At 59.6% G+C, this 55,486-nt stretch carries 61 protein-coding genes (1 of these 61 running past the window's edge); 27 read left to right on the forward strand and 34 right to left on the reverse strand.

The features are described from left to right. From tatC to ubiE, 8 genes are all read right to left on the reverse strand, one after another. Positions 1-503 carry the 5' portion of a twin-arginine translocase subunit TatC gene (tatC, locus tag AS89_RS0108150; RefSeq protein ID WP_010132022.1) on the reverse strand. 238 nt of this gene lie to the left of the window's left edge, so only the first 503 of its 741 coding nucleotides appear in the window; the start codon lies at positions 501-503; its stop codon lies beyond the left edge, outside the window. Further along, entirely contained in the window at positions 500-1,210 is a 711-nt protein-coding gene (gene tatB / locus AS89_RS0108155) for a Sec-independent protein translocase protein TatB (protein ID WP_010132024.1), read from the reverse strand. The genes tatC and tatB overlap by 4 nt, the downstream gene beginning before the upstream one ends. A 51-nt stretch (positions 1,211-1,261) precedes the next feature. Then, the gene (tatA, locus tag AS89_RS0108160; RefSeq protein ID WP_010132025.1) at positions 1,262-1,504 is read right to left on the reverse strand and encodes a twin-arginine translocase TatA/TatE family subunit; all 243 of its coding nucleotides are present in this window, start codon (positions 1,502-1,504) and stop codon (positions 1,262-1,264) included. A 49-nt stretch (positions 1,505-1,553) separates the two neighbouring features. Continuing rightward, on the reverse strand, positions 1,554-1,901 hold the full coding sequence (locus AS89_RS0108165; RefSeq protein WP_010132026.1) for a phosphoribosyl-ATP diphosphatase: 348 nt from the start codon (positions 1,899-1,901) through the stop codon (positions 1,554-1,556). Beyond that, a complete protein-coding gene (hisI, locus tag AS89_RS0108170; RefSeq protein WP_010132027.1) occupies positions 1,898-2,308 on the reverse strand; it encodes a phosphoribosyl-AMP cyclohydrolase in 411 nt (136 codons plus the stop codon). Before hisI ends, AS89_RS0108165 begins: the two co-directional genes overlap by 4 nt. 120 nt (positions 2,309-2,428) lie before the next feature. Next, a complete protein-coding gene (gene ubiB / locus AS89_RS0108175; RefSeq protein WP_050901668.1) occupies positions 2,429-4,063 on the reverse strand; it encodes a ubiquinone biosynthesis regulatory protein kinase UbiB in 1,635 nt (544 codons plus the stop codon). Position 4,064: 1 nt separating this feature from the next. Continuing rightward, on the reverse strand, positions 4,065-4,736 hold the full coding sequence (locus tag AS89_RS0108180) for a ubiquinone biosynthesis accessory factor UbiJ (RefSeq protein ID WP_010132029.1): 672 nt from the start codon (positions 4,734-4,736) through the stop codon (positions 4,065-4,067). Between the two features lie 171 nt (positions 4,737-4,907). Further along, on the reverse strand, positions 4,908-5,657 hold the full coding sequence (gene ubiE / locus AS89_RS0108185) for a bifunctional demethylmenaquinone methyltransferase/2-methoxy-6-polyprenyl-1,4-benzoquinol methylase UbiE (protein WP_010132030.1): 750 nt from the start codon (positions 5,655-5,657) through the stop codon (positions 4,908-4,910). Between the two features lie 76 nt (positions 5,658-5,733). On the opposite strand from ubiE, the gene AS89_RS0108190 reads away from it, so the two are divergent. Then, a complete protein-coding gene (locus tag AS89_RS0108190; RefSeq protein WP_010132032.1) occupies positions 5,734-6,621 on the forward strand; it encodes a CHAD domain-containing protein in 888 nt (295 codons plus the stop codon). A 15-nt stretch (positions 6,622-6,636) separates the two neighbouring features. Here AS89_RS0108190 and AS89_RS0108195 read toward each other — a convergent pair whose 3' ends face one another. From AS89_RS0108195 to AS89_RS0108220, 6 genes are all read right to left on the reverse strand, one after another. Next, on the reverse strand, positions 6,637-8,283 hold the full coding sequence (locus AS89_RS0108195) for an alkaline phosphatase (protein WP_010132033.1): 1,647 nt from the start codon (positions 8,281-8,283) through the stop codon (positions 6,637-6,639). A 129-nt stretch (positions 8,284-8,412) separates the two neighbouring features. Beyond that, the gene (locus AS89_RS0108200; protein WP_010132034.1) at positions 8,413-8,790 is read right to left on the reverse strand and encodes a gamma-butyrobetaine hydroxylase-like domain-containing protein; all 378 of its coding nucleotides are present in this window, start codon (positions 8,788-8,790) and stop codon (positions 8,413-8,415) included. Between the two features lie 107 nt (positions 8,791-8,897). After that, entirely contained in the window at positions 8,898-10,211 is a 1,314-nt protein-coding gene (gene hslU / locus AS89_RS0108205) for an ATP-dependent protease ATPase subunit HslU (protein ID WP_010132035.1), read from the reverse strand. Positions 10,212-10,424: 213 nt separating this feature from the next. Continuing rightward, positions 10,425-10,964 (reverse strand): ATP-dependent protease subunit HslV, encoded by a 540-nt coding sequence (gene hslV, locus AS89_RS0108210; RefSeq protein ID WP_010132036.1) that lies wholly within the window; start codon positions 10,962-10,964, stop codon positions 10,425-10,427. Positions 10,965-11,063: 99 nt separating this feature from the next. Continuing rightward, positions 11,064-11,630, reverse strand: coding sequence for an SPOR domain-containing protein (locus tag AS89_RS0108215; protein ID WP_010132038.1), 567 nt, complete (start codon positions 11,628-11,630; stop codon positions 11,064-11,066). A 74-nt stretch (positions 11,631-11,704) separates the two neighbouring features. Continuing rightward, positions 11,705-13,945: a primosomal protein N' gene (locus AS89_RS0108220; protein ID WP_237709654.1), complete on the reverse strand. Its 2,241-nt coding sequence runs from the start codon at positions 13,943-13,945 to the stop codon at positions 11,705-11,707. 270 nt (positions 13,946-14,215) lie between these two features. Here AS89_RS0108220 and AS89_RS0108225 point away from each other — a divergent pair, with 270 nt between their 5' ends. From AS89_RS0108225 to AS89_RS0108280, 12 genes are all read left to right on the forward strand, one after another. Beyond that, entirely contained in the window at positions 14,216-14,806 is a 591-nt protein-coding gene (locus AS89_RS0108225; protein WP_010132042.1) for a hypothetical protein, read from the forward strand. Then, positions 14,803-15,117 carry a winged helix-turn-helix domain-containing protein gene (locus AS89_RS17190; protein WP_010132043.1) on the forward strand — a complete coding sequence of 105 codons (315 nt, stop codon included), beginning with the start codon at positions 14,803-14,805 and terminating at the stop codon, positions 15,115-15,117. Before AS89_RS0108225 ends, AS89_RS17190 begins: the two co-directional genes overlap by 4 nt. A gap of 149 nt (positions 15,118-15,266) precedes the next feature. Next, positions 15,267-15,479 carry a 50S ribosomal protein L31 gene (gene rpmE / locus AS89_RS0108235; protein WP_010132044.1) on the forward strand — a complete coding sequence of 71 codons (213 nt, stop codon included), beginning with the start codon at positions 15,267-15,269 and terminating at the stop codon, positions 15,477-15,479. 17 nt (positions 15,480-15,496) lie between these two features. Beyond that, positions 15,497-16,339 carry a thermonuclease family protein gene (locus AS89_RS17195; protein ID WP_010132045.1) on the forward strand — a complete coding sequence of 281 codons (843 nt, stop codon included), beginning with the start codon at positions 15,497-15,499 and terminating at the stop codon, positions 16,337-16,339. A 321-nt stretch (positions 16,340-16,660) separates the two neighbouring features. Continuing rightward, entirely contained in the window at positions 16,661-17,914 is a 1,254-nt protein-coding gene (locus AS89_RS0108245; protein ID WP_029249890.1) for a malic enzyme-like NAD(P)-binding protein, read from the forward strand. 211 nt (positions 17,915-18,125) lie between these two features. Beyond that, entirely contained in the window at positions 18,126-18,539 is a 414-nt protein-coding gene (locus AS89_RS18175) for a hypothetical protein (RefSeq protein ID WP_010132047.1), read from the forward strand. 169 nt (positions 18,540-18,708) lie between these two features. Continuing rightward, a complete protein-coding gene (gene gshA, locus AS89_RS0108255; RefSeq protein ID WP_010132048.1) occupies positions 18,709-20,298 on the forward strand; it encodes a glutamate--cysteine ligase in 1,590 nt (529 codons plus the stop codon). Positions 20,299-20,304: 6 nt separating this feature from the next. Then, positions 20,305-20,895 carry an acyl carrier protein phosphodiesterase gene (locus AS89_RS0108260; protein ID WP_010132050.1) on the forward strand — a complete coding sequence of 197 codons (591 nt, stop codon included), beginning with the start codon at positions 20,305-20,307 and terminating at the stop codon, positions 20,893-20,895. 15 nt (positions 20,896-20,910) lie between these two features. Then, positions 20,911-21,402 carry a disulfide bond formation protein B gene (locus AS89_RS0108265; RefSeq protein WP_010132051.1) on the forward strand — a complete coding sequence of 164 codons (492 nt, stop codon included), beginning with the start codon at positions 20,911-20,913 and terminating at the stop codon, positions 21,400-21,402. 13 nt (positions 21,403-21,415) lie between these two features. Beyond that, positions 21,416-21,823, forward strand: coding sequence for a CidA/LrgA family protein (locus AS89_RS0108270; RefSeq protein ID WP_010132052.1), 408 nt, complete (start codon positions 21,416-21,418; stop codon positions 21,821-21,823). Further along, positions 21,813-22,571, forward strand: coding sequence for an LrgB family protein (locus tag AS89_RS0108275; RefSeq protein WP_010132053.1), 759 nt, complete (start codon positions 21,813-21,815; stop codon positions 22,569-22,571). The genes AS89_RS0108270 and AS89_RS0108275 overlap by 11 nt, the downstream gene beginning before the upstream one ends. 115 nt (positions 22,572-22,686) lie before the next feature. Then, a complete protein-coding gene (locus AS89_RS0108280; protein WP_010132054.1) occupies positions 22,687-23,154 on the forward strand; it encodes an Rsd/AlgQ family anti-sigma factor in 468 nt (155 codons plus the stop codon). Between the two features lie 130 nt (positions 23,155-23,284). Here AS89_RS0108280 and AS89_RS0108285 read toward each other — a convergent pair whose 3' ends face one another. Beyond that, positions 23,285-24,073 (reverse strand): FKBP-type peptidyl-prolyl cis-trans isomerase, encoded by a 789-nt coding sequence (locus AS89_RS0108285; protein ID WP_010132055.1) that lies wholly within the window; start codon positions 24,071-24,073, stop codon positions 23,285-23,287. 536 nt (positions 24,074-24,609) lie between these two features. Here AS89_RS0108285 and AS89_RS18770 point away from each other — a divergent pair. Then, positions 24,610-25,575, forward strand: coding sequence for a hypothetical protein (locus tag AS89_RS18770; protein WP_010132056.1), 966 nt, complete (start codon positions 24,610-24,612; stop codon positions 25,573-25,575). Here AS89_RS18770 and AS89_RS0108295 read toward each other — a convergent pair. Beyond that, entirely contained in the window at positions 25,572-26,141 is a 570-nt protein-coding gene (locus AS89_RS0108295; RefSeq protein ID WP_100169309.1) for a TIGR02444 family protein, read from the reverse strand. The genes AS89_RS18770 and AS89_RS0108295 overlap by 4 nt on opposite strands. An 85-nt stretch (positions 26,142-26,226) precedes the next feature. On the opposite strand from AS89_RS0108295, the gene AS89_RS0108300 reads away from it, so the two are divergent. Next, entirely contained in the window at positions 26,227-28,140 is a 1,914-nt protein-coding gene (locus tag AS89_RS0108300) for an ABC-F family ATP-binding cassette domain-containing protein (protein WP_010132059.1), read from the forward strand. A 29-nt stretch (positions 28,141-28,169) separates the two neighbouring features. Here AS89_RS0108300 and AS89_RS0108305 read toward each other — a convergent pair whose 3' ends face one another. The 8 genes from AS89_RS0108305 to ftsY form a co-directional block, all read right to left on the reverse strand. Beyond that, a complete protein-coding gene (locus AS89_RS0108305; protein ID WP_010132060.1) occupies positions 28,170-28,997 on the reverse strand; it encodes an outer membrane beta-barrel protein in 828 nt (275 codons plus the stop codon). Between the two features lie 89 nt (positions 28,998-29,086). Beyond that, positions 29,087-29,824: a tRNA (guanosine(46)-N7)-methyltransferase TrmB gene (gene trmB / locus AS89_RS0108310; protein ID WP_010132061.1), complete on the reverse strand. Its 738-nt coding sequence runs from the start codon at positions 29,822-29,824 to the stop codon at positions 29,087-29,089. A gap of 207 nt (positions 29,825-30,031) precedes the next feature. Further along, a complete protein-coding gene (locus AS89_RS0108315) occupies positions 30,032-30,409 on the reverse strand; it encodes a DUF423 domain-containing protein (protein ID WP_010132062.1) in 378 nt (125 codons plus the stop codon). Beyond that, the gene (locus AS89_RS0108320) at positions 30,402-30,656 is read right to left on the reverse strand and encodes a hypothetical protein (protein ID WP_029249895.1); all 255 of its coding nucleotides are present in this window, start codon (positions 30,654-30,656) and stop codon (positions 30,402-30,404) included. Before AS89_RS0108320 ends, AS89_RS0108315 begins: the two co-directional genes overlap by 8 nt. A gap of 20 nt (positions 30,657-30,676) precedes the next feature. After that, on the reverse strand, positions 30,677-31,531 hold the full coding sequence (gene rpoH / locus AS89_RS0108325; protein WP_010132063.1) for an RNA polymerase sigma factor RpoH: 855 nt from the start codon (positions 31,529-31,531) through the stop codon (positions 30,677-30,679). A 349-nt stretch (positions 31,532-31,880) separates the two neighbouring features. Then, entirely contained in the window at positions 31,881-32,879 is a 999-nt protein-coding gene (gene ftsX, locus AS89_RS0108330) for a permease-like cell division protein FtsX (protein WP_010132064.1), read from the reverse strand. Further along, a complete protein-coding gene (ftsE, locus tag AS89_RS0108335; protein ID WP_010132065.1) occupies positions 32,863-33,546 on the reverse strand; it encodes a cell division ATP-binding protein FtsE in 684 nt (227 codons plus the stop codon). The genes ftsX and ftsE overlap by 17 nt, the downstream gene beginning before the upstream one ends. A 246-nt stretch (positions 33,547-33,792) precedes the next feature. Beyond that, positions 33,793-34,776 carry a signal recognition particle-docking protein FtsY gene (gene ftsY / locus AS89_RS0108340; RefSeq protein WP_237709656.1) on the reverse strand — a complete coding sequence of 328 codons (984 nt, stop codon included), beginning with the start codon at positions 34,774-34,776 and terminating at the stop codon, positions 33,793-33,795. Between the two features lie 454 nt (positions 34,777-35,230). Here ftsY and rsmD point away from each other — a divergent pair, with 454 nt between their 5' ends. The 4 genes from rsmD (at position 35,231) to sugE (ending at position 38,678) form a co-directional block, all read left to right on the forward strand. Next, entirely contained in the window at positions 35,231-35,827 is a 597-nt protein-coding gene (gene rsmD / locus AS89_RS0108345; protein ID WP_010132067.1) for a 16S rRNA (guanine(966)-N(2))-methyltransferase RsmD, read from the forward strand. 134 nt (positions 35,828-35,961) lie between these two features. Continuing rightward, a complete protein-coding gene (gene coaD, locus AS89_RS0108350) occupies positions 35,962-36,441 on the forward strand; it encodes a pantetheine-phosphate adenylyltransferase (protein WP_010132068.1) in 480 nt (159 codons plus the stop codon). A gap of 73 nt (positions 36,442-36,514) precedes the next feature. Next, positions 36,515-38,323, forward strand: a complete 1,809-nt coding sequence (ggt, locus tag AS89_RS0108355; RefSeq protein WP_010132069.1) for a gamma-glutamyltransferase — start codon at positions 36,515-36,517, stop codon at positions 38,321-38,323. Positions 38,324-38,351: 28 nt separating this feature from the next. Beyond that, a complete protein-coding gene (sugE, locus tag AS89_RS0108360; RefSeq protein WP_010132070.1) occupies positions 38,352-38,678 on the forward strand; it encodes a quaternary ammonium compound efflux SMR transporter SugE in 327 nt (108 codons plus the stop codon). Position 38,679: 1 nt separating this feature from the next. On the opposite strand, the gene AS89_RS0108365 is transcribed toward sugE, so the two are convergent. Next, positions 38,680-39,252: a disulfide bond formation protein B gene (locus AS89_RS0108365; protein WP_010132072.1), complete on the reverse strand. Its 573-nt coding sequence runs from the start codon at positions 39,250-39,252 to the stop codon at positions 38,680-38,682. A gap of 74 nt (positions 39,253-39,326) precedes the next feature. Further along, complete coding sequence (locus tag AS89_RS18775) at positions 39,327-39,485, reverse strand: DUF5993 family protein (RefSeq protein ID WP_010132074.1); 159 nt, start codon at positions 39,483-39,485, stop codon at positions 39,327-39,329. 155 nt (positions 39,486-39,640) lie between these two features. On the opposite strand from AS89_RS18775, the gene AS89_RS0108375 reads away from it, so the two are divergent. Both AS89_RS0108375 and AS89_RS0108380 read left to right on the forward strand, forming a co-directional pair. Further along, positions 39,641-40,015: a BlaI/MecI/CopY family transcriptional regulator gene (locus tag AS89_RS0108375; RefSeq protein WP_010132075.1), complete on the forward strand. Its 375-nt coding sequence runs from the start codon at positions 39,641-39,643 to the stop codon at positions 40,013-40,015. After that, positions 40,008-41,183 carry a M56 family metallopeptidase gene (locus AS89_RS0108380; protein ID WP_010132076.1) on the forward strand — a complete coding sequence of 392 codons (1,176 nt, stop codon included), beginning with the start codon at positions 40,008-40,010 and terminating at the stop codon, positions 41,181-41,183. Before AS89_RS0108375 ends, AS89_RS0108380 begins: the two co-directional genes overlap by 8 nt. 12 nt (positions 41,184-41,195) lie before the next feature. Here the strand turns inward: AS89_RS0108380 and mutM are convergent, their stop codons facing one another. The 4 genes from mutM to radC form a co-directional block, all read right to left on the reverse strand. Next, entirely contained in the window at positions 41,196-42,011 is an 816-nt protein-coding gene (gene mutM / locus AS89_RS0108385) for a bifunctional DNA-formamidopyrimidine glycosylase/DNA-(apurinic or apyrimidinic site) lyase (protein ID WP_029249897.1), read from the reverse strand. A 231-nt stretch (positions 42,012-42,242) separates the two neighbouring features. Beyond that, positions 42,243-42,398 (reverse strand): 50S ribosomal protein L33, encoded by a 156-nt coding sequence (gene rpmG, locus AS89_RS0108390; protein WP_010132079.1) that lies wholly within the window; start codon positions 42,396-42,398, stop codon positions 42,243-42,245. Positions 42,399-42,430: 32 nt separating this feature from the next. After that, positions 42,431-42,667, reverse strand: a complete 237-nt coding sequence (gene rpmB, locus AS89_RS0108395; RefSeq protein WP_010132080.1) for a 50S ribosomal protein L28 — start codon at positions 42,665-42,667, stop codon at positions 42,431-42,433. Between the two features lie 391 nt (positions 42,668-43,058). After that, entirely contained in the window at positions 43,059-43,733 is a 675-nt protein-coding gene (radC, locus tag AS89_RS0108400; RefSeq protein WP_010132081.1) for a RadC family protein, read from the reverse strand. A 142-nt stretch (positions 43,734-43,875) separates the two neighbouring features. Here radC and coaBC point away from each other — a divergent pair, with 142 nt between their 5' ends. The 4 genes from coaBC (at position 43,876) to slmA (ending at position 49,391) form a co-directional block, all read left to right on the forward strand. After that, positions 43,876-45,090: a bifunctional phosphopantothenoylcysteine decarboxylase/phosphopantothenate--cysteine ligase CoaBC gene (gene coaBC, locus AS89_RS0108405; RefSeq protein ID WP_010132082.1), complete on the forward strand. Its 1,215-nt coding sequence runs from the start codon at positions 43,876-43,878 to the stop codon at positions 45,088-45,090. A 135-nt stretch (positions 45,091-45,225) separates the two neighbouring features. Continuing rightward, a complete protein-coding gene (locus tag AS89_RS18955) occupies positions 45,226-47,568 on the forward strand; it encodes a phosphomannomutase/phosphoglucomutase (RefSeq protein ID WP_010132083.1) in 2,343 nt (780 codons plus the stop codon). A 37-nt stretch (positions 47,569-47,605) separates the two neighbouring features. Then, on the forward strand, positions 47,606-48,529 hold the full coding sequence (gene argB, locus AS89_RS0108415; RefSeq protein WP_010132084.1) for an acetylglutamate kinase: 924 nt from the start codon (positions 47,606-47,608) through the stop codon (positions 48,527-48,529). Between the two features lie 250 nt (positions 48,530-48,779). Continuing rightward, positions 48,780-49,391, forward strand: coding sequence for a nucleoid occlusion factor SlmA (gene slmA / locus AS89_RS0108420; protein WP_010132085.1), 612 nt, complete (start codon positions 48,780-48,782; stop codon positions 49,389-49,391). A gap of 28 nt (positions 49,392-49,419) precedes the next feature. Here slmA and AS89_RS0108425 read toward each other — a convergent pair whose 3' ends face one another. Beyond that, positions 49,420-50,016: a hypothetical protein gene (locus tag AS89_RS0108425; RefSeq protein ID WP_010132087.1), complete on the reverse strand. Its 597-nt coding sequence runs from the start codon at positions 50,014-50,016 to the stop codon at positions 49,420-49,422. Positions 50,017-50,152: 136 nt separating this feature from the next. Further along, complete coding sequence (gene pyrE / locus AS89_RS0108430; RefSeq protein ID WP_010132088.1) at positions 50,153-50,809, reverse strand: orotate phosphoribosyltransferase; 657 nt, start codon at positions 50,807-50,809, stop codon at positions 50,153-50,155. Between the two features lie 123 nt (positions 50,810-50,932). On the opposite strand from pyrE, the gene AS89_RS0108435 reads away from it, so the two are divergent. Beyond that, on the forward strand, positions 50,933-51,700 hold the full coding sequence (locus tag AS89_RS0108435; RefSeq protein WP_029249898.1) for an exodeoxyribonuclease III: 768 nt from the start codon (positions 50,933-50,935) through the stop codon (positions 51,698-51,700). 129 nt (positions 51,701-51,829) lie between these two features. Here AS89_RS0108435 and AS89_RS0108440 read toward each other — a convergent pair whose 3' ends face one another. After that, on the reverse strand, positions 51,830-53,587 hold the full coding sequence (locus AS89_RS0108440) for a tetratricopeptide repeat protein (protein ID WP_010132090.1): 1,758 nt from the start codon (positions 53,585-53,587) through the stop codon (positions 51,830-51,832). 125 nt (positions 53,588-53,712) lie between these two features. After that, positions 53,713-54,435: a ribonuclease PH gene (gene rph / locus AS89_RS0108445; RefSeq protein WP_010132091.1), complete on the reverse strand. Its 723-nt coding sequence runs from the start codon at positions 54,433-54,435 to the stop codon at positions 53,713-53,715. A gap of 138 nt (positions 54,436-54,573) precedes the next feature. Here rph and AS89_RS0108450 point away from each other — a divergent pair, with 138 nt between their 5' ends. Next, positions 54,574-55,458, forward strand: a complete 885-nt coding sequence (locus AS89_RS0108450) for a YicC/YloC family endoribonuclease (protein WP_010132092.1) — start codon at positions 54,574-54,576, stop codon at positions 55,456-55,458. The last annotated feature ends 28 nt before the right edge of the window (positions 55,459-55,486 follow it).

Genomic DNA, 55,486 nt, shown 5'->3' on the forward strand with positions numbered 1-55,486 from the left:
AACGCGAAGCCAAAGGCGAAGAACAGCTTCAGCGCCAGGTCGAGGTAACTGCGGATATCCGGCAACACCTTGATGTCAGCGTGCGCGGAACTGATAAAGAATTCAAAAATCAGCGGGAATACCACGAAGTAGGCAAACGCCATACCCGCGTAGAACAGGAAGATACTGGAAATCATCAACGGTGCGATCAGGCGCTTTTCATGCTTGTACAGGCCGGGCGCGATAAACGCCCAGAATTGGTACAGCACAAACGGGATCGCCACAAAGAAGGCCAGCACGAAGGTGGTTTTAAACGGCGTCAGAAAGGGCGAGGTGACCTCGGTGGCAATCATGCCCGCACCTTCGGTAAGACGCGCCTGCAACGGGTCGGCAACGAAGTTATAAATATCGTTAGCGAAGGGCACCATGCAGGCAAAAATCGCGACCACCACCAGCAGCGTCTTCAGCAGGCGGTCGCGCATCTCTATCAGGTGCTCGATAAACGGCTGGTCTTTCTCACTCATTGACGTTTGTCTTCCGACTCGGTGGGACTGTCAGTGTGCGGCTGTGCTGGCGTCTGTTCGGCAGACGGTGCAGGCTCGGCCGGATCCAGGCGATCGACTTCTGCCCAGGCCGCGTCTTCCTCGTGCTTGAAATGATCCGGATGGTGCGGGTTGAGCTCCGGCTCGCCATGATCGTGCAAATGCTCAGGGTAATCCGGGTCTTCCAGCTCTTCCTCTTCTTCCGGTAAATGGTCGTCATCGAGGTTGCCCTCGGCGAGCGCGCGTTTATCCTCTTCCGGCAGGTAGTCCTCCGCCTCACGCAATTTATCTGCCTCCGGATCCGGTGCCGAGGGTTCGGCGAGAGCCGCCTTGGCTTCCCCCGCTGCCGGCTCCGCATGCGCGGCGGCATCGTCTTTCAGTGCCTGCGCTTGGGCTTCTACCGCTTTCAGATCTTTCTCAAACTTGCGCTCCGCTTCGCTAAAGGTGCGCTCCATTGCCTGCTGGCTCTCGCGCAACTCTTTCAGCACGCGCTCGTTGTGCAGTTCACGCCGAATATCATCGGCACCCACTTCGCGCTCGAGTTCATCCTTGGCGCTACCCAGGGTTTGCTTGATCTGGGTCCACCAGCGCACCGTGGTGCGTACCGCATCGGGCAGGCGTTCAGGGCCGATCACCACCAAGCCCACAGCGGCGATCAACAGCAGTTCAAAAAATCCGATATCAAACACGCGCTACTCGCTCAGTTAACGACGGATACAAAGCAAAACCGAAAACCGGCGTTACTTATCCTGGGACTGCTTTTCTTCGCTCGAGGTTTTCTGTTGCGGTTTGCTGGCTTCGTCTTTTTCCAGCAATTCCGGCTCCTTGTCTTCCGCGTCCTTTTTGTCTTCTTCCTTCATGGCTTTTTTGAAGCCCTTGATGGCACCACCGAGGTCGCCGCCGAGGTTGCGCAGACGCTTGGTGCCAAAAATCAGCAGGACGATGACCAGCAAGATCAGTAATTGTTGCCAGCTAATACCCATAAGAAATGCTCCTGATTCAATCTTGAATTCGTATGTTCAATGCACGCCGTCAGTCTTGGCTGCGTGACGCTTTTTCTTCGAGGCCGGAAAGGCCGAATCGACGCCCCAACTCATCCAGTACTGCGCGGGAGTCCGCGCCCAAGTGGTTGAGCATCACCAGGGAGTGAAACCACAGGTCTGCGGTTTCCGAGATCATCGCCTGGTACTCATCGCTGTCGGCGCCCTTGCCCTCGGCGTCCTTGGCGGCAAGCACCAGCTCGGTGGACTCTTCGCCCACCTTCTCCAAAATCTTGTTCAGGCCTTTGGCGTGCAGGCTGGCGACATAGGAAGAGTCGGCATCCGCTTCCTGCATGCGCAAACGCAGCACCCGGTCCAGTTGTGTCAGCATGTTACTCATGTCGCGGCCTTCTTCTCCCCTGCATAGATCTCTTTCGGGTCGGTGATGACCGGCTGGCGGATTTGCCATTGGCCGTTTTCCAGTACCTGGTAAAAACAGCTGGTGCGGCCAGTGTGGCAGGCAATACCGCCGAGCTGCTCCACCAGCAGAACAATAGTGTCGCCGTCGCAATCGAGGCGCATCTCGCGCACCAACTGGACATGGCCGGAGGACTCGCCCTTGCGCCACAATTTGCCGCGGGAGCGGGACCAATACACCGCACGCCCTTCCTCGGCGGTCAGGCGCAAGGATTCGACATTCATCCACGCCATCATCAACACGCGGCCGGTTTTAAAGTCCTGCGCAATGGCAGGCACCAGACCGTCGCTGTTCCAGCTGACTGCTTCTGTGAAGTCGGTTTCACTCACCGTACGGATTCCTTACTGCATTCGATATTGTAGGCTCATGGCCCTCGCCTTCCGGCCGGAGTGTGACCGGCCTTTCGAGGGCCTCGACAGGGCGCTCTGAAAAGCTCCGCGCCCAATCCCCTAGGGCCACAGCAGCAACGCAAGTGCTGCCGCGCCCATAATCCAACTGGCCGCCGGTACCTGCGCCAAAAGCCCCGGTGACGCCACCAGAGCAGCCCCCGCTGCCAAAAGGCCACCGACAATCATCCGCGCGTAGCGGATGCGCCCCCGCTGGCGGCTGCCCGCCAGCTGGTCACTCAGCTGCTGCAGCTGCGGGCCCAGCTCGCGCCCCTGCTCCAGGGCGGCAAAAGCCATTTGCGGCAATTGCGGGAATTTTTCCAGCCATTCCGGACCATATCGCTTAATTTCGCCGACGATTGTCTTGGGATGAATGCGCTCACGCATCCATCGCTCGAGAAACGGATGGGCAGTCTTCCACAGATCCAGCTGAGGATAAAGCTGTCGCCCCAATCCTTCTATATTGAGCAAGGTTTTCTGCAAAAGTACCAGCTGGGGCTGAACTTCCATCTCAAAACGCTGAGCAGTCTGGAACAAACTGATTAACACGCGCGCGAAGGAGATTTCCCCCAGGGGCTTTTCAAAGATCGGCTCGCACACCGCGCGAATTGCGGATTCAAAGGCGTTGATCGGCGTATCCCGTCGTACCCAGCCACTCTGCACATGTAGTTCGGCCACCATACGATAGTCGCGGCGGAACATAGCGAGGATATTCCGCGCCATGTAGTACTGATCTTCGCGAGTCAGGCTGCCGACGATGGCGGTATCGATGGCGATGTACTTGGGGCGATCCGGATGTTCACGGGACACAAAGATGTTGCCCGGGTGCATATCGGCGTGGAAGAAGTTGTGCTCGAACACCTGCTTGAAGAAGATCTCCACACCGCGCTCGGCCAGCAGTTCCATATTGGTATTCTGCGCGCGCAGCTGTTCCAGGTCGGTTACCGGGATGCCGTCAATGCGCTCCAGCACCAGCACATTTTCCCGGGTGTAGTCCCAATAGACTTCCGGCACGTACAGCAGGGGGGAATTGGCGAAGTTGCGCTTGAGCTCGGAGCCGTTGGCGGCCTCGCGCACCAGATCCAGCTCGCCCTCAATGGTATGGCGGTAGTCTTCCACCACCTCCACCGGGCGCATGCGCGGGCCGTCCGGGAGATAGCGTTCAATCCAGCGGGCAATGTAGCGCAGCAACTGCAGGTCCTGTTGGATCACCTGGTCGATGCCCGGGCGCAGTACCTTCACCACCACCGACTGACCCGGCTCGCCGTTTTCACCTTTCAGCCGCGCACCGTGCACCTGGGCCACCGACGCAGAGGCCAGCGGCTCGCGATCGAATTCGGCAAACAGTTCATCCACCGGTGCTCCCAGCGACGCCTCGATGCGCTCGATACACTGGTCGATGGGGAACGGCGGTACATTGTCCTGCAGCTGGTTCAGCTCCAGCACCATGTCCGGCGGCAGCAAATCCGGGCGCGTGGACAGCAACTGGCCAAACTTCACATAAATAGGCCCGAGATCCTCCAGCGCACAGCGCAGGCGCTCACCGCGGGTCAAATTCTTTGCCTTGCCCGCAGGCAGCAGCTTGTAGGGCGCCCATAGCGCGCGCAGCCACAGCGGCTGGTACTCGGCCGGTACCAGCTCGTTGAGGCGGTAGCGCAGGAACACCCGCGCGATGGTAAGACTTCTCGCTACTGGCACGTCAACGCTTCTCCTGACCGGGCTTGTCGCTGGCCGCTTTTACCTGTGCCGCAAATTTGCGCTGCAGAATCGCCAGCCGCGCTTCCAGGCGGTCCACACCCTGGGAAAATTCGGCCACATCCTCGGCAAAGGCTTCAAACTGCGCCTCGGGTGGTGTCATGCGCCACTCTTCACTCACGGCTTCCGCGGTCGCCCGCGGCGCGGTGGCAAGCGCGTCCTTCAGCCAGCTTGCCGCCATGCGGACGCCGGTGCCCAGCTGATGGGCCGGCGAATCGCCAATTAACTTGGAGACGGGCTCTTCCCAGTCGATATCCAGCTCACGCAGGATCGACTGCAGCTCGGCGAGCAGTGCACTGGAACCGCGCACCTGCACCCCCAGTTTGGCCGGGGTGGCATCGCGATTTCTCAGTAACTGGATAAATGCCAGGGCGGAGCCGGACAGCTCGGTGGTCACCTCGCCATCCCAGCGGCTGTGCACCTCGATATAACCGCCTTCACCCTCATCATCGATAAACAGAAACAGGGACATGGCCGGCGCAGTGAGGTTCACCCCCAGCACCTTGCCCGCGAGTGTGCCGAGGCGTACGCGGTTTCCCGGGTCGTAACGCAGGGCGGTGTTGATGGCGGTTTCCAGTGTGGCATCAAAGCCGGCGCGGAAGGTGGGATCGGTCATTGTTATCAGAATTCATCCGTGCGAAATACGCTGATGCGAAGGTCCGGGCGGCGGGAACCCCTCGCGAGACCTTCTAAAACAGGGATGTTTTAGAAGAGCCCCCAGGGATGGGTTCACGGCGTGTCTCGCGAGGGATTCCCGTCGTTCGGACCGCCACAGACATAGATAGAACTAGGGCTTAATGCCCTTGTGCAAAGCCACGATACCGCCGGTCATATTGTGGAATTCACAATCCACAAAGCCAGCATCGCCCATCATGCCCTTGAGGGTTTCCTGATCCGGGTGCATACGGATGCTCTCCGCCAGGTAACGGTAGCTATCGGCATCGTCTGCCACCAGCTTGCCCATAAACGGCAGCAGGCGGAATGAGTACTGATCGTAGACCTTTTCCAGCAGTTTGGATTCCGGCTTGGAGAATTCCAGCACCAGCAGGCGGCCGCCGGGCTTCAGCACGCGCAGCATGGAGCGCAACGCCAGGTCCTTATCCGTCACATTGCGCAGGCCGAATGCGATGGTGATGCAGTCAAAGGTATTGTCGGGGAAGGGCAGGTACTGGGCGTCCGCCTGTACCGTTTCCACATTGCCGGCAATGCCGCGGTCCAGCAGGCGGTCGCGCCCAACCTTCAGCATGGAGGCATTGATATCCGCCAGCACCACCTTGCCGGTGGGGCCGACAATGCGCGAAAAGCGCGCGGTCAGATCGCCGGTACCGCCGGCAATATCCAGGATCGTCTGGCCCGGGCGCGCCGCAGAAAGCTCAATTGTGAAGCGCTTCCACAGGCGGTGGATACCACCCGACATCAGGTCGTTCATCACGTCATAGCGGGCCGCTACCGAGTGGAATACATCCGCCACTCGTCCCGCCTTTTCCTCCACCGGTACCTGCTGGTAACCGAAATGGGTCGTCTTGCGTTCGGTCATCTTGTGCCTGCTGCGCCAAATTTCAGGGCCACATTGTACATGGGGCGGACCTGATCGGCACCGCCACAGACTAAACTTGAGCAATATCGAGGCACCGCTGCCCGCTTTCCGTTCTGCTTCTGTCCTGCTTATGTCTTATCAATTGCACAGCAAGCACCCACTCGCTCCGGTGATTCGCGCCACGGCGCGCGCTCAGGTGCATGCAGCCATCGCCTGCTGCCAGTCGGTGGATAACGGGCATGCCATCCACAGCGTGCGCAAGCACGGCAAAAAACTGCGCGCCCTGTTGCGCCTGATCCGTTACGCCAATACCACCACGGACACCCTATACCACACCGAGAATGCCCGTTATCGCAGTATCAATGCTGCACTCAGTGCCTGCCGCGAAAACGCATCGCTTCACCTCGCCCTGCACGAGCAATTGAGCGCCCAGGACTTCCCGCATACTGCGGCACATTTAAAGAGTCGACTGGAGAACGGGCACACCGAAAGGCTGCTGGCGCTGGCCGAAAAATCGCTGCAGCAGGCACTGCTAAAAATTGATGGATGGCACTTTCAGGATGCCAGCTGGGAAGATATTGAAGTGGGCTACTGCAAAAGCTACCGGCGGGCATTCAAGGCCATGGGACACGCCTTTGCCCTGGGCACCGATGCGCGCTTCCACACGCTGCGCAAGCGCGTCAAAGACCAGTGGTACCAGAGCCGCCTGCTGGAAGAGCACTACCCGGAAACTATTGGCAGCCGCACTCACGGTCTGCAACGGTTGGCCAGCGCCCTCGGCGACTGGCGCGACCTGCGCCTGCTTTGCCACCACCTTGCGCGCCACGGGGATGAGACGCCCGAACTGGCCGGTGAACAGCAAACACTGCAGGAACACGCCGCCACGAGATTAGAACAGCTGCGCGACGAGATCGTGCAGCGGTGCCGGCAGCTGTTCCCGCGAGGGCACTGGTCGTTTACTTAGTAAATATCCCTTGAATTAATCCTGTGCGGATTCGCCGAGCAAGCCACCGGCATGCACCATCACATGAAAAATAACATTCTGTTCTTTGGTGCCGGTAAGCAGGTGGGCACCGGGGCCGCGCGCCCACACACCCACGTCCTCACCACCATGAGTTTCGCTGCCCAGAGGCACCAGCGACTCCTGGTGGAAGCCGGCTGATTCGGTATCGATGTCGTGGAGGTTATGGCGACCGGCATTGACCGGATCATCGTAGCGATCGTCCGCATTGGTGCTGTCACCGAGGTCGGCGAAGCCGAGGCCGTTCGCATAGGTAATCGTGGTGTAGGGCATGCCATCGGCTGCCAGCGATAGGTTTTCCTTGGGCTGGCCGGTTGCATCATTGCCGACCACCTTGCCCAGAATAGGGTTGCCCCGGGTGGGGTAGCCGGCGATGGTCATTACATGGCTGTGATCGGCGGTCACTATGATCAAGGTGTCCTCGGCACTGGTGTTGTCCATGGCAACCTGCACCGCACGGGCCATTTCCACACCATCGGTCAGCGCACTGTAGGCACTGCCCGCGTGGTGGCCGTGATCGATGCGGCCGGATTCGATCATGGCAAAATAGCCCTTGTCATTTTTGCTCAGCAGTTCGATGGCTTTGGCGGTCATCTGTGACAGGGACGGCTCGCCGGCTTTGTCGTTCTTGCGATCCTCTTCGTAGCGCATGTGCGAGCTGGCAAACAGGCCGAGCAGCTTGTCGGTATCGGCTACCTCGAGTTGGTCGAACCCGGACTGGTCTTCGATATACACCGCTTCGGTGGTACCGTCGTTGTAGCGCGCCTTCCAGGCGTCGATCAGGTTGACACCATCCGTGCGCTTGCCGGACTTGCCCTCCAGGTCCTCCACCTCTTGCGGCAGGAAACTGCGACGGCCACCGCCCATGATCACGTCGATACCATCGCCGGCCGCCAGCTCCACCATCTGCGTGGCAATATCTTTGCAGCCTTCGGGAGCAGTGGCCTCCCAGCCGCGCTCCGGTACTTTCGCGTAGGTAGCGGCCGGGGTGGCGTGGGTGATGCGCGCGGTACTTACCACGCCGGTGCTCTTGTCGAGATTTTCCGCCAGCTCGAGCGCAGTGGTGAGTGGGCGCTGCAGGCTCGCCGCGCAATCTCCACGGGCCACGGTCTCATCCACATTCAATACACCCGCCTTGGTTTTTACCCCGGCCATCAGTGCGGTGGCGGTACCGGCGGAGTCCGGTGTTTGCTGGTTGGTGTTGTAGGTTTTGCTGAGGCCGGCAAACGGCATGGTTTCAAAACTCAGCTGGTATTCCTCACCATTCAGGCCCTCCATCTGGCCCGCGAGAATGCGCATGGCGGTAACGGTGGAAATGCCCATACCATCACCCACAAACAGGATGATGTTTTTGGCCGCACCGCGCTCATTGTTAATCACCACGCTCTGCGCGCGCGCCAGTGCGGCCTGGCCATCCCGGTACCAGCTGCTGGTTTGTTGCGATTCGGTAAGCTGCGCGGTCTCTGTCGGGCGATGAGTTACGGGCTCGGCGGCGGGGGGCGTGGAAGCCGTAGAGGTATCGGATGCGGAGTGTGGCTCGCCGCACGCGGCAACGGCTAGGCCGAAGGCGGTAACGAACGCGAGAGGGAGTCGATGGAATTGCATGCTGTGCCCCAGTAAAAATTTACCTGCCGCAACTGCCTATAAAAGGGCGTTATAGTCGCGAGACGCTAAAACTGGGGCGATAGTGTAGAGGATTTTGCGGTCAGATTTACTACCAGTTTACCCGACCGTTCAACCGATCAGTTTCACCGTGCTCTCGTCAGGGTCGCGGCCCTTGCCCTGGGCCTGCAACTGTTCGAGGTAGCTTTGCCACTTCTCCTCCTGGGTATCGCACAGTTCGCGCAGGTATGCCCAAGTGTAAATGCCGCTATCGTGGCCATCATCAAAAAAAATCTGCAGGGCATAACGCCCGGCGGCGGCGACCTTATCGATACCCACCTGGATTTTCCCATCCACCAAAGTACCGTCACCGGCGCCATGGCCGCGCACTTCGGCACTAGGCGAATAGACTCGCAGGTATTCCGCAGGCAGCACAAACTCTTTATCGGCGTACTGCAGAGAAAGGTTTTTTTCGGCTTTATTCAGGCGAATTTTTTTCGGGGCGGACATGGCAAAACCAAGAGTCAGTTAGAAGCGGGCGGCAAGACCAAGTGAAAAACAACAGTGCAATACGGTGAGGGCCGCGTAATGCGGCCCCTACCAAGTGACAAGGAAAATCAGAGAATAAAGCGCGACAGGTCTTCATCTTTACTCAACTCACCCAGCTGCTTGTCGACATAAGCCGCATCGATGGTGATGGTGTTGTCGCCATCACCTCCGGCAAAGGATATCTCTTCCAGCAGGCGTTCGAGCACCGTATGCAGGCGACGGGCACCGATGTTTTCGGTGGTTTCGTTCACCTCGAAGGCAACTTCGGCGATACGCTGAATACCGTCTTCGGAGAATTCCAGATTGACGCCCTCGGTACCCAGCAGCGCTTTCTGCTGCTCGGTGAGCGACGCAGAAGGTTCGGTAAGGATGCGCTGGAAATCCTTGGAGGTCAGCGAGCTCAATTCCACGCGGATCGGCAGACGGCCCTGCAACTCGGGAATCAGATCCGACGGCTTGGACAGGTGGAAAGCACCGGAGGCAATAAACAGAATGTGGTCTGTTTTGATCATGCCGTATTTGGTGGTGACGGTGCAACCTTCGATCAGCGGCAGCAAGTCACGCTGCACACCTTCGCGGGACACATCGGCACCCCCGCTTTCCTGGCGCTTGGCTACCTTGTCGATTTCATCGAGAAACACAATGCCGTTCTGCTCGGCGGAGCGGATGGCTTTGGTTTTGATTTCTTCGTCATTAATCAGTTTTGCCGCTTCGTCATCGGTCAGCTGCTTGAGTGCCTGTTTTACGGTGAGCTTGCGCTTCTGGGTTTTGCCTTTGGACATATTGGAGAACATGCCCTGCAGCTGGTTGGTCATTTCTTCCATGCCGGGAGGCGCCATGATTTCGACACCCATGGGGCTGGCGGAAACGTCGATTTCGATTTCCTTGTCGTCGAGCTCGCCTTCGCGCAGTTTTTTGCGGAATACCTGGCGGGTACCGGAGTCTTTTTCCAGCGGGTCGGTATTGCGTGCCGGTGGCAACAAGGCGTCGAGTACGCGATCTTCGGCGGCATCCATGGCCCGCTGTTTTACGCCTTCGGTGGCACGCTCGCGCTCGAGCTTGATGGCCATTTCGACAAGATCACGGACGATGGATTCCACATCGCGGCCGACGTAGCCCACTTCGGTAAATTTGGTGGCTTCGACTTTGATAAACGGCGCGCCGGCAAGTTTGGCGAGGCGGCGGGCAATTTCGGTTTTACCCACGCCGGTGGGGCCGATCATCAGGATGTTTTTCGGGGTGATTTCCGCGCGCAGTTCTTCGCTGACCTGCATGCGGCGCCAGCGGTTGCGCAGGGCGATGGCTACTGCACGCTTGGCGTCGTTCTGGCCGACAATATGACGGTCGAGTTCGTGAACGATTTCTCTAGGGGTCATGGACATGGTCTTTCTCGAATTTTTTCAGTTTTTCCAGCGCCGCTTGCTTTGATTCAGGCGCAGTGGCGGTCGGTCATCGGCGGAAAGGGTTCAGGACCGCTGTGAATACGTCCCTGTACGCTCTGTCGGAAACATCCCTGTTTCCGACAGTCCTGAACCCTTTCCCCCGACGCCCGCCCTTCAATTTGGGCCGGGCAACTTCGTCAGAGACTTTTTCTCTTAGTAACTCAGCTCTTCAATCGTGTTGTTGTGGTTGGTGTACACACAAATGTCACCGGCAATTTTCAAACCCTGCTCGACGATAGTGCGCGCATCCAGCTCGGTGTTATCCAGCAGCGCGCGCGCTGCGGACTGGGCAAAGGGGCCGCCGGAGCCGATGGCGATTAGGTCGTCTTCCGGCTGAATGACGTCGCCGTTACCGGTGACGATCAGGCTGGCGGTTTCGTCGGCTACGGCGAGCAGCGCTTCGAGGCGGCGCAGGGCGCGGTCGGTACGCCAGTCTTTGGCGAGTTCGACGGCGGCGCGGGTGAGCTGGCCATTGTGGGCCTGGAGCTTGGCTTCGAAGCGCTCGAACAGGGTGAAGGCGTCGGCGGTGCCGCCGGCAAATCCGGCGATGACCTTGTCGTTGTACAGGCGGCGCACTTTGCGGGCGTTACCTTTCATGATGGTATTGCCCATGGAGACTTGTCCGTCACCACCGATAACGACTTTGCCGTTGCGACGGCAGGAGAGGATGGTTGTACCGCGATATTGTTCCACTGGTGCCTCTGCATTTTTGATTCAGAAGCACTAAGTGTGGTCGGGGAGGGGGGATTTCAATGTTGCCCGGTGAAAACCGGGCAGTCGAGACGGATTGGTTTATCCCTGCGCCGGGCGCTTGAGCACCAGTGGCATCAGGCGGTGCTCGGCGAGCACGCTGCGGGCCTTGGCGACCTTGGAGCGGTTGGTATATGGGCCGACGAGAACCCGGTGCCAGGTGCCACGGTTGTCCGTGGCAGATTCCACTTTGACGTCGAGGTTGGCGAGCATCAGCTGGGCGCGCAGGCGCTCGGCTTCGGCTTTGTCGCGGAAACTGGCGGCCTGCAGGATATACACCAGGTCGGATTTGGGCTCCGTCCGTACCGGCGAATCTTCCGCGGATTTGTCGCCTTCGCGTACCCGCACCTGCGGGTTTTTCGGCTCGGGGACTTTGACTTCGTTTTCTTCCAGCAGCTTGTAGAAGTCGAAGCGCGGCTTGGATCCACCCGGGGCGGGTTTGTCGGCGACGGGCTTTTCTGTGCGCTTGGCCACCTGCATCTGCCCGGTCTTGATGTCGTTCAGCAAAAATACAAACACCCCGAAACCGCCGACAAAGATGCCGAGTACAAACCAGACCCAGGCGGGCTTGCCAGAGGGTTGTGAGCGGCGGGAAGTACGGCGGGCCATCGTGTTCTCTCGATTTTTATGAATAGCTAAAGGCGGGAAATTGTAACGCCTCAACAGCGCGCTGTGTGCGGAATTTAGGACAGCTCCTGGGCGTCCATGTCGATCGCCCAGCGCAGCCGCCGGTTGCGATTGCCTTCCGCCCACTGGCTGAGCTGCGCCAGCAGTTGCTGCAACAAGCCGCGCTTGTCGGCGGTGATCTGCAGATAGAAGCGGAAGCGGCCGGACTTGCGTTCAAGCAGCGCCGGTACCGGCCCCAGGTACTGCAGCTCCGGCGACGGCGGCGCCATTGCTTGCAGATAATCGCGCGCGTTTGCCAGGAACTCTTCCGCCCAGCGCGGCTCCTCGCACTCGGCGCGCACCAGCGCCATGGCGCGAAGCGGCGGCAGCTGGGCGATCTTGCGCTCATCCATCAGCTGGCGGGCAAAGGCGCCATAGCCCTTGTTTAGCAGTAATTGCAGTAGCGGGTGCTCCGGGTAGCGGCTCTGCACCAGCACGTGCCCGGGCAGGTCGCCGCGGCCGGCGCGGCCGGCAACCTGCTCCAGCAGCTGGCCCATGCGCTCGGGGGCGCGAAAGTCGGCGCTGAACAGGCCACCGTCGGCATCCTGAATCACCACCAGGGTGACTTTGGGCAGGTGGTGGCCCTTGGCCAGCATCTGGGTGCCGAGCAATAAGCAGGGTTCGCCGTTGCGCGCCGGCTCCAGCAGCTTGTCCAGCGCCTGCTTGCTGGCAGTGGTATCGCGGTCGACGCGAATCACCGGGAAATCCCGGAAGCTGTGGGTAAGGAAGTCTTCACTGCGCTCGGTACCGGCACCCAGCGCATTCAGGTTGCGGCTGTGACATTGTGGGCAGCTGTGCACTTCACGCATGCGGTAGTCGCAGTGGTGACAGCGCAGGTGGCGCTGGCGCCGGTGCAGGGTGAGTTTGGCGGAGCAGTGCGGGCAGTCGGCGAGCCAACCACAGTCATCACAGGTCAGCGCCGGCGAGTAACCGCGGCGGTTAATAAACACCAGCGCCTGTTCACCACGGGCGAGGGTATCGCCGATATGCCGGAGCACCTGCGGCGCAAAACCCTCCTGCAGCTGTTGGTGCAGGATTGGCACCACACTGATTTGCGGTGGCTTGGCATTGCCCGCGCGGTGGCGCAGGCGCAGATGCTGGTAGCGTCCACTCAACGCATTGTGCAGGCTCTCCAGTGAGGGGGTGGCGGAGCCCAGCAGCACCGGAATGTCGGCGTTTTTTGCCAGCACCAGCGACAGGTCACGGGCGGAGTAGCGCACCCCGTCCTGCTGTTTGAAGGAGCCATCGTGTTCCTCGTCGATCAGGATGATGCCGAGGCGCGGCAGCGGGGTAAAAATTGCCGAGCGGGTGCCGATCACAATATCCGCCACGCCGCTGGCAGCAGACAGCCAGGCGCGCGCGCGTTCGCCATCGGCGAGGCCCGAGTGCAGGGCGGCGATACGAAAATCCGGGAAGCGCGCGGCAATACGGCGCAGGGTTTGTGGGGTCAGGCCGATCTCCGGTACCAGCAGCAGTGCCTGCTTGCCGTCGCGCAGGGCGCGCTCCATCAGGCGCAGATAGACCTCGGTCTTGCCGCTGCCGGTGGTGCCCTCCAGTAACGAGGCGCTGAATCCGCTGGCGGGCACCGAATCGATCACCTCACGCTGTTCGTCATTCAAGTCCGGGGCGGGGCGGGGCTCAACCTCTTCTAAAGGCGGCGGCGCCGTGGGCCCAGCCACCCAGCGCGCCAGGTTGCGTTCGATCAGCGCCTTGCACACGCTGCTGTTGAGGCCACGGGCGTTTAAGGCGGTGCGACTCTGGCGACCCGAGCTGAGCAGTAATTGCAGCAGGGCCTGCTGTTTCTTGGCGCGCGCCAGTGCGGTCTCCGGCAGGCCCTTGCCCTCGGTGGTCAGCTCCAGCCACTGCTCCGCCCAGTGGTCCGCCGGCTTGCCCCGGCGCAGCGCGACCGGCAGTGCCGCGGCATACAGTTCGCCAATAGGCGCCTGGTAGTAATCGGCCGCCCACTGCAGGAAACGGCGGCTGCGCGCATCGAAGATCGGCGTTGGGTCAATACAGGCGGTGACAGGTTTCAGTTCGGCATGCGGCGAATCCCCGGCCACTTCCACCAGCACCGCTACCAGATCGCGCTTGCCAAACGGTACCTGAAAGCGCTGTCCGGGCTGTAGGTGCGCCGGGTCCAGGCCCGCGGGCGGCAGATAATCGAACAGGCGGCGTAGGGGTACCGGAATCGCCAGGCGCAATACCACACGGGTACCTTCCCGACTCAGACCCGATCCTTGCTGTGCCGTCTCCTGCACCGAATGCACCCCCAAACTGCCCCCAATCTCGTGTTTTGCCCAGTGAATTTTTGCAAGCGGGCTAGTTTACCGACTGTCGTGCGCGGTTACAGCTGCCGCGTGCAATCTGCCGGGAAGAGCAAGGTAAGTGAGTTTGGAAAGCAACAAGTGGCGCGAAAAGACACCCGGCATACGATCAGGCCATTGCCAACTCTATTTTTTAGAGTACTCTACATCTAACTCTAAGATTTAGAGTCCATACAAAAACAGTATCGACAGGGAACTGTGATCATGACCGACGTAAGCAAACTGCAGAGCGACCTGGACTATGTCAGCAACGCCATCCGCGACGATGGCAGCGCCGGGGGCATACCCGCGCTGTACTTTTTATGGGGCACGCTGATTGCCGTGGGCTTTAGCCTACCGGACTTCGCCCCGCACATTGCCGGCGTTTACTGGCTGGTGGTGGGTATTGGCGGCGGCCTGTTCAGCTGGTGGCTGGGTGCCCGCCAGAGCCGCCGCGATGGTATCAACAATGTCCAGCTGGCGCAGCGCTATGGCTTGCACTGGTGCCTGGTGGGCGCGGCCTTCTTACTGTGTTTTCTGCCGCTGATGCTGGGGCGGGTAACGCCAGAAATGGGTGGCGCCAACTTTTTGCTGGTCACCGGTATCGCCTATGGCCTGGCAGGAGTGCACCTGGAGCGCCCGCTACTATGGTGCGGCCTCCTGATGTTGGTGGCCTACGGCATTCTCGTCACCTTGCTGCCGCCTTATATATGGACCATTACCGGTATTACCGTGGGCCTGTCCCTGTATTGGGCCGGACTCTGCCGCCGCGCAGCGATCCAAGCGAGCAACACTGAATCGAGCAAAAGACAATGAAGGCACTGACCGGGCTGGACCCGCTGCTGGAGCACCGCCTGCGACTGGGAGCCTGTGTACTGCTCGCCAAAAATGGCGAGCTGACCTTTGCCCGCCTCAAGGCCCAGCTACAGGCCACCGACGGCAATCTGGGAGCGCAACTGCGCAAACTGGAGGAGCAGGACTACCTGAGCAGCCGCAAGGATTTCGTCGAACGCAAGCCGACCACCTGGTATCGGTTGAGCGACACGGGGCGCGCGGCGCTGGAGGCGCACATGGCCGCGCTGCGGTCACTGATTGATGCCGCGGGAATCGATCCGGCAGGGCACTGATAGTTGGGGCATCTTTACTCTTGAATCGCCGGGCTAATCTGATAGTATGCGCCGACTTTTTAAACAGCCCGGGGATTTGTCCCCTACACCAATGACGATTCCGTGCTCAGCGACGAATGACTGGGTGGCGGTGTCGAAAAGAGGCCATCATGAAGACCGATATCCATCCGAACTACGCCGAAATTACCGCAACTTGCTCCTGTGGCAACACCTTCAAAATGGGTTCCACCCTGGGCAAGGACATCCAGCTCGACGTTTGCTCCAACTGCCACCCGTTCTACACCGGCAAGCAGAAGCAAGCCAGCACTGGTGGCCGCGTAGATCGCTTCAAGAAGCGTTTCGGCAGCCGCATCTCCAAGTAAGAGAAAGCGCTACCGAAATGTGCACCGGGAAGATTCGCTCTATCCCGGCTGCGACAAAAAAGACGCCCAGGACATTCCTCGGCGTCTTTTTTTGTGCCTGGCTGTTCGTCCTCACCACCCTGCAGGTGAATGCGGCCCGCGCAGACTGCGTGCTGGGCAGCGCCGACGAGGTGGTGGGCCTCAAGCAGGTGATCGATGGCGATACCCTGCGCCTGAGTGACGGCCGCCGGGTGCGGTTGATCGGTGTGAATACACCGGAGCTGGCCCACCGCAAGCGCCCGGCACAGCCCCTGGCCAGGGAGGCTAAGGAATTCACCGAACGCTTTCTCGCCGGCGGCGACCTGGAGCTGGTCTACGACCGCGAGCGCCGCGACAACCACGGTCGCGTCCTGGCCTACGTCTACAACCACCATGGCGACAGCCTGGAGTCGGCGCTGCTGTCCGCCGGTCTCGCCTTTCATATCGCGGTCGCCCCCAACCTCGCCCTCAGCGAATGCCTCGCCAGCCGCGAGCGCGAGGCGCGCCTGCACCAGCGCGGTGTCTGGTCACCCGGCGTATGGCCGATAATGGCTGCTTCCCAGGTGCGCCCCGGCGATGGCGGTTTCGTGCTGCTGACCGGGCAAGTACAAAAGGCACACCACAACCGGTTTATCTGGCTGGACCTGGACGGGCCGGTGGCTCTGCGGGTAGACCCGCGGAGTGCGCCATCCCTACAGCGCCAGAAAAACTGGCGCAAGCGGCAGCTGATGGTGCGCGGTTGGCTGGTAGATCGCGGCGCGAAGTACGCCGCCAGGAATCCCGGACACAAACGCTGGTTTATTGCCGTGGACGCTGCGGAAACGCTGGAATTTCTGCGCTAACCGCAGCTACCTCCGCATTTACTTCATACCCCCTGTTGCCGCGCTTGTTGGCGCCCTTTTGGCCAGCGCCAAACCCGTGACTCATTCATTCAATAAATACACATAAATCACGAAAACTATTTCATCTGTAACCAATTTTGGGGGTAGTATTAGTAAACCTATTCTGAAATGTCCGGTTTTGACCAATATGAACGGATGGTCATCCCAATATTTCCATTATAGGCGCGCAAACTGCCCCACAATAAAATCAATACAGCTGCGGTAACCCGCGCCCGCTTGCAGAACACCGGGCGCCTTCAAGTACAAGAAGATGACACCCTGATGACCGACTCTCTGCGCCAGGCAGCGCTCGACTACCATGCCTTGCCGACACCGGGCAAATTATCGGTGGAACTCACCACACCTGCAGAAACCCAGGAAGACCTGTCCCTCGCCTACAGCCCGGGCGTGGCAGAACCGGTGCGCGAAATCGCCAAAGACCCGGAAGCCGCCTACCGCTATACCGGCAAGGGCAACCTGGTGGCGGTCATCTCCAACGGCAGCGCCATCCTCGGCCTCGGCAACCTGGGGCCGCTGGCCTCCAAACCGGTGATGGAAGGCAAGTCGCTGCTGTTCAAGCGCTTTGCGGATATCAATTCCGTGGATATTGAAGTGGAAGCACCCAGCCCGGAGCGCTTTATCGAAACCGTTGCCGCCATCGCCAACACCTTCGGCGGCATCAACCTCGAGGACATCAAGGCGCCGGAGTGTTTCCATATCGAAGAGGCGTTGATCCAGCGCTGTTCGGTGCCCATTTTCCACGATGATCAGCACGGCACCGCGATCGTGACCGTTGCCGGCATGCTCAATGCACTGGAAATCCAGGGCAAGAAGATCGAGGACGCGCGCATTGTGTGCCTGGGCGCCGGTGCCGCCGCCACTGCCTGCTGCAAACTGCTGCTGAGCGCGGGCGCTAAGAAAGAACAGATCACCATGCTCGACAGCCGCGGGGTCATCCACTCCGGGCGCAGTGATATCAACGCTTACAAGGGCGAGTGGGCGCGCGACACGGAAATGCGCACCCTGGATGACGCCATCGAAGGCGCCGATGTGTTCCTTGGCGTGTCCGGGCCGAACCTGCTGTCTGCAGAGCAGCTGGCGCACATGGCCGACAAGCCAGTGGTGTTTGCCTGCTCCAACCCCAGCCCGGAAATCGCCCCGGAACTGGCACACGCCACCCGCGACGACCTGATTATGGCCACCGGCCGCTCGGATTACCCGAACCAGGTAAACAACGTTCTGTGCTTCCCGTTTATCTTCCGCGGTGCGTTGGACGTGCGCGCCACCAACATCAACGAGCATATGAAGCTCGCCGCCATCGAGGCGATCCGTAGGCTGGCGCGGGAAGAAGTACCAGAAGAAGTCCGTGCCGGCTACGGCGGTGTGGCAATGGTATTCGGCCCGTCCTATATCCTGCCGAAGCCCACCGACCCCCGCCTGCTGCCGGAGGTGGCTGCAGCAGTGGCCAAAGCGGCGGTAGATAGCGGCGCCGCGCGCCTGCCTTACCCGGCGCATTACCCGCTTAAGCCCGTATAAGCCCGTATAAGCCCGTATAAGCCCGTATAAGCCCGTATAAGCCCGTATAAGCCCTGCCGGTTGTGCCTTTCACGACCGGTCAACGCCCCTGTCTTTCACCTATCCCGGTAGCGCTGGTGCTACCGGGTACGGATCCCCTGCAGCAGTCCTTGAGCCTCCCCCCGCGCACCGCTACACTGGCTGCTATGTCTGAGCAGAGTTATCCCACCGCATGAGTCATGTCTATGTGCTGACCAATCAGCACCAGCAGTTTTTAAGTAAAGGCAACGATTGGATTGACGGCCGCGAGCACACCAAGCTGTTCCGCACCGAACACAAAGACGTCGCCATTAATCAGATGTTCGAGGCCAACACCCGCGACGTTTCCCTGCGCATCGAGCTGCTGGAATGCAAGCTGGACACCAAGCGCCAGCCGCTGGTACCCGAAGACGCGCTCAGTGAAGAGCCCCTCGCGGCCACTGTCGAGGCCAACGCCGAGGCGGACCTTGCGGCCAGCAGCGATTCCAGTACCGCGGCAACACCGCCAAGCGACGACGCAACAGAAGGTGCAGCACCCGCGGCGGACGCCGTGGCCAAGCTGGAGAGCAGCGCGCCGCCTTCCGAACCCATTGCCGGCCAGGCCTGATCCAGCGATCAAAAATACCCCACCGGGCGGACCCGAGGAGAATGCCCCGGGTTTGCCGCTTGAGATCAGCGGGGATGCCCCCATTTAAGCCGGACGCCGTTTGGCGGATTCATGCGTGCGCCGCTGTAAGCGCACTCGCTACGCAGCCGGCAGCCCACAGGAGATACCCTTGCCCACGTTTAACCTGGCCGAACTGGCCAAGCCGGAAGGCTTAGACCTGCTCAAGGGCATTCGCCGCGGCATTGAAAAGGAAGGCCTGCGGGTCACCCCGGAAGGCGAGCTGGCACAGACGGACCACCCGCACGGGCTCGGCTCCGCACTTGGCCACGAGTGCATCACCACCGACTTCTCTGAAGCACTGTTGGAATTCATTACGCCACCGGTCGCCACTCCCGAACAGGCACTGGAAAAGCTGGACCAGATCCACCGCTTTACCTACAGCCAGATTGGCGACGAGCGCCTGTGGGTCAACAGCATGCCTGGTCGTATCGGCCGCGACGAGGATATCCCGGTCGCCCGCTATGGCAGCTCCTACAGCGGCACCATGAAGACCATTTACCGGCTGGGCCTGGGCCTGCGCTACGGCCGCGCCATGCAGACCATCGCCGGTATTCATTACAACTTTTCCCTGCCGGATACCTTCTGGCAGTGGCTGCAGGCGAAAGAAAACAGCAGTGAATCGCTGCAGGACTTCAAGACCCGCCGCTACTTCGACCAGATCCGCAACTTCCGCCGCCAATACTGGCTGCTGATCCACCTGTTTGGCGCGGCGCCGGCGGTGTGCGGCACCTTCGTGCAGGACCGCGAGCACAAGCTGCAGCCCTTCGACGGCGATGGTCGCAGCCTGTACGCACCGCACTCGACTTCCCTGCGTATGGGCGACCTGGGTTACACCAGCGACGCGCAGAAATCCCTGGTCGTCTGTTACAACGATCTGCCGAGCTACCTGTCCACCCTGTGCGCCGCCATCTCCAAACCCTATCCGGCCTACCACGAGCTGGGCGTCAAGGATGCAAAGGGCCACTACCAACAGCTGTCCACCGGCCTGCTGCAGATCGAGAATGAGTTCTACTCACCGATCCGCCCGAAAAACCCCGCTGGGATGGGTGAGACCGCACTGTCCGCACTGGACGCCCGTGGGGTGGAATACATTGAAGTGCGCTGCCTGGACCTGAACCCGTTTGTGCCGCTGGGCATCGAAGCACCGCAAATGCGCTTCCTCGATGCGTTCCTGCTGCACTGCCTACTGAGCGACAGCCCGCAGACCGATGAGGCCGACTACCGCGCGGTGCAGGAAAACCTGTCGCGCATTGTCTACCAGGGTCGCGACCCAGAAGTGCAACTTATCCACAACGGTGGCGAGCGCAAACTGACCGACTGGGCCAACGAGCTGCTCGACCAGATTACGCCGCTGGCGGAACTGCTGGACAGCGCCTGGCAGAGCGAAGATTACGCGCGCGCGGTGGACGTGCAGCGCGACAAGATCAGTGGCAAGACCCTCACCCCGGCCGCGCACATGCTGGCGGAGATGCACGAACACGGGCAGACCTTTTTCCAATGGGCCAAAGACAAGGCCGAGCAACACCGCGAGTATTTCATCGACCGCCCACTGAGCGAGGAAGAGCAGGCCGAGTTCGAGCGCCTGGCGGAAGAGTCGCGACAGAAGCAAAAAGCCGTGGAAGACGCCGACACCGGGACCTTCGAAGACTTTCTCGGCAAGTACTACGCCCAGTATGTGTTCTGCCACAAAGACCTCTGAGCACCGATGAATTACCTCGCTCACCTGCTGCTGTCCGGCCCGGATCCGGACTGGCAACTGGGTGGCTTGCTCGGGGACTTCGTCAAAGGCCCGCTGACCGGCGCGCGCCCGCAATCCATTGAAGACGGCATGCGCCTGCACCGGCGCATCGACCTGCTGAGCGACCAGCACCCCGCCTTCCTGAGCGCGCTCACGCGCCTCGGCCCCGAGTGGCGACGCCTAGGCGGCATCGCGCTGGATATCTGGTTCGACCACCTGCTCGCCAACAGCTGGGAGCAGTGGCATCCCCACCCCCTGGAAACCTTTTCCCAACAGTGCTGGTCCAACTTCCGCGAGCGCCAGCAGTGGATCCCGGAAAACGCGCAAACGTTTATTCAGCGCGCCGAGCAATTTAAACTGCTCCCCGGCTACCGCGAGGTCGACGTAATTCAACGCACCCTCGAACGGGTCGGTCAGCGTCTGCGACGCCCGCAACCCCTGGTCGACATGCTGCCCCTGCTGGAACGCGATCGCCGCGTACTGGAGCAGGAATTCCAGCAGCTGTTTGCCGACCTGAGCCAACAGGCTGAACGTTTCCGCCAACAAACTAGCGAATAAATTCCGGAAGACACCATGACCCTGCCAAGCCCGCGCACCACCTTTATACTGATGTTCCTCGCCGTGATCTTCGTACTCGGTGTGGCCTTCTACATGGAATACGCGATGGGCCTCGAACCCTGCCCACTGTGTATTACCCAGCGGGTGATGTTCCTCGGTGTCGGCATCACGTCACTGATTGCCTTCCTGCACAACCCTTCCAATATCGGCCGCCGCATTTACGGATTCGTCGTCTCCCTGTGGGCACTGGGCGGCCTCTACTTCTCCGGCCGCCAGCTGTGGCTGCAGAGCCTGCCGGAAGACGAAGTACCGGCGTGTGGCCCCGGTATCAGCTACATGGTGGAAGTGTTCCCGATGGCGGAAGTGATCAAAACCCTGCTGACCGGCGACGGCAACTGCGCCGAGGTGCACTGGACCTTTCTGGGCCTATCCATTCCTGGCTGGGCCGCGGTGGGCTTTGTGGGCTTGATCCTGTTCGGCCTGTGGCAGGCGTTGCGCAAGAGCTAAGCGAACCTTCACCATGCCCCCCGAATCCAAATCGTGGCCCGGCAAAGCACTGCACTGGCTGCTGGGCGCGGGACTGCTGCTGACGTTTGACCTCGCCGGTCGCGCCCTGGCCGCGAGCCTGCCGCTGTCGATACCCGGCCCGGTGCTGGGAATGCTGCTGTTGCTGCTGGCACTGATGCTGTACGGGCGCGTGCCCTACGGCCTGGGCATGGTTGCCGAGCAGATACTGCGTTTGCTGGTACTGATTTTCCTGCCTGCCACTGTGGGCATCTATTTTCTGCGCGACCTCTCTGGCGGCGACTGGTTTGCGCTGATCGCCGCGATGGTGATCGGCACCCTGATCAGCCTGACGCTCACCGCGCAGCTGCTAAACCATTTGATTCAGCGACGCGCCCGCCGCCGAGGTGAGCATGGGCAGTGAGATGCACACCCTGTGGTCGCAATGGCTGGCCCAGCTGCAGCAGGTGGCGGAAGGTTTCCTGCAGCCGCTCTCCGCCACCCACCCACTGGTGATACTGCCGCTGAACATCGCGGGCTTCTGGCTGGCACTGAAAATCTATCGACGCACCGGAACGCCCATTCTGCACCCGGTGGTAGGCGGCAGCCTGCTGGTGTTCGCCGGGCTACTGCTGCTCGGTGTCGACTTCCCCGGCTACCAGCAGGGCAGCGCATTGCTGTATCTGTTACTGGGCCCCGCGGTGGTCGCCCTCGCCATTCCCCTCAAACAAAACCTGGTCATGGTACGGCGTGCGGGCTGGCCACTGATGCTTGGGCTAGTGGTGGGTGCCGTGCTGGCACCACTGGTGGCGGTGGTTATCGCAATGCTGCTGGGCGGCAGTCACACGGTACTGGTCGCACTGGCCACCAAGTCCGTAACCACCCCCGTGGCACTGGCGCTCACCGAACAGATGAACGGTATTCACAGCCTCGCCGCGGGGGTGGTGGCCTTTACCGGGATTGTTGGCGCGGTGTTTGGCCCCACCCTCATGCGCCTTTTGGGTATTCACGACGAGCGGGTTACCGGTTTCACCCTCGGTATCAACGCCCACGCCATCGGCACCGTGCGCGCACTGGAGATCAGCGCACTGTGTGGGGCCTTTTCCGCACTAGCCATGGGTTTGTGCGGCGCACTGACCGCATTGCTGTTATCGGTTCTCACTTCGACCTAGCAAAACCAGACGCCCGTCTCTTTCCAGCTTTTTTACGGCGCCCGCCTTGCCCACGGCGGGAGAAGCTTCTACATTCGTATGAGCAGTTGTAAAAGACACAAAAGGAAACTTGGAGATGTTGGAGAACTGTAAGAACGCGCAAGAGCGCTGGGGCGGCGTCAGCCAGATTATTGACCGCTGGCTACAGTCCCGTCAGGCGCTGCTGGTGAGCTTTTGCCAGCTATCGGATCACAAGGAGTTTTCCGATAACGACAAGGCCGCGGAGGGCAGTGTCCGCATCCTGTGCCAGCAGCTGGTGGACTATGTGTCGGCCGGCCACTTTGAGGTCTACGATCAGTTGATTCAGGAAGGCCAGGCCTTTGGTGACACCGAAGGGTTACAGCAGGCCAAAGCCCTGTACCGGGAAATTGACGGCACCACCGATGTTGCTGTCGACTTCAACGACAAGTATCAGGAGACCGATGATCTCAGCGCGCTGGCACAAGATCTTTCCGAGCTCGGCGTCGCGCTGGAAACCCGCTTTGCCGCGGAAGACCGCATGATCGATACCCTGCACACCGCGCACAAAAACCAGCTGGCCTGATCACACAATCTGGTTTGCACCAGCGCTTTGAATAACGCGATGCGCCAATGTGCATCAGCAATAAAAAAGGGGCCAACAGGCCCCTTTTTTGATCCGTGCGCAACCGCGCACCCTGGTAACCGATGTGTGATTACTCGGTTCCCTGATCTTCCTCAACCGCTTCCTTTTCTGCAGCACCTTCGTCACTGTTGACGTCGGCCTTGTGCAGCTCGACTTCAAAGATCAGAGTCGCATTCGGGCCGATCAGACCGCCGGCGCCACCGGGACCATAGGCCAACTCAGAAGGAATGTAGAGTTCCCATTTCGCACCCTGCTTCATCAGCTGCAGCGCCTCGGTCCAACCCTTGATCACGCCATTCACCGGGAACTGAACCGGCTTGCCATTTTTATAGGAGCTGTCGAACTCGGTGCCATCAATCAGCGTGCCCTTGTAGTCCACTTCAACAACGCTGGTTTCGCTGGGGCTCGGACCGGTGCCTTCGGTAATCACCTTGTACTGCAGGCCAGAGTCGGTGGTCTGCACGCCTTCTTTCTTGGCATTCTCTTCCAGGAACTTCTTACCTTCTTCCAGGTTCTTTTCCCCGGAAGCTTTAAAGTCGGCTTCCTGCTTCTCCATCAGCTCTTTTTGCTTGGCCTGCATGTTCTCCTGGAATACCTGGATCACTTTCGTTTTTTCGTCTTGGCTCAAGCGGGACTCACGGCCGCTAGCGACATCTTGCAGTGCCATGGCAACGATTTGCGGGTCCAGAGCGACTTCCTGGCTCTTGAGGCGGTTAGCCATATCTTCGGCAATGATATAGCTGACCTTCTGCTCCTGGGTTTCCAGTTTGACGTCTGCAGAACCTGCAGACTCTTGCTTGTTACAACCGACCAGTGCAATACCCAAAGCAATCGCAGCAGCCAAAGAAGTTTTATTCATGAGAGTTGTCTCTTTATTTCCGTGAAACATTGTAAATAGCGATGGCGAGCACCGGTATTAATCGAGCAGGTCCTGTATTCCCTGCCTATACCGCTGTTGTACACCCTGACATCCGGGGGCATTGTGCGGCAGATCACAGTATCGCAAGCCGGACCGTAGCGAATGGCAAGTCTAACCCATGCACGAAGGACCTGCACACCGGCACACGCTTGCTGTGCTCGCTGCATCGGACAGCACTTCTGCGCGGTCGTTTCATTTTACTGACACACGCAATTTGGGCGGGACTGCGCGAGAAAATTGAAAACCTTTTGCCACACGCATTGAAAAGTTAAAAATCCTGCAGGCTGCAGGGATGCACGAAGTAAATAACAGCGCTATTATCAGCGTTAGACCTCGACCTTTTTCTCCGGCAGTGAGGTGGTTCTGCCAGCACCGAGATATCTTGGGGGATGTCTTGAGGATATCTTGGAGTAAGCAATCGGGGCTCCCAGTAATAACGATGTTCACAACCCGTTCCAACCGCAGGATATTGAATCATGGCCGCCAAACGCAAAGCCGCTGTTTCCATTGACGCTCTTGAAAAACAGATCGCCAAGATCGCCACCCAAATTGAAAAGGCACGAGCCAAGGAAGTGGCCGATGCCGATAAGGCCCTGAAGAAAGCAACAAAAGATGCCGATAAGGCCAAGGCGCAGGTAGCCAAGGCCAAAGCCAAAGTAGCGACGGCCCGCGCTGCCGCCGCCAAGGCAAAAACCCCGGCCGCCAAAGCCTCCGCCAAAAAGAAATCCGATGCTGCCAAGTCTGCTTTGGCCAAGGTAGAAAAAGTTGCCAAGGAAGCTGCCGCAGCACTGACTGGCTCCAAGGCCGCCGTCGCCGCCGCCAAGCTGGCCGACAAGACTGCGAAAGCCGTGAAGAAAGCCGGCGCTGCCGCTGCCAAGAAAGTACAGGCCGCCAGCAAGCCGAAAAAGAAGAAAGCCGCAGCCAAGAAGGCCACCGCAAGCAAGCCCGCCGCTGAAAAGAAAGCTACCGCGAAAAAACCTGCGGCCAAAAAGGCCACCGCAAAGAAGGCGGCCACTAAGGCAACTAAACCAACCAAGAAGGCCGCGGCGAAAAAGGCTCCGGCCAAGAAAGCGGTAGCGAAGAAGGCAGCAACTAAAAAAGCTGCGGCGAAACCGGCTGCAAAAAAAGCAGCACCGAAGAAGGCCGCAACCAAAAAAGTCGCCGCCAAGCCCGCAGCCGACAAATCCAATGGCGCCGCAGTGAAGCCGGCCGCTCAGCCAGCGCCCGCAGCCGCACCCACCCCGGTAAGCGAATCACCGGCACCGGTAATGACCAAGACTTCGGAGCCCAAGCCGGAACCCAAACCCATCGTGCCTGAGTCCAGCGCTGCGGCCGCGACCCCTGTAGCCCCGAGCATCACCCCAAGCACTCCAGCCAAGAGCCTGTTTTCCACTGAGGAAAACCCGCACTACGGCCCCGAGGAGCACAAGCACAAGAGCTAATTTGTGCGATCACCGGCTCCCTCATTGCCCACGCCTGTGTCTGCGGCACCGGTGTTGGTGCTAAAAGCATCTTGAGAGCTATACGCATCGATCAGGCCCGCCCAGCGGGCCTGATCCTTTTGCATCAGACCATACTGTTCTCCGGCCAGCGCCAGCGGTGAGCGCGTTTCCGGCCAGGTTTCTCCATTCAGCTTCCACAGTGCGGCCAACTGGCGCTGCTCCATGCGTATCTCGTTGCGCTTGCACCATTCGTAAAGCCGGCTCTGCTTGTTAATACGCCCCACAAAGCGGCGCAGGTTACGCACGGTATTGATCATGCGCCGCCGCGGCGCCAACCCGCGGTCCGCCACGCGCCAGCTCTCGTCACTCAGTTGGCGCCCGCAGGCGCAGGTGTAACTGGCCCACAACAGCAGACACACGTCTGCCCCCTTGCTGTCCTGACACTCCAGCAGGAAGTCGGCCACCGACGGCTGGCGATAAAACTCGAGACTGAAATCCCACAGGGGGTTCTGCAAAGGCGAATTAGGCGGAGAGTGCGGCGGTGATGGAGGTGCGGTTTCTGTCACGATAGAATCCCGGCGAAATTGTTATGCGACGACATTGTTATGGGGATAGCCTAGTCAATATCGCGCGAATTCAAAGAGGTTTCCATTGATCAATCTGCAAGGGGTGTCGCTGCAAGTGGGCGGGCGCGACCTGCTCAACGACGCCAGCTGCCGCATCTTCCCCGGCCACAAGGTGGGCATCATCGGCGCCAATGGCTGTGGCAAGTCCACCCTGTTCAAGATGTTGCTCAAGCAGCAGGAGAGCGACGCGGGCAGTGTCGAAGTCCCAGCGGGCTGGGAAATTGCGCATATGGCCCAGGAGGTATCCGCCAGTGACCGCAGCGCCCTCGACTACGCACTGGACGGTGACCACCGCCTGCGCGAGCTACAACAGGAGCTGGAAGCCGCAGAGGCCGATGGCAGTGACGGCAAGCGCATCGGCGAGCTGCACGAGCGCATGGCCGCGATTGACGGCTACTCGGGCCCCGCGCGCGCCGCACAGCTACTGGATGGCCTGGGCTTCTCCCACGCGGATCAGCAGCGCCCGGTACAGAGCTTTTCTGGTGGCTGGCGTATTCGCTTGAACCTGGCGCGCGCGCTGATGTGCCCCGCGGACCTGTTGCTGCTCGACGAACCCACCAACCACCTGGACCTGGATGCCACCCTGTGGCTGGAGCAGTGGCTGCAGCGCTTCCCCGGCACCCTGCTGATCATCTCGCACGACCGGGATTTCCTGGATGCGGTGGTGGACGGCATTATCAGTTTTGAACAGCAGGATCTGGTGCTCTACAGCGGTAACTACACCGCATTTGAGCGGGCCCGCGCCGAGCGCCTGGCACAGCAGCAGATTCAATACGAGAAGCAGCAGGCCCAGCGCGCGCATATGGAAGATTTCGTGCGCCGCTTCCGGGCAAAGGCGACCAAGGCCAAGCAGGCGCAGAGCCGCCTGAAGGCACTCGACCGCATGGCCGAGATCGCCCCGGCGCATGTGGATTCACCCTTCCGCTTCCGCCTGCCGGCTTCCGAGAAGGTTTCCAATCCGCTGGTGGACCTGCGCGAGGCGGAAATCGGTTACCCGGGCAAAACCATTCTGCCGCGCGTGGAAATGGGCATTCAGCCCGGCCGACGCATCGGCCTGCTGGGCCCCAACGGCGCGGGCAAATCCTCGCTGATCAAAACCCTCGCCGGCGAGCTGCCGCTGCTCGGTGGCGAGCGCCAGTGCGGCGAGCACCTGAAGATTGGTTACTTTGCCCAGCATCAACTGGAAGCGCTGGATTCCAAAGCCTCACCCATTCTGCACGTGCAGCGGCTGTCGCCGGAGGCCAGCGAACAGGATCTGCGCGACTTTTTGGGCGGCTACGGTTTTATCGGCGACCGGGTATTCGAACCGGTGGGCGGTTTCTCCGGCGGTGAAAAAGCCCGCGTGGCACTGGCGCTGCTGGCGTGGCAGAAACCCAACCTGTTGCTGCTGGACGAACCGACCAACCACCTGGACCTGGAAATGCGCCATGCACTGACGCTGGCGCTGGCGGAGTTCCCGGGTGCGGTAATCCTGGTATCGCACGATCGCCACCTGCTGGCGAACACCACCGACGAATTTATTCTGGTGGCAGACGGCCGCGCCGAGCCCTTCGACGGCGACCTGGACGATTACAAACAGTGGTTGCTGGCATTCAAGCGTGAAGAGAAACGCCAGTCCGGCAGCGATACCCCGAGTGCGGACGGCAAGCCTGTTGAGGATAAGAAAGCCCAGCGGCGCGCGGCGGCGGCCCTGCGCGAGCAACTCAAGCCATTAACCAACAAGCTCAAAAGTATCGAGCAGAAGATGGCCAAGGCAGAAAAGGAAGTGCAGCGGCTGGAAGAGCAGCTCGCGGATGAAGATCTCTACAGTGGTGGCCGCCAGGATGAAATTACCCAGCTGACCAAAGCGCAGGGCGAGGCGCGGGAAAGCCTCGATGAACTGGAAATGGAGTGGCTGGAGGTTTCCGAGGCACTGGAGGCAGCGCGCTCCGGTAGTTAACGTGCCGCCCCGATACGATCCCTGCGCGGTTATTTAGACATTTCGTAGGGGTCGTAGCCTTCCCGCGGGCAGCCATCTTCATTGACTGCCATGCCCATGGGTGTATTCGGGCAGAGATCGAGATAGTCCGGCACGCCATCGCCGTCGGTGTCGATGGGGCATCCGCGAACATCCACATCGATACCCGGCGGTGTCTGCGGACATTCGTCGGCATCGTCATACACGCCGTCACCATCGCGATCGTAAATCGCCACCGGGTCCTCGCCCCACTGGTAGCCGATGGACATACTCACATAGGCGTCGAGGCCACTCTCCTCCACACCCTGGAAACCGCGCGCATCGCCGCGCACTTGCCAGCGCGGGTGCAGACGGTACTTCACACCCATGCCAAAGTTGACCATGGTCTGGCGGCGGTGCCAGTCAAACGGGTAGCCGTAGGTGTCCTCGTCGATACGCAACTCGCCAACACCCGCCACCACATAGGGCTGCCAGTCGTAGTTGCCGCAAAAGCGGCCAGCGAATTGATACAGCAGGTCGAGGTGATAATTCTGCACTTCGACGTCCTCAAACGTATCCTCTACGTTGACGCTGAAGTAGTTATACACACCTTCCAGAGCCCAGCGATCGGTAACGTTATAGCCAAAGCCAATACCGCCGCCAGCGCGGTCTTCCAGCTCAAAACCGAAGTAGGGAGTGCCGTCGAGGCGCTGGTCGTCAAACCAGTAATAGCCGCCGTTGAGATACAGGTTGAGGGTGCCTTCCGCATCGGATACAGCCTGGCCACTGGACAGGAGCAGGGCGCCGCCAAGTAGCAGCGTGCGCGGGAATTTGCGGGCGAGGGTGGGGCTTGTTGTCATTGTTGCTCCGGAGCATCCATTTACCGGTAGACACAAGATAGCACAGCGAACCGCGGCCCATTTCCCGCGCGGCTCGCCATGCTGTCGGTTTATTTTCTTTTGTACAGCAGGTCCCACACGCCGTGGCCAAGGCGCTCACCGCGACGCTCGAATTTAGTCTGCGGACGGAATTCCGGACGCGGGGCGTATTGCCCTTTGCCGGAGGTATTCTCCAGCAAGTCCTCGGCTTCGAGGACTTCAAGCATTTGCTCGGCGTAGTTTTCCCAGTCGGTCGCCATGTGCATCAGCGCGCCGGGCTTCAATTTACTGCACAGCAGTTTCACGAATTCGGGCTGCACAATACGGCGTTTGTTGTGCTTTTTCTTGTGCCACGGATCGGGAAAATACAGCTGGAAACGATCCAGGCTGGCGTCGGGAATACAGTCGTTTAGCACGTCGATGGCATCGGCCATATACACGCGCAGGTTTTTTACTTCGTCCTTACCGGCATTATTAATCAGACGACCGACACCCGGTGGGTGCACTTCGATGCCAATGAAGTGTTTGTCCTGCTCGGCCTTGGTCATTTCCAGCAAGGAATCACCCATGCCGAAACCGATCTCCAATACCACAGGGGCCTCGCCACCGAAAACCTCTGCCGGGTTGATTGCGCCATCGTAGAGAGACAGGCCAAACGTTCCCCAGTAGTTATCAAACGCGTTACGCTGACCTTCGGTCATACGCCCGCCACGGATAACGTAGCTACGGATGGATTTCTTTTTGAACTCGGTGCGGTAGGGAAACTCTTCTTCCTCACCCGCTTTTTCGTTATTTGGCTCTTCTTGCATCTTTGTTTGGTTACCTCTTTACCCCGGAGCACGATTCTTGGGTGCTTCGTAGCTTAGTTCTGGGCGGTCAAGCACCGGGTATAAGTTTTCAGAACCAGGCTAGGCGCCCCCCTGTGAACCCATCCATGGGCACTGCGGCGGCGACGTCCCTGTCGCCGACGCTTCTGAAAACGCATCCCCGGCCCTTGACCTTCGATTCGTAGTTTCTTACTTCGTATAACCTAGGGTGGCGACAAACAGGGCTACCCAGCCTCCGATCATCAGCGTGCCACCAAGTGGTGTGATTGGTCCGAGGATTCTCGGTCCACCAAAGGTCAGGCCGTAAAGGCTGCCTGAGAAAAATAAAATGCCAACCGCGAAAAGCGCGCCGCTCACAATCAGTGAGGTTTTTGCACCAATTTGCTGGATCAAAATAGCCACGGCAATCAGTGCCAGCGCGTGAATCATCTGATAGTGCACGCCCGTTTTGTAGGCTTCCAACAGATTTTCCGCGACCTTGTCACGCAGCCCATGAGCGCCAAAGGCGCCGAGCATAACGCCGGTGCCACCAAAAAATGCGGCTAGCAATAAATACAATTTAGCCATCAGGGTTTTCCTTTCCAATCGGCAATCGAAGTACAGGGGTCGCTGCAAAGGGGAGGTGCCGGGTGCTGTTTTTTGAAAGCGTCGGCGACAGGGACGTCGCCGCCGCAGCGCCCATGGATGGGTTCACAGCGGTTTCAAAAAGCAGCACCCGGTGCCTCCCCGCCACCAGGCTCGCTTTAAAACTGAATACCACTAAACCGAGCAACCCACATACGAAAAAACCGCGCCAGTAGCGCGGTTCTTTCATCCAGTTGGGTCAGAGCGCGGTTACGCTTCCATCGCCACCCGGACTTTCTTCATGGCGTTCTTTTCAAGCTGGCGAATACGCTCAGCGGAAACACCGTATTTATCGGCCAGCTCGTGCAAGGTCGCCTTGGACTCACTCAACCAGCGCGCTTCAATGATGTCGCGGCTGCGGTCGTCCAGCTGATCCATCGCAGCAGTCAGGTTGTTTACGCTGGTTTCCTGCCAGTTATCGTGCTCCAGCATGGTGGCCGGATCGTAACGACGGTCTTCCAGGTAGTGCGCCGGAGCTTGCCACGCGGAATCTTCGTCGTCATCCACACCCGCATCAAACGCCGCATCGTGCGCCGCCAAACGGCCTTCCATATCGTGTACATGCTGCACATCGACATTCAGCTCTTGCGCCACACGCTTGGCTTCGTCGTTGGTCAGCCACGCCAGCTTCTTCTTCTGGCCACGCAGGTTGAAGAACAGCTTGCGCTGCGCCTTGGTGGTCGCAATCTTAACGATGCGCCAGTTGCGCAGAATGAACTCGTGAATCTCCGCCTTGATCCAGTGCACCGCAAAGGACACCAGACGCACACCCTTCTCCGGGTTGAAACGCTTCACCGCCTTCATCAAGCCCACGTTACCTTCCTGAATCAGGTCGCCCTGGTTCAGACCGTAACCGGAGTAGGATTTGGCGATGTGCACAACAAAGCGCAAGTGAGACATAACCAACTGACGGGCTGCCTCGAGATTTTCGTGGTAGTAGAGGTCTTCCGCGAGTTTCTTTTCTTCCTCGGCGGAGAGTACCTCAAAGCCGCTCACTGTCTGGATGTAGGCGTTTAGATTGGCGCCCGGTGACAGTGTGTGAATCGGCTGTAAACTGGTTCCCATTCAGGATTCTCCTCGTATCGTATTGCCCCGCTTGGCACTTGCTGCCCGGACTGTTTCTTACCGGGACCAGTAGTTTGCGGCGGCTGCTCCGTTCGGCCCTGGACTGTTCAGCCTTTAAGCGGCACCGAGAGAGCAAAGTCGGCCACAGTGTAGCATTCGCAACGGGAAATGGAACCCCGTTGGCTGACGCCGGGCATCGCGCGCCAAGCCTTGAAATACGGGAGGTTAGAGCAGTTATCCACAGCAGAAGTTCCGGGGCGCGCCCGCGCTTTACCAATCTTTGTAGACTACCCGGTCAAACGACTCGAATGGTCGACGAGAGGAGCTGAGCGAGCGCTTGGATCGGACGTTAGCGCGGCTGAATCGCGGAGATATGTCGCGCCACTGCCAACCAGGCACCGGTCAGCCCGAGCAGGGCGGCGCCGCCGGCCAGACCGACCAGATAGGTAAACCCCGGGCCATCGAGGCGGAAGCCGCTGCCGTAGAGGTTCGCCAGCCCGCTGACCGGCCCCGCCAGCAGCCATACACCGCCACTCACCAGCAGCCAGGCAATCAGGCCGCCGACCAGGCCATACACCAGACCCGTGTACAGGAAGGGGCGGCGCACAAATGCATCTGTGGCGCCTACCAGTTTCACCACCAGGATTTCATCCCGGCGGTTTTCGATATGCAGGCGGATACTGTTTACCACCACCAGCAGCACCCCCAGCGCCAGCAATAGTGCCAGCCCCATGCTCATGCGCTGCCCCAGCTCGGTAAGCTGCGCCAGACGCTGCACCCAGGCCATATCCAGCACTACGGAATCTGTCATCGCATTGGCGCGCAGGCGTGTGGCCAACGCCTCCAGAGAGCTCGTATCAGAGCCGCGCGGGCGCACCAGCAGTACCGCTGGCAACGGATTGCTGTCCATACCCAGCAGCGCATCCCCGAGACCGGAGGACTGCTGGAACTCCGCGAGTGCCTGCTCCGGCGAAATGTACGTTACCCCGGCCACCAGTGGATCACCGCGCAAATCGTCGGCGAACGACTGCACCGCGCTCTCGCGGGCGCGTTTGTGCAGGAACACCGAGATCTGTGGCTGCCCATCCCAGGCGGCCACCGCCTTCTGGAAGTTAGTAAGCCCCAACTGCAGTGCGGCCGGCAGGGCCAGGGCAATGGCGATCACCAGTGCGGTCATGCCACTGGACATGGGGGAGGCAAAGAAACGCACCCAGGACTCGCGCCACATTTCGCGGTGGTGGTTGGTCCAGCTACTGAAGCGGTCGCCCACACCGGTGCGCGCGGTCACCGCACCCGCGGAGCGGCTGCGTTCGGGCGGATTGGCAGGGGGCTTAGTACGCTGGTTCACGGCTCGGGTATCCGTCATAGATCAACTGGCCTTGCTGCAGCGTCAGCACTCGCTGGCGCATGCGCGCAATCAATTCGAGGTCGTGGCTGGCGATCAGCACGGTGGTGCCCACCGCATTAAACTGCCGGAACAACCCCATGATTTCCTCGGACAGCTTCGGGTCCAGGTTACCGGTGGGCTCATCCGCCACCAGCAGGGCGGGCTTGTTCACCACCGCGCGGGCAATGCCCACGCGCTGCTGTTCACCGCCGGACAGCACGATGGGATTCTGTTTCTCTTTGTGTAGCAGGCCAACCTTGTCCAGCGCGGCGCGCGCGCGGCGGCCCACTTCGCGCCGGCTGCATCCGGAAACCGACAGCGGCAAGGCAACGTTGTCGAACACGCTGCGATCGAACAGCAACTGGTGGTTCTGGAAAACGATGCCGAGATTGCGGCGGTAATAGGGAATCTGGCTATTGCGCAGGCGATTCAGGTTCTGGCCACCAACGATGATGCTGCCACGGGTAGGGCGCTCGATGGCGGTGAGGAGTTTGAGCAAGGTGCTTTTGCCGGCACCAGAGTGGCCGGTCAGGAACACCATCTCGGCGCGATCAATCTCCAGACTGACGCGCCCCAGCGCATCCTGGCCGGACTCGTAGCGTTTGTTGACGTTATCAAACTGGATCATGAGCGCGTTTTTGTTGTTCTTAAATTCGGCGGTGGCACACTCTATTCGAACATACCCTACTCTGCGCGAAGGTACTGATACCGGGTACAACTTTCTGAGACCTTCCGCGAGAGGGACCTCGCGGAAGAGCCCCCAGGGATGGGTTCACGGCGTGTCTCAGAAAGTTGTACCCGGTAGCAGTACCGCCACCTAACTTCCCAAGTTCGTACCACGAACTCCAAAACAGTCTCTCGCAAATGCGGATTATCAGCCCTGAGCGCGATTAAACAGCGCCGCCACAAAGTCTTTGGCCACAAATGGCTGCAGGTCTTCGGCCTGCTCCCCCACGCCGATAAAGCGTACCGGAATCCCCAGCTTCTGTGCCAGCGCAAAAATCACCCCGCCCTTGGCGGTGCCATCGAGCTTGGTCAGTACCAGACCGCTGACCCCCGCAGAATCCTTGAAAGTCTCCGCCTGCGACAGCGCATTCTGGCCGGTACCCGCATCCAGCACCAGCAGCACTTCGTGTGGCGCGGCGCCGTCGAGCTTGCCCATCACACGGCGCACCTTGGAAAGCTCTTCCATCAGGTTCGACTTGTTGTGCAGGCGCCCGGCGGTATCGGCGATCACCACATCGACGCTGCGGGATTGCGCGGACTGTATCGCGTCAAAGATCACCGAGGCGCTATCCGCGCCGGTGTGCTGGGCCACAACCGGTACATTGTGGCGCTGCCCCCAAACCTGCAGCTGCTCCACTGCAGCGGCACGGAAGGTATCGCCGGCGGCGAGCATCACCGACTTGCCCTCATTCAGGTAGCGGTGGGCGAGCTTGCCGATGGTAGTGGTCTTACCCACACCATTCACGCCAACCACCAGAATCACAAATGGCTTTTTACTCTCGTCGATCGCCAGCGGCGCTTCGACCTTGTCCAGTAAGCCGGCCAGCTCTTCCTGCAGCGCCTTGTAAAGCGCCTCACCATCAGACAGCTCGCGACGGGAAACCCGCTCGGTGAGGCGGTCGATAATCTCGGTGGTAGCATCGACGCCCACGTCCGCCATCAGCAGCTGGGTCTCCAGCTCCTCCATCAGATCTTCATCGATTTCCTTGGCACCCAGGAACAGGTTGCCCATACCTTCGGCAAACTGGCTGCTGGTGCGCGACAGGCCGCGGCGAATGCGCGCGAAGAAGCCCTCTTTCTTGGGCTTTTCCTGTACCGGTTCCTGTACTGGCTCCTGTACTGGTTCGACAATCGGCTGCGGGGGTTCCTCCACCGGCACGGGCTCTGGCGCCTTATCTGCCACATCCGCGACCACGGCTGCGGCCGGGTCGAACCCGGACTCCGGGGCCTCTTCGGTGGAGAGATGCTCATCTTCCGTCTCTGCGGCTAACGCCGCAGCGGGCGCCTGCAGATTCTCCGGGATTACGAATTCCGCCTCTTCGCCGGCCGCTTCTTCGGCCACCTCCTCGGACAGAGGATGCTGGGACTCCGTGGGGGCTGCTGTATCCTCAGCGGCCTGGTCCTCGGACTTCTTTTTGCGCAGAAAATCAAAAATCATCGGGTGCGAATTCTTCGAAGGAGATAGGTGAAGGTCACTGCCACTGGCAGCCGGTCTTGGAAAGGCGCTAATCTTAGCACCGCTGACTGTTTAGCACACAGTGTGGCCCTGTCTAATTTACCGCTGTAGCAACTTCCCCGGACAACCGATGCCCAGAAACCGCCGCCCTCGGCCCAGTAAACCGTCTTCCGCCACACAAGCCCCGAGCCAGCTGCGTATCATCGGCGGGCGCTGGCGCGGGCGCAAAGTCGCTTTTGCGCCGATCGACGGGCTGCGCCCAACCGGTGACCGGCTGCGCGAGACCCTGTTCAACTGGTTGCAGTTCCATCTGCCCGCAGCGCGCTGCCTGGATCTGTTTGCCGGTTCCGGCGCATTGGGGCTTGAGGCCCTGAGCCGCGGCGCCGCACATGTGGACTTTATCGAACTCGACGGCGGCGCCGCACGCATCCTGCGCGAGCAGCTGAAGTTGCTGCAGGCGGAGGGTGGCGAGGTGCACAACTGCGCCGCGCAGGTGTTCGCCAGCCAGGGCGGCCCGGCCTACGACGTAGTGTTTGTCGACCCGCCCTTCGCCGGGGACCTGTGGGCAGACACCCTGAGCGCCCTCGTACAGAGCCAGCGGCTCGGCGATGGCACCCTGGTGTATGTGGAATCCCCGCGCGACACCGCGATTGGTGCGCCCGAGGGCTGGCAGCTGGAAAAAGAAAAGTATGCCGGACAGGTTTGTATGCGCCTGTTTCGGGTGTGACCGCAGAGCGTAAATTCGAGACGTGAATCCCCACTATTCACCCAGCGGCTAACGAATTTGCCGCGACCTTTTGAGAGCCGCGTCTAAATTGTTTAAGATGCGCGTCCCTTCTGGCCGGCAAGGCGAATTGGCTTATGAAAAAAGTGGTTTACCCGGGCACCTTTGACCCCATCACCAACGGTCATATGGACCTCGTTGAGCGGGCCTGCCGCCTGTTCGATCATGTGGTGGTCGCCGTTGCCGCCAGCACCCGCAAAAACCCGCTGTTCACCATGGAAGAGCGCGTGGAGCTGGCCCAAACCGAGCTGGCCCACCTGGATAACGTCGAAGTGATTGGCTTCGACATCCTGCTCGCCGACCTGGTGCGCCAGCTGGATGCCCACGGTGTAGTGCGCGGACTGCGCGCGGTCTCTGACTTTGAATACGAGTTTCAGCTGGCCAACATGAACCGCCAACTGGCGCCGCAAATGGAGAGCCTGTTCCTGACACCGGCGGAACACCTGTCTTACATCTCCTCGTCCCTGGTACGTGAGATCGCCTCCCTCGGTGGTGACGTCACCAAGTTCGTACCGCCCGGCGTGCAAAAGGCACTGCAAGAGAAATACAACCGCTAAGCGGTATCCGCCAACGCAACCTGGCCTACCAGTCTGATACACTCGGGCGATCCACATTTTTTCGGGTCGCCCAGTGAATCGTTTTTTCTCACGCTCCAACATCCTTTCCACGCCCCGGCTGCTGGCTACCAGCGCCGCGCTGTCTCTGCACCTTGTTGCCATGCCAGCGAGCGCCCAACAGTTGGCGCAACCGCAAGCACTTGCAGACGCAAATCAAGAAGTGCAGCCCGAAATCGCCACCGGGCGCACCGAGATCAAATCCGCTGTCGCCAGCGACTTTATGGCGGTCACCGCCAATCCTCACGCCTCCGCAGCGGCGGAGCAGATCCTCGCCAAGGGCGGTACCGCGGTGGACGCGGCGATCACCGCGCAGCTGGTACTGGGGCTGGTGGAACCGCAGTCCTCCGGTATTGGCGGTGGCGCCTTTATGCTGAGCTACCGCGCCGATGACAAGCAGCTGAGTGGTTATGACGGTCGCGAAACTGCGCCGCAAGCCGTGGATGAAAACTATTTCATGCACGACGGCAAACCCATGAGCTTTATCAAGGCAGTGATCGGCGGTTATTCCGTGGGTGTGCCCGGTGTCATGCGCATGATGGAGCTCGCGCACAAACGCGACGGCAAACTGCCCTGGGCGGAGCTGTTCCAACCGGCGATTGCACTGGCAGAAAATGGTTTCGCGATTTCCCCACGCCTGTACAAGCTGGCGGAGCGCCTGCCGATGGTGGCCGCGCGCCCAGCCATCACTGCCTACCTGTTTGCTGAAGATGGCAAGCCATTGCCGGTGGGCCATATCCTGAAAAACCCCGAATATGCGGCCACTCTCAAGGAGCTCGCCGAACAGGGCAGCAAGCCGTTTTATGAGGGCGACATTGCCCGGGCGATTGTCGATGCAGTGCGCAACGACCCGGAAAACCCGGGCGTGATGACACTCGCTGATATGGCCAGCTATACCGCGAAGGTGCGCACGCCCGTGTGCGCTGAGTTTTACGAATATAAGGTATGTGGTGCCTCGGCGCCGTCCTCCGGCGGGACCACGGTGGGCGCCATCCTGGGCATGCTGCAGCACACACCGGTGCAGCAGTTTGATGTGGGCAGCGCGGAGCTTACTCATCTGTTTATCGAAGCGTCAGAGCTGGCATTCGCCGACCGCAACACCTACGCCGCCGACAGCGATTTTGTGGAGGTGCCCACTGACGCACTGGTGGCACCGCAGTATCTTGCGCAGCGTGCCAAGTTGATCAACCTGGAAAAAGCGATGCCTGCGCGCTCCGGTGTTCCAAACACCTTCCCGAAAAAACGCCTGGAAGCACAGTCACCGGAGATGCCCAACACCAGCCACCTGTCTATCGTCGATCAGTACGGCAATGCAGTGAGTATGACCTCCAGTATCGAGACGGGCTTCGGCTCGCGCTTGCTGGTGAGAGGGTTCTTGCTGAACAACCAACTGACCGACTTCTCCTTTGTGCCGCACAATGCCAATAAAGAATTGGTGGCCAATCGTATTCAGGCCGGCAAGCGTCCGCGCTCTTCCATGTCGCCCACCATCGTTTTCAATCGTGACGGCAGCCTGCGTCTGATCATCGGTTCGCCCGGTGGTTCGCGCATTATCAATTACACCGCACGCTCGATTCTCTATCACCTGAGCAAGGGCATGCCCATTGCCGAGGCCATCGCCGCCGGCAATATCGGGGCGATAGGTTATCGCGTGGAAGTGGAGCCGGATGCACTGAGTGATGACGAACTACAAAAGCTCGAGGCAATGGGTCACAAGGTTGTGCGCAGAGAATTGAACAGCGGCATCCACGGTATTGCACTCAAGCATGGCAAGCTCCATGGCGGCGCCGATACTCGTCGCGAGGGCAGTGCGGTCGGGCAATGATCGTCAGCCACGCGACAGGGGAGTAACAATGACAAATCCGTGGTCCTTATTGATGATTGCTGGCCTGTTGGAAGTGGGCTGGGCTATCGGCCTCAAGTACACCCAGGGCTTCAGCAAGCCCATACCCAGCGTGCTCACCGTGATTGCGATGATCGCGAGCTTTTATTTTCTGTCGCAGGCATTGAAGACAATTCCGGTGGGTACCGGATACGCCGTATGGACCGGTATTGGCGCGGTGGGTACCGCCATCCTTGGCATCATTCTGTTTGCCGAATCCACCGCTTTGCCGCGTCTGCTATGTATCGGCCTGATCGTTGCGGGTATTGCCGGGCTCAAGCTGGTTTCACCGGCCTGAGTTATTTGCCCGGGATCCACAGATAGTCGGTCGGGTCATCCGGGCAGGGGCCCAGGCCGCATTCCAGCAGCGTCGCAACGAACATAACCAGCAGGATCACCAGAAAACTGTATATCCCGAGGTTACCCAACCAGCCGGGGCTGCGCGGAGTATCAGCCGCGTCCGTCTGCTTCATCCCATCCAGCAGTAATAAGCCACCGAGATACAGGGCCAGCAAAAAGAACGCGATCAGCGCCCAGGTATAAAAGTGCAACCCCAGAAACGGCATGCCGTAGCCAGCGTCACCGGGAGCGATATGCAACAGCACCTGACGCGCGGAAGAAACCATGCCGGCGAGCGCCGATAGTATCGCTATGCCGTAATGCGCCGGGCGGCTGCCGAAGCACACATTTAGCATCAGACCGACCCCCACCATGGTAAATGCCACCCGCTGCAGCAGACACAGGGGGCAGGGCAGGTCGTGGAAAATAATTTGCCAGAGGAACGCGAACCAGAGCACGCCACTCACCCCGACCAGAGCGAGGGCATTAAGGCAGTCGGTCCAGCGGCGCAGGCCGAAAAGTTGGTGAATCACAGCTTACCTCTCATAAGTATGAGCGGGCCTAAATAGCCGATGCAGGTTTCATCCCGATGGGGGCAACAGGAGACTCAAAGGGAAATCTTCAGGGGGGTGGTCATATGGTAGAAACACCAGGCGACATAGATGACGGCAGTAACAGCCCACCACCCCATCGCCGTCGCCCGCCGCCCGCGCCAGGCAAACCAGGCGGAGATGAGCACCGTAAAAAAGGGCAACACAATAATCATGGATTTGACCCTGATTGGAACATCGGGCTCAACATTAGGGTGACGACGATACAAATCCAACAATGATGCTTGCACGCTAATTGGCGCGCAATTCTCTTGCCTGAATCGATTACAGGTGTAATCTACAAGAAATTACATTTGTAATCGGTCGAGCAATGAGTGAAATCAGCGACAAAGAGTTTGAAGTGTTGGAAGCCATCTGGAATGGAGCGCCAGTGAGCGCGAAGGAGGTGGTACAGCGCCTGAATGCGCAGGGCTCTTGGCACGAAAAAACCGTGAAAACCTTATTAGGGCGCTTGGTGAAAAAAGGTGCTCTAGATTTTCAGCGCGATGGGCGCAGCTATCTGTATACCCCACGCCTGACCCGCTCGGAGTACGTCCAGAAGAAAAGTACCGGCCTGGTCGAACGCATGTTCAACGGGAACATTGGCGCACTGGTAGCCGGCTTCGCTAATTCGCGCAAACTGCAACAACGCGATATCGAAGAGCTCAAAGCGTTTATTGACCAGTGGGAGCGGGAAAATGACTGATCACCTATCGCTTTTGCACTGGCTGGCAATGTTTTTCTTGATCGTTATGTGGTGCGCCGAAAAAAGCGCGGTGCGTTGGACAGGTTATCGGCTGCTGTATCAGCTATACGCACTGTTACCGGTGACGTTTTTTGCTGCCCTCGCCATTCAGATTTCCAGCTCAAGTATTGATATACCCGAGGCGTTTACATACTTCGCTGCAACCGCGTCTGATTCCGCGGCCGCACTGCAAGCCAGCAACGCTGCTCCACTGCTGTGGCTATGGAGCACGGGGGTCGCATTGGGACTTGCTCTCCTGCTCAAGCAATGGTGGTCGCTCGCGAAACTTGAGGGTGTTCAGCGGGAACTACACGGGATGCGGGTTTTCATCACAGATGCCGTGGACGGCCCATGCCTCAAGGGGGTTCTTGCACCGGTCATCCTGTTACCCAAGCAGTACCAGCGCACCTTCAACAAACGGCAGCTTGCCTGGATCGTCGCGCACGAAGGCGTGCACGCAAGACGGTTCGACAATCTTTGGAATGTCATCGCCCTCGGCTTGCTTACCGTGTTTTGGTTTAACCCGCTTATCTGGTGGGGCTACCGTCGCTTCCGCTTGATCCAAGAGGTCTCATGCGATGAAGCCGTGCTGGCACGACGTCCTCGCAGCGACTCTATCGCTTACGCGAAAACACTGCTGCTTGCATCAACGCATGCACTGCAAAACACCCCCAAGACGCAACTGTGTACTCACTATGGAGAGAAGGAAATGATGAAAAAACGGATGCAAAGTATCAAATCAGCTGGGCCAATTCACCGCGGGCTACAGCGGATACTACTGTGCGCAGTGCTGTGTATCAGTGGCGCACTCAGTGTGATGGCCGCAAGCGACTCAGTAGAAACAGGCAGCGGTCCTGGTCGTGCTACCACAACCGTTCAGCCTGAGTACCCGGCTGCCGCAATCGAGGCAAAGGTAGAGGCGGATGTCATCCTGGAGTTTGAAGTTAACGCTGATGCAGGACGCCCCATCAACATTCGGGTAGTAAGCAATACCGCGCCGGAAGAATATAGCGAGGCATTTAATACAGCCACCATTACCATGCTGGAGCAGTGGCGCTACAAGCCTAGTGGAAAGCTGCAGCGCAACGTACGCACGCTCACCCGATATCGCATTGACGATGACGAGTAGGGCTTTCAGCAGTCAGCGCTGACAGCGCGGGCAGAAGAAGGTGTTGCGCTGGCCGATGATCTGCTCGCGAATGGTACCTGGGCAGCGCCGACAGGGCTCCCCGGTGCGGCCGTAGACATTCAGCTGCTGGGCGAAATAGCCCGGCTTGCCGTCACCACCGACGAAGTCCCTGAGCGTGGTCCCACCCTGCTGGATGGCGAAGGCCAGCACCTCCTTGATCGCTGCCACCAAACGTTCGTAGCGGGCGCGGGAGATTTTGCCGGCCGGGGTTTGCGGGCGGATGCCGGCCATGAACAGGGCTTCGGAGGCGTAGATGTTGCCCACGCCAACGACGATGCGACCGTCCATGATAAATGTCTTTACCGGCGCCTTGCGACCGCGAGAGGCGTTGAACAGATAGTCCGCGTGAAAGTCGTCGCTGAGGGGTTCGGGCCCCAGATGGGCGATTAGCTCGTGGCCGGCAATGTCGTCGGTGGTCCACAGCAGGGCACCGAAGCGACGCGGGTCGTGGAAGCGCAATCGCTGACCGCTGTCGAGCAACCAGTCGATATGGTCGTGCTTTTGCGGTGGCTCACCGCCTTCCACAATACGCAGGCTTCCGGACATACCCAGGTGCCAGATGGCGAGCCCCTTGTCGGTCTCCACCAGCAGGTACTTGGCGCGACGATCCAGACGCTGAATACGCGCGCCGCGGATTTTCTCGGCAAAGTCGGCATCCACCGGCCAGCGCAGGCTGTGCTGGCGAATTTCGCACTGCTTTACCTTGCGACCCTCCAGGTGGGGCGCCAAACCGCGTTTGGTGGTTTCTACTTCTGGGAGTTCTGGCATCTTCGGGTTTCCGGGCAGCCACTCGTTGGGTTTCGTGGCGGTCACGAGGCTGGCCATCAGTTACGGGACACGCCATGAACCCATCCCTAGGGGCTTGGCTGCGGCCGCCCTGGCCGCAGACGGTCGCAACTGAAGACCAGCCCCGCGACCTGCAATTTTTACATTGTCACTTTGAACAGGCACAAAAAAGCCCGGAGAACCGGGCTTTTTCGCGAACAGTCAGGCAATCAATTACTTGATTTTGCCTTCCTTGTACATCACATGCTTACGAGCAACGGGATCGTATTTTTTGATCTCCATTTTCTCAGGCATGGTGCGCTTGTTCTTGTCAGTGGTGTAGAAGTGGCCGGTGCCGGCGCTGGAATTCAGGCGAATCTTGTCACGCATTGCTCTATCTCCAATCTGCTATTAAGCAGCTATTAAACTTTTTCGCCGCGCTTGCGCAGCTCTGCCAGTACAGTATCGATACCTTTCTTATCGATAATGCGCATACCTTTGGTAGAAACACGCAGTTTAACGAAGCGCTTCTCTGCTTCCACCCAGAAACGGTGGGACTGCAGGTTCGGCACGAAGCGACGCTTGGTGCGGTTTTTGGCGTGAGAAACGTTGTTTCCGGTTACCGGGCGCTTACCGGTTACCTGACATACCTTGGACATCTGATTGGCCTCTTAAAAACTCTCGTGCCCTCAGCGCAAGGCGGGGCAAGTGCAAAATTCGTTATCCAGCGGACCGCGGGATCTGTACAGAATCTGGCCCGGCCGCAAAGAGCGGCGTTTTATACCAGAACCCCCTAGGTGGGGCAAGTTTTAACCAGCTTTTTTGCTGTCCGGGCAGCCACTTTGGGTCAATGGCGCCAATACCAGCTTCTCTGTGTTGGAGTGAGTATATCGGCCTGGCGAGCAGGCCGGGTATTGGGTGCGGCTTTTCAGGATCGTCGGCAACAGGGATGTTGCCGACGAAGCGTACAGGGACGTATTCACAGCGGTCCTGAAAAGCCGCACCCAGTATCCGGCCGCCACGGATATTCGATACCAAGCTCAGTAGGCCTCAGAGCAATCCACGCTCCGCAAAAGAACACCCGGCTCCTTCACCAACAATCAGATGGTCCAACACCCGGATATCCACCAACGCCAGGGCGTCCTTAAGCCGCCCGGTAATATGGATGTCCGCCTGACTGGGCTCACTTACGCCAGACGGGTGATTGTGGGCAAGAATTACCGCAGCGGCGCCCCTGGCCAGCGCTGCCTGCACCACCTCGCGCGGATAGACGCTGGCGGCGTTCAGGGTTCCCTCAAACAGCTCATCGAAGGCAATCACCCGATGCTGACTATCCAGAAAAAGGCAGCAGAACACCTCGCGGGTGCGATGGCGCAATTGCGCGGATAGATAGTCACGCACCGCCTGTGGACTGGTGAGCGCATCCGTACGCCGCAGATCCTCCGCCAGATGACGCCTTCCCATCTCCAGCACCGCCTGCAACTGCACAAACTTCGCATCACCCAGGCCCTTGCCCGCGCAGAAGGCCTTACGCTCCGCCTCCAGTAACGGCCGCAGCCCGCCGAAGTCGTTCAGCAGCTGCCGCGCAAGATCCACCGCCGACACCCCCGGCAAACCGGTGCGCAGAAAGATCGCCAGCAGCTCCGCATCCGACAGCGCCGCCGCACCCCTGGCCAGTAATTTCTCCCGCGGCCGCTCCGCCGCCGGCCAGTCGGTAATCGCCATTTCCCCTCCCTGGGTCAACGCCCAAAACAATAAGTAAATGCTCGCTTCCCCTGCGAGCCCGCGATAGCGACCTCGTGACCATATGGTCCACGGCACTAAAATGGTAATCTTACGTGTTCCCAGCGTTTCGGAAACCCAGAATATGCCCTCACTGGCCGACAAACGGATACTCCTTGGCGTCTCCGGCGGCATCGCCGCCTATAAAAGCGCCGACCTGGTACGCAGGCTTCAGGACCGCGGAGCCACCGTGCGCGTGGTGATGACTGCCGGTGCACAGGAATTTGTGCGCCCGCTGACGTTTCAGGCGCTGTCGGGCAACCCGGTGCACACGCACCTGTTGGATCCGGCCGCCGAAGCGGCCATGGGGCACATTGAGCTGGCCAAGTGGGCAGAGGTCATTTTGATTGCGCCGGCCAGCGCCAGTGTTATGGCGCGGCTCGCAGCCGGCATGGCCGACGACCTGCTGACCACCCTGTGTCTGGCAACCGAAGCACCCGTGGTACTGGCACCAGCCATGAACCAGGCCATGTGGCGCCACCCCGCCACCCTGGCCAACGCCGAACTCCTGCAAAGCCGCGGCGTCACCCTGCTGGGCCCGGATGCCGGCAGCCAGGCCTGTGGCGATGTGGGCCCCGGACGCATGCTGGAGCCACTGGATATTGTTGACGGGTTAGTGAATTTCCTTGCGCCCGCGCAAACACTCGCTGGCAAGAAGGTAACCATCACCGCCGGGCCCACGCGCGAAGCACTGGACCCGGTACGCTACCTGAGCAATCACAGCTCCGGGAAAATGGGGTTCGCCATTGCTGCAGCCGCGGCGCGCGCCGGCGCCGAGGTAACTCTGATCGCCGGCCCGGTGCGGCTGGCAACCCCCGCGGGCGTGACCCGTGTGGACGTGGTGAGCACCGACGACATGCTCGCCGCTGCCGAGCAAGCGGCGGATGACAGCGACCTGTTTATTGCCGCCGCCGCGGTGGTGGACTTCCGCCCGGCGATTGTGGCGGAACAGAAGATCAAAAAAGAAGATGGCAATGACAGCGACGTACTGAGCCTGGTGAAAAACCCGGATATCGTCGCCACTATCGCCGCACGCAAGGATAAGCGCCCGTTTGTGGTGGGCTTTGCCGCAGAAACCGAGAAGGTCATTGAGCATGCCCGAGGCAAGCTCGCGCGAAAGAATCTCGACATGATCGTGGCAAACGATGTGAGTGATCCTGAAGGCGGATTCAATAGCGACCGCAATCAGGTAGTCATCATCGACAACGCCGGCGAGACACCGCTGCCGGCCGCACTCAAAACTGAATTGGCAGCAGAGCTGATAAAGCACATTGCCGCGCGTGCATTTGCGGACGCATAAAAAGAATTACATAAAAGAATAACTACACAGCAACACACGGCCGTACCACATAGTTAGCAGGCGCGGCCAAACAAGATTCAGAATAACTGAACCGGTCTGGGGGCTGGTCTGGAAAGACTAGGAGACTGAAAAGTCGTGGCGGTAAAAGCACAAACAGAAAACAAACCTCTGTGGCACAGCGGGCTGACTTTGCCTGCGTTGCTCGCGGCCGTCGTCTGGTTTGGCGGCGCGCACCTGCTGAACACCAACGTGTTGCAGGCGCACAACGCAGCAAGCGTGCGTGAGGCAGCGCAACTAAAAGCAAAAGGCTATGCCGAACAGCTGCAGGGGTTTTTCAGCCAGCGTCAGCAGCAGTTGACCAAGCTGAATCCAGAGCAAAAGTCTTCTACGCGAATCGGCACCAGCGCAATTCCGCAGGGGGCGGTGCAGTACTTCACCGCTGCCGAGCTGTATGCAGGTGCCGGCAATCCTCCGCTGAATTTCGCCCAGGTAGATCTGCTCAAGCGCAGCCAGCAGGATGGCCAGCAAAAACCCGAGTTTCTGCGTGGCAACGACAACCAGTGGCAACTGTTTAGCGCACAACCAGAGCAGGGGGGCGCGCTACTGATCGCTCAGCCATTCGGTGTATTTGAGCGTGCACTCGCGGAACTGGATACCTCATCCGGCAATATTCGCGTGGCTCAGCAGTTCCCCGACGGACCCGCGAGCCCACTGTGGAGCTCCCCGGCACAACCCAGCGGGGGAGAGTCGGTATCGGCCCCGGTTGCCGGCAGCTACCTAAAGGTCTCGCTAACCCCTTCGCTTAGTTTTGCCGCAGCAAACAGTATTTCCCCGGTGTGGGCATTTGCCCTGGCCGCGTTTGGTTTTGCCGCAAGCCTGTTTGGATTGTGGAAAATGCTCCCTGCCGACGGCGGTGCCGCGCCCTGGGAGCAGGGTGGACGCAGCAAGAAAAAGGGCCCCTCACAAAAAGGCCTGCGCAAAGAGGATCTCGACGCACCCAAGCCGGCAAAAGCCAGCGCCACCACGGTAATGGCCCAAGGGCCTGCGCCGAGCGCACCCACGGTCGAAGAAGCTTCTGCGCGCGACCTGATGCGCACGCCGAGCACAGAAATTCCGGCGCACGTGTTCCGCGCCTACGATATCCGCGGGATTGCCGGCGAAGAAATTAACGAGCCGTTTGCGTACCAGCTGGGCCGCGCACTGGGCACCATTGCCCTGCAGGCCGGACAGAAGCTCTTGCTGGTGGGCCGCGATGGCCGTAACAGCAGTGAGCTGCTGAGGGACTGCCTGATCGAAGGGATTCTAGAAAGTGGCTGTAATGCAGTAGACCTCGGCCTGGTGCCTTCCCCGGTGCTGTATTTTGCCTGCGCCAAGGGCAAGAACGCCAACAGCGGCGTGATGGTCACCGCGAGCCACAATCCCGCAGAGTTCAATGGCTTCAAGATTGTGATGAATGGCCGCCCCTTGGCGGACGCCAAGCTGCAGGATTTGCGCGTACTGATGGTCTCCGGCCAATTCGCCACCGGTGAAGCCAGCAACAGCCAGCAGGATATCCGCGAGACCTATATCGACGAAATCTTTAATGATGTCGCGCTCGCCGGCCAGCCACACGTCGTGATTGATGCGGGCAATGGTGCCACCTCCGAACTGGCTCCCGAACTGTTTGAACAGCTGGGCTGCGCCGTCGATACCCTGTATTGCGAGGTGGATGGCAACTTCCCCAACCACGCCCCGGACCCATCGCGCCCGGAAAATCTGCAGGACCTGATTACCACGGTAAAAGGCGAGGGCGCCGACGTGGGCATCGCACTCGATGGCGATGGCGACCGTGTCACCCTGGTGACTTCAACTGGCCGTATCGTATGGGCAGACCAATTGGTGATGCTGCTGGCGCGCGATGTGCTCGCGCGCAACCCGGGCTCGGATATCGTATTCGACGTGAAGAGTTCGCGCGCGCTGGCCGACCTGGTCACCCAGTATGGTGGCCGCCCGGTAATGTGGAAAACCGGCCACGCACCGATGAAGACTAAGATGCTAGAAACCGAGGCACTGCTTGGAGGCGAGCTGTCGGGGCATATCTTTATCAAGGACCGCTGGTACGGTTTTGATGACGGCATTTATGCCGCCGCGCGTATTCTGGAGATCATGGCCCTGCGCGAGCAGAGCCTCGACGACCTGATCGATTCACTGCCACAGATGGTCAATACCCCGGAAATATTGCTGCCGGTGGCGGAGGCCGACAAGTTTGCGCTGATCGAACGCCTGCGCAACGAAGCCACCTTTGGCCAGGCGGACCTGAATACCATCGACGGCCTGCGCATTGAGTTTGCGGATGGCTGGGGACTGGTGCGCGCCTCCAATACGACCGCGGCACTAACCCTGCGCTTCGAAGCCGACGACGAAGCCGCGCTCGCGCGCATTCGCGAGCAGGTCGCACAGCAACTTCAAAAAATTGATCCCGCCCTGGTACTGCCTTAAGTACCAGCGGGTTCCCCACAGCAGTAAGGAAAACGCTATGTCTCTGGATCAGAAATCTGCCCTGCGCGTCGCCCAGGTTCTCAATGAGGCGCTGCCCTATATTCAGCGCTTTATTGGCAAGACCGTGGTGGTCAAGTTTGGTGGCAACGCCATGGTAGACGAAGAGCTGCAGAACAGCTTCGCCCGCGACGTGATCCTGATGAAACTGGTGGGCATGAACCCGGTGGTGGTGCACGGTGGTGGTCCGCAGATCGGCGACCTGCTCAACAAGCTCAGCATCGAATCGCGCTTTGTCGATGGTATGCGCGTTACCGACAGTGAAACCATGGATGTGGTGGAAATGGTGCTGGGCGGTACGGTGAACAAACAGATCGTAAACCTGATCAATAAAAACGGTGGCCGCGCGGTGGGCGTTACCGGCAAGGATGGCTTATTGATCCGCGCGAAAAAACTGACCCGCGACAGCGGCACCACGGAAGACGCTGCCGGCCTACACGCTTCCGAAATCATCGACATCGGCCACGTAGGTGAGGTGGAGAGTGTCGACACCGATGTGATCGATATGCTGATCAACAGTGACTTTATCCCGGTGATTGCGCCGATTGGTGTGGGCAAGGGTGGCGAGTCCTACAACATCAATGCCGACCTGGTTGCAGGCAAGATCGCCGAATACCTGAAAGCGGAAAAACTGATGCTGCTCACCAATGTGGCGGGACTGCAGGACAAGCAGGGCGAGGTGCTTACCGGCCTTTCCACCCTGGAAGTGGACGGGCTGATTGCCGATGGCACCATCTATGGCGGCATGCTGCCGAAAATTGCCTGTGCACTGGATGCGGTGAAGGCGGGCGTGACCTCCGCGCACATTATCGATGGGCGCGTACCTCATGCGGTGCTGCTGGAGATCTTCACCGACACCGGCGTTGGCACCCTGATCACCAACGCCGATTTAAGCGTCGCATAGGCGAAAAATTGCGCAACCACTGGCGTGATCCGGTTCACATAACCAGTGTTAACGGTCACTAACAATTGATGCCTTGGCGCCGAATCGTTACGATTCTGGCGCCGGCCTACTGGCTTCCAGCGAATAAAACTTTTCTTAAAAAGTCGCGGGCTTCTGACACCCCAACACGCTGCCAAGCCAGGCAAACAACACAATATCGGCACAACAACAAAATCAGATCCCGGCTGAATACTCCGGGCAAAGGCAGTTCATGAGCAGCGAAAAAATCAATCGGCGCCAGCAAATCCTGCAAGCGCTGGCGCATATGCTGGAAGCCAGCCCCGGTGCCCGCATTACCACGGCGGCACTGGCCAAAGAGGTGGGGTTCTCCGAGGCGGCGCTGTATCGCCACTTCCCCAGCAAATCCAAAATGTTCGAAGGCCTCATCGAGTTTATCGAAGAGACTATCTTCAGCCGCATCAAGATCATTATGCAGGACGAGCCCAACGCGCTCGCCCGCTGCCAGAAAATCCTGCACCTGCTGCTGGCCTTTTGTGAACGCAATCCGGGTATCACCCGCCTGCTTACTGGCGATGCGCTTACCGGGGAAACCGAGCGCCTGCACGGACGCATCCTGCAGCTGTTCGACCGCCTGGAAACCCAGCTCAAGCAAATTCTGCGCGAGGCGGAATTACGCGAGCAACTGCGCCCCGCCATTCCACTGACCGCGGCCGCCAACCTGCTGCTGGCCAGCGCCGAGGGCCGCATCGTGCAGTACGTGCGCAGTGGCTTCAAACGCAAGCCTACCGAACACTGGACAGAGCAATGGCCGGTACTGGTAGCAGGGTTTTTCCGGGAAAGTGCGCTGACTGCGCAGGGGTGATGGGCTAAGGCCCGGGCGGGCAGCCGGCTTATTTGCCGGCTATTTCCCGGTAGCGGCTTTTGGCCAGATCAAACTCACTGTTGATGGAAACCGCCTCTTTGGTGCGCAGGGACAGGCGCTGGTTCACCACCTCTACCTCTTTGCGCAGGTTGCCGATGCGCTCCATCTGCTCGGCAGAGACGGTACCGCCATTGCGCTGGATACGCGCTGCGGCAGACTCTTCGTTTTTAATCTGACGGTTGAGTGAGCTGATATTGGAGCGCAGGATTGCCACGTCCTGCTGCACGATGGCGAGCTTGCGTTTGCGCGCTGATTCAATATCCGCGACGCTGTTGTAGCGCTTGAGCAGGGCCAGGTCAGCGGCCAGCTGCGCCTCGCGGCGCTTCTTCTCCGCCAGCTCCGGCCCGGTCAGCTCGGGCTCCACCACCTCGAGCACGCGCCCTGATACGGTGAGGACCTCATAGCCGCCCGCCACATAACGAGGAGGCACGACATCGTCCAGCACCTGCACGCCGTGTTCGTTGGTATAGCGGTACAGCTTCTTGCCATCCCACCCCGTGTCTGCAGCTCCGACATCCATTGTCAGAAGAGCACCGGCAAGTGCCAGCGCAGTTGCGATTTTCACGCCTGCCTCGTTTTATCGTTGAAATCGTTCAATATTTGACCAGCTGCGCATTTCCTTCTGCGCCACTGTTAACCCTAATAGTTTTGCTGCCGACTTGTCTTTAGCCCCATAGGGTTAAATACGTAATCTTTAGTGCCTAACCCTCAGCGGACACGCCATATTTCTGGCGATAGTCGATGATGCGCTGTAACAGCTCGTCACCGGCAGCCTCAGACTTAAGATAGGTAATAATATCGTCTAGTTCTACAATGCCGATCACAGGAATGCTGTATTCCTGTTCAACCTGCTGGATTGCGGACTGGTCGGAATCATCGCTGGCCTTTTCCTGACGGTTCAGGCCGATCACGACACCGGCGGGTGCCGCGCCATGATCATCGATGATCTGCATCACCTCACGCACAGCAGTACCTGCCGTAATCACATCGTCAATAATCAAAACCTTGCCTTTAAGCGGCGCACCCACTAAGGTGCCGCCCTCGCCGTGGGCCTTGGCTTCTTTCCGATTGTAACAGAAGGGTTTATCGATACCTTTCTGTGCCAGCGCGACCGCGGTCACCGCACCCAGCGGGATGCCCTTGTAGGCCGGCCCGAATATGACATCAAACTCCACACCCGAGGCAATGATCGCCTCCGCGTAGGCGTTGCCCAAAGCGGCAAGCGCTGCACCGCTGTGGAAACGGCCGGCATTAAAAAAGTAGGGACTCTGGCGACCGGATTTCAGCGTAAAATCTCCGAAACAGAGCACATCGTGCTCCAGGGCCAGTTGTATAAAGTCTCGCTGGTACTGCTGCATGGCAATTTGATAACTATTGGCTAAGGTGAAGGAAGGTCCCCAAGGAACGGGGTACGGCAATCATAGAATGTTCAGACAAATAACGACTGCAATTTTACACAGTCCGCTGGTAAGGGGCTAATAATGCGAATAGTGAGTTTGTCCGTGGATGGAGTGCACCAGGCTGCACAACGCGGGCTATATGATTGGCTGGCAGATCAGGACGCAGACATTATCTGTCTGCAGGATCTACGCTCACTGGAGCCGGAACTGGATCACCCCATCTTCCATCCGGACGGTTACTACAGCTACTTCTTCGATTCCGGCACCCCGCATGAGAACGGGGTAGCGATCTACACCCGCGCGCAACCAAAAGCCCTGATTTATGGCATGGGGTTCGCCAATGGCGTAGACATGTACGGCCGCTACTTGCAGGCCGACTTTGAGCGCTTGAGCGTTGGCTCGCTGCTGGCCCCGGTGGCGACTGATGAAGCATCACTGGAAACAAAAGTACAGTTTTTTGACGACATGCAGGCACACCTGGCTAAAATTAGCCGGAAACGCCGCGACTTTATTTTCTGCGGAAACTGGGGCATGGCACACCGCCGCGCCGACGTGCAAAACTGGCAGGATCACCAGGACACCCCCGGGTTTATGCGTCACGAACAGCGCTGGCTGGATCAGCTGTTCAACGATATCGGCTATATCGATGCCTTCCGCCGCGTGGTGAAAGACGCGGACGAGTTTACCTGGTGGCCCAGTGGTGAAGTGGGCAAGGGTGACGGCTGGCGGACCGATATGCAGATCGTGTCGCAAACCCTGAAGAACAAGATCGAGTACGGCGCCATCAACAAAAACGTCAAGTTCTCCAGCCACCTGCCGGTGATCATGGACTATGATCTCGAAGTCTGACGCCTCACGCGCGCCGCGCTGCCGACCAGGCACCTAACAGGCACACAGCAAGCACATAAATAGGGCGCCGCGAACAATATTCGCAGCGCCCTTTTTATTTGTGTCCGCCTGTCCTCTTCGCTGGCAGCGTCAGCGAATACGCGAGGCCTGCAGCTTCACATCCGCATCCCGCCAGGCCTTGTTGAAGCGCGCCTCGATCAATTCTGCCTGCTCGCCTTTGTCCTGTGCACGCAGTGCCTGGGCCAAGCCAAACAGCGCCCAGCCGTTATTTGGGCGCCGATCCAGGTCCTGCCAGTAGACCGTTTCCGCCTCGGCGGGACGGCCGGCTTCCAGCAGTACCGCTCCCAGCGCCAGGCGCGGCGGATAGTGCCATTCGGCAGGCTCGGTATACACCAGGCCATCCTCGAGAAGAATGGCCCGGCTCAGGTGATTGACCGCAGTCTCGTAATCTTTGCGCGCGGCCGCGAGTTCCCCAGCGAGCACCTCCGGCGCAATCGCGAGTACCTGCTTGGCGGTATTGGGCGAAAACATCGGGTAGTCCAGCGCCGGATCGGCGGCGAGTTTCTGCACCTGTGCCAACTCTTCCTGTGCCTTGTTCAATTGGTCTTTGGCGATAAACGCGAGCCCGCGCACATAGTGCCAGGCGAGGGTGAGGAATGGGTCCGCCGGCGGTTGCGGCAGCGCCAGCACCTGATCCCATTTGCCAAAGCGCGCCAGTGACCAGCAGGGCAACACGCGGAAGCTCGCCAGCATCGGCATCGCTTCCAGGGTTTCATCGGAAATCTGCTCGGCAGTTTTGTTCGCCGCGCCGATGGCCTCGCCGCTGCGCCCCAGCGCGGTATTGGCGAACCACAGGAAGTGAATGTTGTGCGGGTAATACGCCATCGGGTAGATACCCTGGGCACGACACTGGGTAATGTAATCCTCGTCCGCGGCGATCGCGCGCTCATTTGCTTTTACCGCATCTGCGTAGCGCCCCACCCGCTGGTAAATGTGTGCCGGCATATGCACCAGATGCCCGGCACCGGGGACCAGGTTCTGTAGCTTATCCGCAGCCTGTTCCGCGCGTTCCGGATTGTTGGTGGGCTCGATCAGGTGGATATACAAGTGCAGGGCGCCGGGGTGCTCCGGATTTTTGTCCATCACCTGTTCCAGCAACTCGACGATTTTTTCGGTGCCTTCGTAGGGAGTCCCATCGCGCATCCAGTAATTCCATGGGCGCAGGTCCATCATCGACTCGGCATACAGGGTGGCGATATCCAGGTCGTCCGGGTACTGCTCGACGACCTTGCCCATGGCCTCCGCATACTTCTTATCCGCTGAGCTGCGGTCCGCGGCATCACCGGTGTAGCGGGTAGCCAGCGCATCGATCAGCGCGCGCTCGCGCTTATCCACACCGCTGCTTAAAGACTTTGCTTTCAGCGCCAGCGCGCGCGCCTTGGGTTCTGCTTCCGGGTCCATGGGCGCGTTAATGTTGGGACCCAGCACCAGTGCCTGGCCCCAGTAGGCCATGGCGCAGTCCGGATCCAGGCGCGCCGCCTCGCGAAACGAGCGGCCGGCTTCCGCATGGTTAAATGCGTAGGCCAGATTCAGGCCCTGATTGATGTACTGCTGCCCCTGCTCGGAGGCGCAGCTTACCGGGAAGGTATGTTTACCCAGATTCTGCAGGCGCGGCGCAATGCTGCCGGTGGGCGAAGGCTTATCACCGCCTGCGGGCTCACGGTAGTGTTTGTGGTGGGGGCGCGCCTCCTGCTTTTCCGCAGGTGCGCTGGTGGTGGTGCTGCTGCTGGTGGGAGTCTCGGCTTCCTGGGCAAAGCTGTGCGTAAAACCTTGCACGGCAATGAGCAGCAAAGCACCAAGGGCTGAAGCGAGATGGGATCTTTCCATGGGCTCTCTCACTGGTTTAACAGGATTGAGAGAAGCCTATGACAATCCGGGCATGGCTCCACCACAGGAAGTTGCAAAGCCTGCCGGATTTTGAACTACACGCGCACGGTCTGTGACGTACGCCGTTACGCGTCGGACAATGCCTTTTTCTGCAGCTCGATCAGCTCCTTGATACCCGCCTTGCCCAGCGCCAGCATCTCGGCAAACTGCTGCTCGGTAAACGGCGCACCCTCGGCGGTGCCCTGCACCTCGATCATGCCACCGTCTTCCGCCATCACCATATTCATATCGGTATCGGCGTGGGAGTCCTCCGGGTAGTCCAGGTCCAGCACCGCCTGGCCTTCATAAATACCCACGGAAATTGCCGCCACCATATTTTTCAGCGGATCGGTGTCGATAATTTTTTCCCGCTGCATATAGCGAATGGCATCCACCAGCGCCACGCAGGCACCGGTAATCGACGCGGTACGCGTGCCACCATCTGCCTGGATAACGTCACAGTCGAGGGTAATCTGGTGCTCGCCAAGGGCCTCCAGGTCCACCGCCGCGCGCAGGGAACGGCCGATCAGGCGTTGAATTTCTACGGTGCGTCCGCCCTGCTTACCGCGCGCCGCCTCGCGGCCCATACGGGTACCAGTGGAGCGGGGCAGCATGCCGTACTCCGCAGTAATCCAGCCACTGCCCTGACCGCGCAAAAAGCGCGGCACTTCTGCCGCCACAGAGGCGTTACACAGCACCTTGGTGTCGCCGAACTCCACCAGCACAGAACCCTCCGCGTGGCGGGTATAGTTGCGGGTGATGCGCACATCGCGCAGTTGTTCTGGTTTGCGGCCGCTTGGTCGCTGCATATCTCACCTCTTTAGAATCATCGTTAACTTGCAAGCCCGGCATTATAGCCATCAAAGCACACAATCACCCTGTGCTATGATTTGCCGCTCATTTTCCAACACGTATGCTCAATTAGAGCATTTCTGGAGCACGGCAGTATGGCCAATAACAAAGTGCGCAGCATGACCGCTTTCGGGCGTGCCGAGGTAAATTACTCCACCGGTACCGCCGTATGGGAAATGCGCTCGGTGAACCATCGTTACCTGGAACCGCACTTCCGCCTGCCGGAAGCTGCCCGCGCACTGGAACCTAAACTGCGTGAACAGCTGCGCAAAACCCTGAACCGCGGCAAGCTGGAAATGACCCTGAACCTCAGGGCCGTGAGCGGCGAGGCTGCGGCGATTGAAGTAAATCAGCCACTGGTCGAGCAACTGCTGGCGGCGGCCAAGCAAGTCTCACCGGGTCTTGGCGGTCTCGACAGCCTGCCACTCAACCCCATGGAAATCCTGAAATGGCCGGGGGTGATTGCCGAACCGGAAACCGATGCGCAGGAACAGGCCAACGCCATCCTCGACGGCTTCAAGCAGGCGCTGAAACAGCTTGTGGAAAACCGCGAGCGCGAAGGCGCCGAACTCGCCGGCTTTATCGAAGCCCGCCTCGCTGGCATCAACGACCAGGTCACCACCGTGCGTGCGCTACTGCCGCAGATTCTGCAAAACCAGCGCGAAAAACTGAAAACCCGGCTGGAAGAACTGCTCGAGGAAATCGACAAGGATCGAATCGAGCAGGAAATCGCGCTGCTCGCACAAAAAGCGGATGTGGATGAAGAGTTGGACCGCCTCGACGCCCACATCACCGAGACCCGCCGGGTACTCAAAAACGGCGGCCCCATCGGCCGTCGCCTTGACTTCCTGATGCAGGAATTCAACCGCGAGGCCAACACGCTTTCATCCAAAGCGATAGTAACTGACACCACTCAGGCTGCGGTGGAGCTGAAGGTATTGATCGAGCAGATGCGCGAGCAGGTGCAAAACATCGAGTAAAGCTCGATCACACAACCTGGCCGCGAGC

Source organism: Microbulbifer agarilyticus S89 (assembly GCF_000220505.1).
GTDB lineage: Bacteria > Pseudomonadota > Gammaproteobacteria > Pseudomonadales > Cellvibrionaceae > Microbulbifer > Microbulbifer agarilyticus_B.

Coding starts and splice junctions, on each gene's coding strand:
- AS89_RS0108260 (WP_010132050.1), top strand. CDS start 20,305: ATGAATTACCTCGCTCACCTGCTGCTGTCCGGCCCGGATCCGGACTGG.
- hslU (WP_010132035.1), bottom strand. CDS start 10,211: ATGTCCATGACCCCTAGAGAAATCGTTCACGAACTCGACCGTCATATT.
- AS89_RS0108305 (WP_010132060.1), bottom strand. CDS start 28,997: ATGACAACAAGCCCCACCCTCGCCCGCAAATTCCCGCGCACGCTGCTA.
- coaD (WP_010132068.1), top strand. CDS start 35,962: ATGAAAAAAGTGGTTTACCCGGGCACCTTTGACCCCATCACCAACGGT.
- AS89_RS0108380 (WP_010132076.1), top strand. CDS start 40,008: ATGACTGATCACCTATCGCTTTTGCACTGGCTGGCAATGTTTTTCTTG.
- sugE (WP_010132070.1), top strand. CDS start 38,352: ATGACAAATCCGTGGTCCTTATTGATGATTGCTGGCCTGTTGGAAGTG.
- rpoH (WP_010132063.1), bottom strand. CDS start 31,531: ATGGGAACCAGTTTACAGCCGATTCACACACTGTCACCGGGCGCCAAT.
- AS89_RS0108320 (WP_029249895.1), bottom strand. CDS start 30,656: ATGAAAGAACCGCGCTACTGGCGCGGTTTTTTCGTATGTGGGTTGCTC.
- rpmE (WP_010132044.1), top strand. CDS start 15,267: ATGAAGACCGATATCCATCCGAACTACGCCGAAATTACCGCAACTTGC.
- slmA (WP_010132085.1), top strand. CDS start 48,780: ATGAGCAGCGAAAAAATCAATCGGCGCCAGCAAATCCTGCAAGCGCTG.
- tatA (WP_010132025.1), bottom strand. CDS start 1,504: ATGGGTATTAGCTGGCAACAATTACTGATCTTGCTGGTCATCGTCCTG.
- rpmB (WP_010132080.1), bottom strand. CDS start 42,667: ATGTCCAAGGTATGTCAGGTAACCGGTAAGCGCCCGGTAACCGGAAAC.
- AS89_RS17190 (WP_010132043.1), top strand. CDS start 14,803: ATGAAGGCACTGACCGGGCTGGACCCGCTGCTGGAGCACCGCCTGCGA.
- AS89_RS0108375 (WP_010132075.1), top strand. CDS start 39,641: ATGAGTGAAATCAGCGACAAAGAGTTTGAAGTGTTGGAAGCCATCTGG.
- AS89_RS0108215 (WP_010132038.1), bottom strand. CDS start 11,630: ATGGCCCGCCGTACTTCCCGCCGCTCACAACCCTCTGGCAAGCCCGCC.
- AS89_RS0108270 (WP_010132052.1), top strand. CDS start 21,416: ATGCCCCCCGAATCCAAATCGTGGCCCGGCAAAGCACTGCACTGGCTG.
- rsmD (WP_010132067.1), top strand. CDS start 35,231: ATGCCCAGAAACCGCCGCCCTCGGCCCAGTAAACCGTCTTCCGCCACA.
- AS89_RS0108440 (WP_010132090.1), bottom strand. CDS start 53,587: ATGGAAAGATCCCATCTCGCTTCAGCCCTTGGTGCTTTGCTGCTCATT.
- AS89_RS0108435 (WP_029249898.1), top strand. CDS start 50,933: ATGCGAATAGTGAGTTTGTCCGTGGATGGAGTGCACCAGGCTGCACAA.
- AS89_RS0108315 (WP_010132062.1), bottom strand. CDS start 30,409: ATGGCTAAATTGTATTTATTGCTAGCCGCATTTTTTGGTGGCACCGGC.
- AS89_RS0108265 (WP_010132051.1), top strand. CDS start 20,911: ATGACCCTGCCAAGCCCGCGCACCACCTTTATACTGATGTTCCTCGCC.
- AS89_RS18770 (WP_010132056.1), top strand. CDS start 24,610: ATGGCCGCCAAACGCAAAGCCGCTGTTTCCATTGACGCTCTTGAAAAA.
- trmB (WP_010132061.1), bottom strand. CDS start 29,824: ATGCAAGAAGAGCCAAATAACGAAAAAGCGGGTGAGGAAGAAGAGTTT.
- AS89_RS0108165 (WP_010132026.1), bottom strand. CDS start 1,901: ATGAGTAACATGCTGACACAACTGGACCGGGTGCTGCGTTTGCGCATG.
- AS89_RS0108195 (WP_010132033.1), bottom strand. CDS start 8,283: ATGCAATTCCATCGACTCCCTCTCGCGTTCGTTACCGCCTTCGGCCTA.
- AS89_RS0108225 (WP_010132042.1), top strand. CDS start 14,216: ATGACCGACGTAAGCAAACTGCAGAGCGACCTGGACTATGTCAGCAAC.
- ftsE (WP_010132065.1), bottom strand. CDS start 33,546: ATGATCCAGTTTGATAACGTCAACAAACGCTACGAGTCCGGCCAGGAT.
- rpmG (WP_010132079.1), bottom strand. CDS start 42,398: ATGCGTGACAAGATTCGCCTGAATTCCAGCGCCGGCACCGGCCACTTC.
- AS89_RS0108285 (WP_010132055.1), bottom strand. CDS start 24,073: ATGAATAAAACTTCTTTGGCTGCTGCGATTGCTTTGGGTATTGCACTG.
- rph (WP_010132091.1), bottom strand. CDS start 54,435: ATGCAGCGACCAAGCGGCCGCAAACCAGAACAACTGCGCGATGTGCGC.
- AS89_RS0108245 (WP_029249890.1), top strand. CDS start 16,661: ATGACCGACTCTCTGCGCCAGGCAGCGCTCGACTACCATGCCTTGCCG.
- coaBC (WP_010132082.1), top strand. CDS start 43,876: ATGCCCTCACTGGCCGACAAACGGATACTCCTTGGCGTCTCCGGCGGC.
- AS89_RS0108280 (WP_010132054.1), top strand. CDS start 22,687: ATGTTGGAGAACTGTAAGAACGCGCAAGAGCGCTGGGGCGGCGTCAGC.
- AS89_RS0108200 (WP_010132034.1), bottom strand. CDS start 8,790: ATGTCCGCCCCGAAAAAAATTCGCCTGAATAAAGCCGAAAAAAACCTT.
- AS89_RS18175 (WP_010132047.1), top strand. CDS start 18,126: ATGAGTCATGTCTATGTGCTGACCAATCAGCACCAGCAGTTTTTAAGT.
- argB (WP_010132084.1), top strand. CDS start 47,606: ATGTCTCTGGATCAGAAATCTGCCCTGCGCGTCGCCCAGGTTCTCAAT.
- AS89_RS0108450 (WP_010132092.1), top strand. CDS start 54,574: ATGGCCAATAACAAAGTGCGCAGCATGACCGCTTTCGGGCGTGCCGAG.
- AS89_RS0108275 (WP_010132053.1), top strand. CDS start 21,813: ATGGGCAGTGAGATGCACACCCTGTGGTCGCAATGGCTGGCCCAGCTG.
- pyrE (WP_010132088.1), bottom strand. CDS start 50,809: ATGCAGCAGTACCAGCGAGACTTTATACAACTGGCCCTGGAGCACGAT.
- radC (WP_010132081.1), bottom strand. CDS start 43,733: ATGGCGATTACCGACTGGCCGGCGGCGGAGCGGCCGCGGGAGAAATTA.
- AS89_RS18775 (WP_010132074.1), bottom strand. CDS start 39,485: ATGATTATTGTGTTGCCCTTTTTTACGGTGCTCATCTCCGCCTGGTTT.
- ubiE (WP_010132030.1), bottom strand. CDS start 5,657: ATGACCGAACGCAAGACGACCCATTTCGGTTACCAGCAGGTACCGGTG.
- AS89_RS17195 (WP_010132045.1), top strand. CDS start 15,497: ATGTGCACCGGGAAGATTCGCTCTATCCCGGCTGCGACAAAAAAGACG.
- AS89_RS0108180 (WP_010132029.1), bottom strand. CDS start 4,736: ATGACCGATCCCACCTTCCGCGCCGGCTTTGATGCCACACTGGAAACC.
- mutM (WP_029249897.1), bottom strand. CDS start 42,011: ATGCCAGAACTCCCAGAAGTAGAAACCACCAAACGCGGTTTGGCGCCC.